Annotated in this window: 58 protein-coding genes and 1 tRNA gene (2 of these 59 only partly in view); 24 read left to right on the top strand and 35 right to left on the bottom strand. The window is 72.3% G+C overall.

From position 1 onward, the window contains the following. The 6 genes from RH864_RS07620 to RH864_RS07595 form a co-directional block, all read right to left on the bottom strand. Positions 1-243 carry the beginning of a DMT family transporter gene (locus RH864_RS07620; RefSeq protein WP_310516932.1) on the bottom strand. Its footprint begins 891 nt before the window's first position, so 243 of the gene's 1,134 nt are visible here — the first part of the coding sequence; its start codon is at positions 241-243; the stop codon falls past the left edge of the window. A gap of 59 nt (positions 244-302) precedes the next feature. After that, positions 303-375, bottom strand: a tRNA-Thr gene (locus RH864_RS07615). Between the two features lie 89 nt (positions 376-464). Further along, complete coding sequence (locus tag RH864_RS07610) at positions 465-1,595, bottom strand: AI-2E family transporter (protein WP_310516931.1); 1,131 nt, start codon at positions 1,593-1,595, stop codon at positions 465-467. A 9-nt stretch (positions 1,596-1,604) separates the two neighbouring features. Then, on the bottom strand, positions 1,605-2,792 hold the full coding sequence (locus RH864_RS07605; protein WP_310516930.1) for a serine/threonine-protein kinase: 1,188 nt from the start codon (positions 2,790-2,792) through the stop codon (positions 1,605-1,607). A gap of 143 nt (positions 2,793-2,935) precedes the next feature. Next, entirely contained in the window at positions 2,936-4,387 is a 1,452-nt protein-coding gene (locus RH864_RS07600; RefSeq protein ID WP_310516929.1) for a lipase maturation factor family protein, read from the bottom strand. A gap of 49 nt (positions 4,388-4,436) precedes the next feature. Beyond that, a complete protein-coding gene (locus RH864_RS07595) occupies positions 4,437-5,222 on the bottom strand; it encodes an NUDIX hydrolase (RefSeq protein WP_310516928.1) in 786 nt (261 codons plus the stop codon). 250 nt (positions 5,223-5,472) lie between these two features. Here RH864_RS07595 and RH864_RS07590 point away from each other — a divergent pair, with 250 nt between their 5' ends. Further along, positions 5,473-6,279, top strand: coding sequence for an MBL fold metallo-hydrolase (locus RH864_RS07590; protein ID WP_310516927.1), 807 nt, complete (start codon positions 5,473-5,475; stop codon positions 6,277-6,279). A gap of 40 nt (positions 6,280-6,319) precedes the next feature. Here the strand turns inward: RH864_RS07590 and RH864_RS07585 are convergent, their stop codons facing one another. Next, on the bottom strand, positions 6,320-6,895 hold the full coding sequence (locus tag RH864_RS07585) for an NADPH-dependent F420 reductase (RefSeq protein WP_310516926.1): 576 nt from the start codon (positions 6,893-6,895) through the stop codon (positions 6,320-6,322). A gap of 124 nt (positions 6,896-7,019) precedes the next feature. Between RH864_RS07585 and RH864_RS07580 the strand changes: the two genes are divergently transcribed. Continuing rightward, on the top strand, positions 7,020-7,574 hold the full coding sequence (locus RH864_RS07580; RefSeq protein WP_310516925.1) for a MarR family winged helix-turn-helix transcriptional regulator: 555 nt from the start codon (positions 7,020-7,022) through the stop codon (positions 7,572-7,574). Positions 7,575-7,685: 111 nt separating this feature from the next. Here the strand turns inward: RH864_RS07580 and RH864_RS07575 are convergent, their stop codons facing one another. Next, on the bottom strand, positions 7,686-7,991 hold the full coding sequence (locus tag RH864_RS07575) for a DUF1540 domain-containing protein (RefSeq protein ID WP_310516924.1): 306 nt from the start codon (positions 7,989-7,991) through the stop codon (positions 7,686-7,688). A 164-nt stretch (positions 7,992-8,155) separates the two neighbouring features. Between RH864_RS07575 and RH864_RS07570 the strand changes: the two genes are divergently transcribed. Beyond that, positions 8,156-9,175: a PHP domain-containing protein gene (locus RH864_RS07570; protein ID WP_310516923.1), complete on the top strand. Its 1,020-nt coding sequence runs from the start codon at positions 8,156-8,158 to the stop codon at positions 9,173-9,175. Between the two features lie 138 nt (positions 9,176-9,313). On the opposite strand, the gene RH864_RS07565 is transcribed toward RH864_RS07570, so the two are convergent. From RH864_RS07565 to RH864_RS07555, 3 genes are all read right to left on the bottom strand, one after another. After that, the gene (locus RH864_RS07565; protein ID WP_310516922.1) at positions 9,314-9,553 is read right to left on the bottom strand and encodes a hypothetical protein; all 240 of its coding nucleotides are present in this window, start codon (positions 9,551-9,553) and stop codon (positions 9,314-9,316) included. 212 nt (positions 9,554-9,765) lie between these two features. Next, complete coding sequence (locus RH864_RS07560; RefSeq protein ID WP_310516921.1) at positions 9,766-10,668, bottom strand: TerC family protein; 903 nt, start codon at positions 10,666-10,668, stop codon at positions 9,766-9,768. A gap of 198 nt (positions 10,669-10,866) precedes the next feature. Then, positions 10,867-11,511: an SDR family oxidoreductase gene (locus tag RH864_RS07555; RefSeq protein ID WP_310516920.1), complete on the bottom strand. Its 645-nt coding sequence runs from the start codon at positions 11,509-11,511 to the stop codon at positions 10,867-10,869. A 216-nt stretch (positions 11,512-11,727) separates the two neighbouring features. Here RH864_RS07555 and RH864_RS07550 point away from each other — a divergent pair, with 216 nt between their 5' ends. Beyond that, positions 11,728-12,237 carry an NUDIX domain-containing protein gene (locus RH864_RS07550; protein WP_310516919.1) on the top strand — a complete coding sequence of 170 codons (510 nt, stop codon included), beginning with the start codon at positions 11,728-11,730 and terminating at the stop codon, positions 12,235-12,237. 200 nt (positions 12,238-12,437) lie between these two features. Here the strand turns inward: RH864_RS07550 and RH864_RS07545 are convergent, their stop codons facing one another. After that, a complete protein-coding gene (locus RH864_RS07545) occupies positions 12,438-13,241 on the bottom strand; it encodes a nitroreductase family protein (RefSeq protein ID WP_310516918.1) in 804 nt (267 codons plus the stop codon). Between the two features lie 4 nt (positions 13,242-13,245). Beyond that, positions 13,246-13,629: a hypothetical protein gene (locus RH864_RS07540; protein ID WP_310516917.1), complete on the bottom strand. Its 384-nt coding sequence runs from the start codon at positions 13,627-13,629 to the stop codon at positions 13,246-13,248. A gap of 394 nt (positions 13,630-14,023) precedes the next feature. Between RH864_RS07540 and RH864_RS07535 the strand changes: the two genes are divergently transcribed. Next, complete coding sequence (locus tag RH864_RS07535) at positions 14,024-15,001, top strand: hypothetical protein (RefSeq protein ID WP_310516916.1); 978 nt, start codon at positions 14,024-14,026, stop codon at positions 14,999-15,001. A 552-nt stretch (positions 15,002-15,553) separates the two neighbouring features. Here RH864_RS07535 and RH864_RS07530 read toward each other — a convergent pair. Both RH864_RS07530 and RH864_RS07525 read right to left on the bottom strand, forming a co-directional pair. Next, positions 15,554-15,754 carry a hypothetical protein gene (locus tag RH864_RS07530; RefSeq protein ID WP_310516915.1) on the bottom strand — a complete coding sequence of 67 codons (201 nt, stop codon included), beginning with the start codon at positions 15,752-15,754 and terminating at the stop codon, positions 15,554-15,556. A 28-nt stretch (positions 15,755-15,782) separates the two neighbouring features. Beyond that, positions 15,783-16,511: an NAD-dependent deacylase gene (locus tag RH864_RS07525; RefSeq protein WP_310516914.1), complete on the bottom strand. Its 729-nt coding sequence runs from the start codon at positions 16,509-16,511 to the stop codon at positions 15,783-15,785. Between the two features lie 128 nt (positions 16,512-16,639). On the opposite strand from RH864_RS07525, the gene RH864_RS07520 reads away from it, so the two are divergent. Beyond that, positions 16,640-17,716: a trans-sulfuration enzyme family protein gene (locus RH864_RS07520; protein WP_310516913.1), complete on the top strand. Its 1,077-nt coding sequence runs from the start codon at positions 16,640-16,642 to the stop codon at positions 17,714-17,716. Between the two features lie 133 nt (positions 17,717-17,849). On the opposite strand, the gene RH864_RS07515 is transcribed toward RH864_RS07520, so the two are convergent. Then, a complete protein-coding gene (locus tag RH864_RS07515; protein ID WP_310516912.1) occupies positions 17,850-18,446 on the bottom strand; it encodes a class I SAM-dependent methyltransferase in 597 nt (198 codons plus the stop codon). A gap of 144 nt (positions 18,447-18,590) precedes the next feature. Between RH864_RS07515 and RH864_RS07510 the strand changes: the two genes are divergently transcribed. After that, positions 18,591-19,349: an EI24 domain-containing protein gene (locus RH864_RS07510; RefSeq protein ID WP_310516911.1), complete on the top strand. Its 759-nt coding sequence runs from the start codon at positions 18,591-18,593 to the stop codon at positions 19,347-19,349. Between the two features lie 108 nt (positions 19,350-19,457). On the opposite strand, the gene RH864_RS07505 is transcribed toward RH864_RS07510, so the two are convergent. Together RH864_RS07505 and RH864_RS07500 are read right to left on the bottom strand one after the other, a co-directional pair. Continuing rightward, complete coding sequence (locus RH864_RS07505) at positions 19,458-20,078, bottom strand: histidine phosphatase family protein (RefSeq protein WP_310516910.1); 621 nt, start codon at positions 20,076-20,078, stop codon at positions 19,458-19,460. Positions 20,079-20,113: 35 nt separating this feature from the next. Next, on the bottom strand, positions 20,114-20,683 hold the full coding sequence (locus RH864_RS07500) for a hypothetical protein (RefSeq protein WP_310516909.1): 570 nt from the start codon (positions 20,681-20,683) through the stop codon (positions 20,114-20,116). 174 nt (positions 20,684-20,857) lie between these two features. Between RH864_RS07500 and RH864_RS07495 the strand changes: the two genes are divergently transcribed. The 5 genes from RH864_RS07495 (at position 20,858) to RH864_RS07475 (ending at position 25,565) form a co-directional block, all read left to right on the top strand. Beyond that, positions 20,858-21,706, top strand: coding sequence for a class I SAM-dependent methyltransferase (locus tag RH864_RS07495; RefSeq protein ID WP_310516908.1), 849 nt, complete (start codon positions 20,858-20,860; stop codon positions 21,704-21,706). A gap of 76 nt (positions 21,707-21,782) precedes the next feature. Further along, positions 21,783-21,989 carry a hypothetical protein gene (locus tag RH864_RS07490; RefSeq protein WP_310516907.1) on the top strand — a complete coding sequence of 69 codons (207 nt, stop codon included), beginning with the start codon at positions 21,783-21,785 and terminating at the stop codon, positions 21,987-21,989. Between the two features lie 62 nt (positions 21,990-22,051). Beyond that, the gene (locus RH864_RS07485; RefSeq protein WP_310516906.1) at positions 22,052-24,352 is read left to right on the top strand and encodes an ATP-binding protein; all 2,301 of its coding nucleotides are present in this window, start codon (positions 22,052-22,054) and stop codon (positions 24,350-24,352) included. A gap of 138 nt (positions 24,353-24,490) precedes the next feature. Continuing rightward, the gene (locus RH864_RS07480; RefSeq protein WP_310516905.1) at positions 24,491-24,946 is read left to right on the top strand and encodes a DUF805 domain-containing protein; all 456 of its coding nucleotides are present in this window, start codon (positions 24,491-24,493) and stop codon (positions 24,944-24,946) included. A 187-nt stretch (positions 24,947-25,133) separates the two neighbouring features. Further along, positions 25,134-25,565, top strand: coding sequence for a DUF805 domain-containing protein (locus tag RH864_RS07475; protein ID WP_310516904.1), 432 nt, complete (start codon positions 25,134-25,136; stop codon positions 25,563-25,565). A gap of 66 nt (positions 25,566-25,631) precedes the next feature. Here RH864_RS07475 and RH864_RS07470 read toward each other — a convergent pair whose 3' ends face one another. Beyond that, positions 25,632-27,155, bottom strand: coding sequence for an ATP-dependent DNA ligase (locus RH864_RS07470; protein ID WP_310516903.1), 1,524 nt, complete (start codon positions 27,153-27,155; stop codon positions 25,632-25,634). A 178-nt stretch (positions 27,156-27,333) separates the two neighbouring features. On the opposite strand from RH864_RS07470, the gene RH864_RS07465 reads away from it, so the two are divergent. Both RH864_RS07465 and RH864_RS07460 read left to right on the top strand, forming a co-directional pair. Further along, the gene (locus tag RH864_RS07465; protein ID WP_310516902.1) at positions 27,334-28,008 is read left to right on the top strand and encodes a GntR family transcriptional regulator; all 675 of its coding nucleotides are present in this window, start codon (positions 27,334-27,336) and stop codon (positions 28,006-28,008) included. A 95-nt stretch (positions 28,009-28,103) separates the two neighbouring features. After that, a complete protein-coding gene (locus tag RH864_RS07460; RefSeq protein ID WP_310516901.1) occupies positions 28,104-29,126 on the top strand; it encodes a 1-aminocyclopropane-1-carboxylate deaminase in 1,023 nt (340 codons plus the stop codon). Here the strand turns inward: RH864_RS07460 and RH864_RS07455 are convergent. From RH864_RS07455 to RH864_RS07445, 3 genes are read right to left on the bottom strand one after another with little or no spacing between them, the layout of a single operon-like run. Beyond that, a complete protein-coding gene (locus RH864_RS07455) occupies positions 29,098-29,262 on the bottom strand; it encodes a hypothetical protein (RefSeq protein WP_310516900.1) in 165 nt (54 codons plus the stop codon). The two genes, RH864_RS07460 and RH864_RS07455, sit on opposite strands and share 29 nt — an antisense overlap. Positions 29,263-29,264: 2 nt before the next feature. Next, positions 29,265-29,579, bottom strand: a complete 315-nt coding sequence (locus RH864_RS07450) for a hypothetical protein (protein ID WP_310516899.1) — start codon at positions 29,577-29,579, stop codon at positions 29,265-29,267. 37 nt (positions 29,580-29,616) lie between these two features. Further along, on the bottom strand, positions 29,617-29,904 hold the full coding sequence (locus RH864_RS07445) for a hypothetical protein (protein ID WP_310516898.1): 288 nt from the start codon (positions 29,902-29,904) through the stop codon (positions 29,617-29,619). A 454-nt stretch (positions 29,905-30,358) separates the two neighbouring features. Between RH864_RS07445 and RH864_RS07440 the strand changes: the two genes are divergently transcribed. Next, positions 30,359-31,450, top strand: coding sequence for an HNH endonuclease signature motif containing protein (locus RH864_RS07440; protein ID WP_310517043.1), 1,092 nt, complete (start codon positions 30,359-30,361; stop codon positions 31,448-31,450). Between the two features lie 145 nt (positions 31,451-31,595). Here RH864_RS07440 and RH864_RS07435 read toward each other — a convergent pair whose 3' ends face one another. Continuing rightward, on the bottom strand, positions 31,596-32,582 hold the full coding sequence (locus RH864_RS07435; protein WP_310516897.1) for an ArsR/SmtB family transcription factor: 987 nt from the start codon (positions 32,580-32,582) through the stop codon (positions 31,596-31,598). A gap of 87 nt (positions 32,583-32,669) precedes the next feature. Here RH864_RS07435 and RH864_RS07430 point away from each other — a divergent pair, with 87 nt between their 5' ends. Then, complete coding sequence (locus RH864_RS07430; RefSeq protein ID WP_310516896.1) at positions 32,670-33,026, top strand: cupin domain-containing protein; 357 nt, start codon at positions 32,670-32,672, stop codon at positions 33,024-33,026. Positions 33,027-33,062: 36 nt separating this feature from the next. Further along, complete coding sequence (locus RH864_RS07425) at positions 33,063-33,353, top strand: DUF4287 domain-containing protein (protein WP_310516895.1); 291 nt, start codon at positions 33,063-33,065, stop codon at positions 33,351-33,353. Between the two features lie 48 nt (positions 33,354-33,401). Here the strand turns inward: RH864_RS07425 and RH864_RS07420 are convergent, their stop codons facing one another. Then, entirely contained in the window at positions 33,402-33,611 is a 210-nt protein-coding gene (locus tag RH864_RS07420) for a hypothetical protein (RefSeq protein WP_310516894.1), read from the bottom strand. Positions 33,612-33,740: 129 nt separating this feature from the next. Here RH864_RS07420 and RH864_RS07415 point away from each other — a divergent pair, with 129 nt between their 5' ends. Further along, positions 33,741-34,160, top strand: coding sequence for a GNAT family N-acetyltransferase (locus RH864_RS07415; protein WP_310516893.1), 420 nt, complete (start codon positions 33,741-33,743; stop codon positions 34,158-34,160). A 44-nt stretch (positions 34,161-34,204) separates the two neighbouring features. Next, a complete protein-coding gene (locus RH864_RS07410) occupies positions 34,205-35,113 on the top strand; it encodes a 3-methyladenine DNA glycosylase (RefSeq protein WP_310516892.1) in 909 nt (302 codons plus the stop codon). Here the strand turns inward: RH864_RS07410 and RH864_RS07405 are convergent. Together RH864_RS07405 and RH864_RS07400 are read right to left on the bottom strand one after the other, a co-directional pair. Next, entirely contained in the window at positions 35,097-35,855 is a 759-nt protein-coding gene (locus RH864_RS07405) for an SDR family oxidoreductase (protein WP_310516891.1), read from the bottom strand. The two genes, RH864_RS07410 and RH864_RS07405, sit on opposite strands and share 17 nt — an antisense overlap. Further along, entirely contained in the window at positions 35,852-36,304 is a 453-nt protein-coding gene (locus RH864_RS07400; RefSeq protein WP_310516890.1) for a hypothetical protein, read from the bottom strand. Before RH864_RS07400 ends, RH864_RS07405 begins: the two co-directional genes overlap by 4 nt. Before the next feature lie 88 nt (positions 36,305-36,392). On the opposite strand from RH864_RS07400, the gene sigJ reads away from it, so the two are divergent. Then, positions 36,393-37,322 carry an RNA polymerase sigma factor SigJ gene (gene sigJ / locus RH864_RS07395; protein ID WP_310516889.1) on the top strand — a complete coding sequence of 310 codons (930 nt, stop codon included), beginning with the start codon at positions 36,393-36,395 and terminating at the stop codon, positions 37,320-37,322. 5 nt (positions 37,323-37,327) lie between these two features. Here sigJ and RH864_RS07390 read toward each other — a convergent pair whose 3' ends face one another. The 3 genes from RH864_RS07390 to RH864_RS07380 all read right to left on the bottom strand — a co-directional run bounded on the left by RH864_RS07390 (position 37,328) and on the right by RH864_RS07380 (position 39,120). Next, a complete protein-coding gene (locus tag RH864_RS07390; protein WP_310516888.1) occupies positions 37,328-37,765 on the bottom strand; it encodes a hypothetical protein in 438 nt (145 codons plus the stop codon). A 44-nt stretch (positions 37,766-37,809) separates the two neighbouring features. Continuing rightward, positions 37,810-38,601, bottom strand: a complete 792-nt coding sequence (locus RH864_RS07385; RefSeq protein WP_310516887.1) for a siderophore-interacting protein — start codon at positions 38,599-38,601, stop codon at positions 37,810-37,812. Positions 38,602-38,676: 75 nt separating this feature from the next. Further along, positions 38,677-39,120: a hypothetical protein gene (locus RH864_RS07380; RefSeq protein WP_310516886.1), complete on the bottom strand. Its 444-nt coding sequence runs from the start codon at positions 39,118-39,120 to the stop codon at positions 38,677-38,679. A gap of 149 nt (positions 39,121-39,269) precedes the next feature. Between RH864_RS07380 and RH864_RS07375 the strand changes: the two genes are divergently transcribed. Both RH864_RS07375 and RH864_RS07370 read left to right on the top strand, forming a co-directional pair. Further along, on the top strand, positions 39,270-42,611 hold the full coding sequence (locus RH864_RS07375) for an MMPL family transporter (protein WP_310516885.1): 3,342 nt from the start codon (positions 39,270-39,272) through the stop codon (positions 42,609-42,611). Further along, complete coding sequence (locus RH864_RS07370; RefSeq protein WP_310516884.1) at positions 42,608-44,689, top strand: hypothetical protein; 2,082 nt, start codon at positions 42,608-42,610, stop codon at positions 44,687-44,689. Before RH864_RS07375 ends, RH864_RS07370 begins: the two co-directional genes overlap by 4 nt. Positions 44,690-44,719: 30 nt before the next feature. Here RH864_RS07370 and RH864_RS07365 read toward each other — a convergent pair whose 3' ends face one another. The 6 genes from RH864_RS07365 to speB all read right to left on the bottom strand — a co-directional run bounded on the left by RH864_RS07365 (position 44,720) and on the right by speB (position 53,500). Continuing rightward, the gene (locus tag RH864_RS07365) at positions 44,720-45,160 is read right to left on the bottom strand and encodes a VOC family protein (RefSeq protein WP_310516883.1); all 441 of its coding nucleotides are present in this window, start codon (positions 45,158-45,160) and stop codon (positions 44,720-44,722) included. A 164-nt stretch (positions 45,161-45,324) separates the two neighbouring features. Beyond that, positions 45,325-49,098 carry a phosphodiester glycosidase family protein gene (locus RH864_RS07360; RefSeq protein WP_310516882.1) on the bottom strand — a complete coding sequence of 1,258 codons (3,774 nt, stop codon included), beginning with the start codon at positions 49,096-49,098 and terminating at the stop codon, positions 45,325-45,327. A gap of 727 nt (positions 49,099-49,825) precedes the next feature. After that, positions 49,826-50,458: a cyclase family protein gene (locus tag RH864_RS07355; protein ID WP_310516881.1), complete on the bottom strand. Its 633-nt coding sequence runs from the start codon at positions 50,456-50,458 to the stop codon at positions 49,826-49,828. A gap of 132 nt (positions 50,459-50,590) precedes the next feature. Then, positions 50,591-51,985 (bottom strand): purine-cytosine permease family protein, encoded by a 1,395-nt coding sequence (locus RH864_RS07350; RefSeq protein ID WP_310516880.1) that lies wholly within the window; start codon positions 51,983-51,985, stop codon positions 50,591-50,593. 36 nt (positions 51,986-52,021) lie between these two features. Further along, positions 52,022-52,489 carry a nuclear transport factor 2 family protein gene (locus tag RH864_RS07345; protein ID WP_310516879.1) on the bottom strand — a complete coding sequence of 156 codons (468 nt, stop codon included), beginning with the start codon at positions 52,487-52,489 and terminating at the stop codon, positions 52,022-52,024. 54 nt (positions 52,490-52,543) lie between these two features. After that, the gene (gene speB / locus RH864_RS07340) at positions 52,544-53,500 is read right to left on the bottom strand and encodes an agmatinase (RefSeq protein WP_310516878.1); all 957 of its coding nucleotides are present in this window, start codon (positions 53,498-53,500) and stop codon (positions 52,544-52,546) included. An 86-nt stretch (positions 53,501-53,586) separates the two neighbouring features. Between speB and RH864_RS07335 the strand changes: the two genes are divergently transcribed. Continuing rightward, the gene (locus RH864_RS07335; protein ID WP_310516877.1) at positions 53,587-54,171 is read left to right on the top strand and encodes a helix-turn-helix domain-containing protein; all 585 of its coding nucleotides are present in this window, start codon (positions 53,587-53,589) and stop codon (positions 54,169-54,171) included. 246 nt (positions 54,172-54,417) lie between these two features. Next, on the top strand, positions 54,418-55,182 hold the 5' portion of the coding sequence (locus tag RH864_RS07330) for a ribokinase (RefSeq protein WP_310516876.1). It continues 168 nt past the right edge of the window; 765 of the gene's 933 nt are visible here — the first part of the coding sequence; its start codon is at positions 54,418-54,420; its stop codon lies beyond the right edge, outside the window.

The raw sequence follows: 55,182 nt of genomic DNA, 5'->3' as shown, positions 1-55,182 counted from the left end.
CGCGACGACCAGGATGACGAGGCCCGACCCGAACGAGATCGCCGCGGCGGTGTACGGGTCGGCGAGCTCGCGCGCGAGCTCGCTGTTGACGCGGGACTGCAGCGCGGTCAGCGCTCCGCACACGATCGCGATGACGACCGCGACCGTGACCGGCAGGTGCAGTCGTTCGGCGTGCCGGTGCTCGTGCACGGCCGGCACCGCGCCGCTCGCCGCATCGTCAGGCCTGCTCGACCCATCGCTCACCGCATAACCCCGCTCGTCTCGACGCCCACACCGTCGCGACCGTGCGAAGGTACTCTCGGAGCCGGCTGCGGGACTCGAACCCGCAACCACCGCTTTACAAGAGCGGTGCGCTACCAATTGCGCCAAGCCGGCGAGGATGTGAACCTCGGCTCCATCCTAGCGCCGGCCGCCGCGCCGCAGCCGATGAGGCCGGGACTGCGCCGCCGAGGCATCCGCTCGCCCTAGATCGAGTCCTGTCTCGGGAACACGACCTTCTCGACGATGGTGATGAGCGAGGCCGCGACCGGGATCGCGACCAGCGCGCCGAGCACCCCGCCGAGCGTGCCGCCCGCGACCGCGGCGATCACGACGAGTGCGCCGGGCACGGCGACGGCGCGGTTCATGATGCGCGGGCTCAGCACGTACGCCTCGATCTGCATGTAGATGAGGTAGTAGATCGCGGCGGCCAGGGCCGTCTGCGGCGACGCCGCGAACGAGACGAGCGTGATGATGATGGCGCCGGTCAGCGTGCCGATGAGCGGCACGAGCGAGCACAGGAAGGCGACGAACGCGAGCAGGATCGGCGCCGGGGCGCCGATGATCGACAGGTAGATGAAGCTCAGCACGCCGTTGATGAGACCGAGCGAGCCCTGGCCGATGACGTAGCGGCCGACGGACCCCGTGATCTCGTCGGAGACCTCGACGAACTTGCGACGCGAGCTCTTCGGCACGAAGCGGGTCGAGTAGCGCTTCATCGAGTGCAGCGACGCGAGGAAGTAGAGCGTGAGGATGAGCACGATCGTCGCGCCCGTGAACCCGCCGGCGATGCCGGCGCCCACGGCGAGGATGCCGCCGGTGAGCGAGCCGAAGTTGTCGGGGTCGCCGAGCCAGTCGCCGATCGCGGTGACACCCTGCGCGATCGCGTCGCCGCCGATGATCCCATTGAGCCACACGACGAAGTCGGAGTGCTCGACGTTGTCGACGATCGTCGGCCAGTCCTCCACGATGATGCGGGTCTGCTCGATCACGATCGGCACGATGGTCGCGATCAGGCCCACGAAGAGCCCCACGACCGCGACGACGACGAGCAGGATCGCGAGCCACCGCGGCATCCGCTTCTGCAGCCAGCTGACCAGCGGGTCGAGGCCGAGCGCGAGGAACAGGGCGAGCGCGACGTAGAGGATGACGGTGCCGAGCTGGCCGACGATGCTGCCGAGCAGCAGCGCGAACAGCACGCCGATCGCGCCCACGAAGCCGATCCGGAACGCGCGGATCTTCACCTCAGGCGCGCGCGCGTCGACGGCTGCGGTCAGTTCGGCGGCGGCTTGTTCCGGCGAGTCGTCGCGGCGTCGCCGCCTGGCACGGGTCCACATGTCTCGAAGCTAGTGCCGTCGTCCGCGCAAGTTCCAGAACGACCCGCCGCGACGACCGGATGTCTCGCCCGCAGCCTTGCGGCGTGCGGCACGGGTTTCGCGCCGGGAGCGCATGGCCCGGCGGTCGGCGATCATGTCCCGGGTGAGGTCGCGCAGCGTCGCCGCGACGTCGTGCGCGGTCGGCCGCACCGCCGGGTCGTCCGAGGTCATCGCCTCGAGCAGGGCACGCCACTCGTCGGAGAGGTCCTCGGGGATCGTCGGCTCGCGGTGCAGCCGCGCGAGCGCGGCCTCGATCGGGGTCCCGGTGTACTCGCGCTCGCCGCGCAGGGCCTCGAGCAGCACGAGCCCGAGCGAGTAGACGTCGCTCGCGGGCTCCGCCTCGGCACCACGCGCCTGCTCGGGCGCGATGTACGCGGCGGTGCCCATGATCGAGCCGTCGCCCGTGAGCCGTGTGCCGTCCATGAACTGTGCGACGCCGAAGTCGGCGAGCTTGACGGTGAGCGAATAGCCGTACACGGGGTCGTCGCTGATCAGGATGTTCTCGGGCTTGATGTCGCGGTGCACGACCTGCCGGCTGTGCACGTACGCGAGCGCGTCGGCGACCTGTGCGCCGATGTCCGCGACCTGCCGCTGCGGCATCGCGCCCGAGGCGAGGCGGTACGACATGGCGCGTCCGCGCACGAGCTCCATGACGATGAAGCGCCGGCTCGCCTGCTCGGGCGGCAGGAACCCGGCGTCGTAGATGCCGACGAGGCCGAGGTGGTTGAGCTCGCCGAGCAGCTGGATCTCGCGCTCGCGGCGGAGCCGGTCGGCGGGCGTGTCCTGCTCGGCGCGGAACACCTTGACCGCGACGTCGCGGCCGAGCTGCGTGTCGGTCGCGAGGTAGACGTCGGCCATGCCGCCCGATCCGATGAGCTCGCGCACGGCGTACCGGCCGGCGAACGAGGGCGTCGTCGACGGCAGTCCGGTGAGGGGCGTCGCGTAGGGCGCGCTGCCGCCACCGGTCGGCATGCCGCTGATCCGGCTCGCGGGAACGGCGCCGGGCGGGAGCCGAAGATCGCCCGAGGCGCGCAGCGGCTCCCCCGCGAGGTGCTGCGGACCCGAATGCCGCGGTCCGGCGCCGAGGTGGTGCGGGCCGGTCCCGGATCGGTAGGGTGGTGGCTCGGGCTGCTGCCCCTCCGTCACGATGTTCGACACGGTGCCTCCAGGATCTCCGGGTGACCCCCGGCCGGTCCGCAGGGGTGGCCCATGCGTGCAGCCAGCCTATTGAAGCTGCCCGCGAGCGGCGCGGGCTTGCGTTCACGGCCCGAAAGCCTCACACTGTCGGGCCGAGAACCGGTTCAGTCCCCCAGCTCCGCCGGCCGCACGACCTCCCCCTCGAGCGTGCGGACCCAGCGGGCGCGCCCCGTCCGGTACTCCGCACGCGTGGCGAACCGGTACCGGTAGGCACGCACCCGTATCCATCGCGGCCGCTCGCCGTCGAACGGGTCGGTTGCGAGCAACCGCAGCGTGGGGGCATCCGCCTCGAGCAGCCGGACCAGCAGGCGCTCGAACCAGGGTTCCCACATGCGTCCCAGCGGCAGGAACCACATGAGCCAGTCGAGCCTCAGGTGATACGGCGCCCACTGGCGCGGAATGCGGCGCACGTCGCCGGGCTTGCCCTTGAACCCGTACTCGCGCCAGGCAGTGTCGTCACCGCCCGGAACCGCGTCGAGCGTGCCCTCGATGACGTACTCGACACGCCGCTTCGTGACCGTGCCGAACGCGCCGTAGGCGTTGACGAGCATGAACCGGTTGAAGCTCGCGTTCATGAGCTGGCGTCGGCTGAAGAGGTTCAGCAGGGGCTGCCGGCTCAGCACGAGCAGCAGCAGCGCGACCGCGAGCACCACGACCGCCCACCAGAGCGGGATCGAGGACGCCCCCGCGCCGAGGTCGGCCGGGATCGCGGGGATGAGCCAGTGCCACGCCGAGTCCGAGATCGCGCCCGCGGCGAGCACGACCGTGATCCAGTTCAGCCACGCGAAGTTGCCGGTGAGGATGAGCCACAGCTGGGTCAGGATGATCACGGCAGCTGCGACCGATCCGACCGGCCCCGGCACGAACAGCAGGAACGGCACACCGAGCTGGGCGACATGGTTGCCGATCACCTCGAGCCGGTGGAACCACGGCGGCAGCAGGTGCGCCTGCCGGCTGAGCGGCCCGGGCATGGGCTGCGTCTCGTGGTGGTACATGAGCGCCGTGAGATCGCGCCACTCGCGCCCGCCGCGGATCTTGATCATGCCCGCCCCGAACTCGAGCCGGAACACGAGCCACCACACCGCGATCAGGATCACGAGCGGCGGCGGCTGGTCCGCAGATCCGAGAAACGCCACGACGAACAGCGCCTCGCAGAGCAGCATCTCCCAGCCGAACCCGTAGAACGTCTGCCCGGCGACGACGATCGACAGGTACAGGATCCACATGGCGAGGAACACGAGCATGGGCACCCAGGGCGGGCCGAGCTGCGGCAGACCCACGACGACGGATGCCCCGAGCACGAGCCCGATCGTCGCGACCGCCACGAGCCGGCGGTCGGTGTAGCCCCACCGGAACACGCTCGGCCCGCGCAGCCGCCGCACCATCCGCATGAGCTCGGGCACGGGCAGGAGGCCGTGCTCGCCGAGCAGCGGCCGGAACTGGTTCAGCGTCGACCAGAACGCGACCACGGCGAGCGCGGCCACGCCGCGCTGCAGGACCTCGCGGGCGATCTCGTAGTCGCGGGCGTCCAGCCACCCCAGCCAGTCGACCTCCACGCGCCCACGGTATCCATCCGCCGCCGGGCGGCAGAAGGGCGTTGCGCGGTCAGAAGTCGCTGAGGTACACCCAGGGCAGCCGCTCCATCACGAGGCGATGCCGCGCGGCGACCGCGGCGCTCGCGCCCGCGGGTGCGGGTGCGGGTGCGGGTGCGGGTGCGGGTGCGGGTGCGGGTGCGGGTGCGTACTCGTCGTCCTCCTGCCAGACCACGGTGCGCCGGTCGTCGGTGAACCGCGAGCGGTAGGGGCGGATGTCACGTGCGCGGAACGCGTCGAGCGCCGCATCGACGGACGGTGCGGCGGTGAGCCCGTGCAGCGTCACCCACGTCGGCGGCCAGAGCGTCATGCTGCCGCTCGCGTGCCGGGCGAGCGCGTCGGCCGGGCGGATCCACGCGAGGTCGACGACCTCGCCGGGCTCGGGCCGGAGCTCGCCGTCGGGCACGCGGACCGCGAAGAACGTGGTCACGAGCACTTTGGGCGAGCCGACGGGCGGCGTCCAGCGCGAGAACGGCACGAGCTCGCCGGGGTCGACGACGAGCCCGACCTCCTCGTCGGTCTCGCGGACTGCGGCCCGGCGTGCCGTGGCCTCGCCGGCGGGGTCGCCATCGAGCACATCGCCCGGCTCGACCAGCCCTCCGGGGAACACCCAGGCGCCGGCGAAGGAACGCGCCTCGTGCGGTCGCTGGGCCAGCAGCACCTCGACGCCGCGCTCACCGTCGCGCAGCAGCACCACGGTTGCGGCGTACCCGTGGACCACCTCGCCGGGCGCGGAAGATGTCGACACCGGTTCAGCGGACGCCGGCTTCGCGGCCGCGACCGCCCCATCACGATCCATCTCCTCACCCTAACGACCACGCCGGTCGCGGGGCGAGCCCGCCCACCCGCTGGTCGAGTGAGCTACGCGCCAGCGAGCGTATCGAGACCCCGCGAGCCGCCCACCCGCTGGTCGAGTAGTGAGCGCCAGCGAGCGTATCGAGACCCCGCGAGCCGATCTCGACACCGGCTCACCGGGGTCTCGATACGCGTGCTCGTCCCTCGCTCGCTCCTCGACCAGCGGTCGGCGCGAGAAAGATAGGCTGCCGAGCATGGGAGCCAACGCCGACGATCCGCGCCCGATCACGCCCGTCTCGGAGCTCGCGAGCCTCGTGCTCGCACCGAACCCGGGCCCGATGACGCTCGACGGGACGAACTCGTACGTCCTGCGCGCACCGGGTGCCGCGGGCGCCGTGGTCGTCGACCCGGGGCCGGCGATCGACGGCCATCTGCGGCTCCTGGCCGAGGCCGGACCGGTCGAGCTGATCCTGCTCACGCACCACCACCTCGACCACACCGCGGGCGCGGCCGAGTTCGCGTCGATGACGGATGCCCCGGTTCGAGCGATCGACCCCGAGCTCTGCCTCGGCGGCGGGGCGCCGCTCGCCGATGGCGAGCGCATCGAGGCGGCGGGCCTCGAGCTCGAGGTGATCGCAACGCCCGGCCACACGGCGGACTCCATGTGCGTGCTGCTGCCCGGCGACGGCGTGCACGGCGCGGTCCTGACCGGGGACACGGTGCTCGGCCGCGGGTCGACGATCATCGTCGACCCAGACGGCTCGCTCGGGCCGTATCTCGACTCGCTCGAACGGCTTCGCACGCTGGCTTCACCCGGCCCCGTGACGGTGCTGCCCGGCCACGGGCCGGTGCTGCCCGACCTCGCCGCGATCTGCGGCGCGTATCTCGCGCATCGCGCGGAGCGGCTCGATCAGGTGCGGGCCGCGCTCGCGGAGCTCGGCGCCGAGGCCTCGGCCGAGGAGGTCACCTCGCTCGTGTATCACGACGTCGATCCGGCGCTGCGGCGTGCCGCTGAGGCATCCGTTCGCGCCCAGCTGACCTACCTGCGCGACCGCGCGTAGCCAGCTGGGCGGGCCGCCCGGGTGCGCCGCACCGGCGGCGTCAGGCCGCGAGCAGCGCGAAGCCCGCGCCCCAGCCGACCTTCTCCTGCACGGCGAGCCCGAGCTGCAGGAAGCCGAGCGCCTCGAGCTCATGCGCCCGCGCGAGGGATCCCGCGTCGACGGCCTCGACGCCGCCCGCGCGCACGACCTCGGCGAGCGCCTGCTTGGCCGCGTCGTCGTCGCCCGCGATGAGCACGGTGGTCGGCACGCCGCCGACCTGCTTCGAGGCGAGCGTTCCGGCGAAGTTCGTGTTGAACGCCTTGAGCACCGTGGACTCGGGGAGCTGGTCGGCCAGCTGGGCGGCGAACGATGAGCCGGCGGGGACGACGAGCGAGTCGAACGTGCTGAAGTCGACGGGGTTGGTGATGTCGACGACGATTCGCCCGGCGAGCTCGGCGCCTCGGGTCGCGACGATGTCGGCGACCGACGGGTGCGGGACCGCGAGCACGACGAGGTCGCCGGTGATCGGGGTCGAGGTGTCGCGCCCGATGAACTCGACGTCGGTGCCGCCCGCGCTCGCGAGCGCGCCGATCGCGCTGCCCATGTTGCCGTGGCCGATGATGCTGAGCTTGGTCATTGCCGGTCCTCTCCTGCGCCGTCCGGCGCGTGTGCCGCCTCGCTCGAGGCGCTTAGTTGTTGGAACAACTAAGACCATACGCGCAATCAGTTGTCGCGTCAACTATTGCGCTACGATAGTCACTATGAGCGACCCGACGCCCTGGCTGACCGACGAGGAGTCGGCGGCATGGGTGCGCCTCGTGGCGGTCACCGAACTCCTGCCGACGGCGCTCGACGCGCAGCTCGGCGCCGACGCCGGGCTCACCCACTTCGAGTACCTCGCGCTCATGGCACTCGGCGACGCCCCCGCGCGCACCATGCGCATGACCGCGCTCGCGGCGCTCACCAACGCCACGCTCCCCCGGCTCTCGCACGTCATGCGTCGCCTCGAGGACCGCGGGCTCGTGCGGCGGTTCCCCTGCCCGGAAGACCGGCGCGCGACGAACGCGACCCTCACCGAGGCGGGCGTCGACCTCATCGAACGCGCCGCGCCGGGTCACGTCGAGACCGTGCGACGCAACGTGCTCGACGTGCTCACGCCCGAGCAGCAGCGGCAGCTCTACGACATCGCCGGCGCCGTGCTCGGCCGGCTCGACCCCGACGCGCGCCTCGATGCGACCAGCTGCCGGTTCAGCCAGGGGCCGGCCCGCCCCGCGGCCGCGGAATCCGCCGCGCCAGACCTGTCGTCGGTCGAGTAGCGAGCGAGGAACGAGCACGCGTATCGAGACCCGGTGCGGTCTCGATACCGCGCCGGCGCGCCTACTCGACCAGTGACGTGCGGGCTCCGCCCGACGGGACGATCGCCGGGCTCACGCCCGCTGCTCGTAGGTGAGGCAGTCGGCCTCTTCGGCCCCCGGGCCGATGCGCACGGCGGGCGCGGTGCACTCGAGGCTCGCATTGTGCACGCACTCGGAACGCTGACAGGCACCGACGTGCGAGACGACCTTGTCGAGGCCGCCCTTGGCCCCGAGCGGGATGAACGTCGCGCACTCGGCGTCGCCGGGCGCACCGGCGATCGTCACCGCGGCGGCGTGGCAGTGCGAGTGGTCGTTGTAGGAACAGCCGCTCACCGAGCACTCGGCAACGGCGGGCAGTTCGTCGAGCGTCAGGCTCATGATTGGACTCCGTCTCGTGGTGGCGACCCTCGTGCGTTGGCGTCGATGCTACGCGCGCCGACGCCGCAACGAAACCTCGACACGCAGGATTTTGCCTGGTCAGACGGTATTTTTAGGTTAGGCAACCCTCACCTCGTGTCGGCGGCGCGTGCGAGGATGGGGCCATGGATGCCGCCGAAGCGCTCGACGAGATCGCCAGCCTCCTCGAGCGCGAGCTCGCGTCGTCGTACAAGTCGAAGGCGTACCGGCGCGCCGCGAACCTGGTGCGCGACCTGTCGCCCGACGAGCTCGCGGCCCGCATCGCCGACGGCCGGCTGCGCCGCACAGCGGGCATCGGCGACTCGACCTATCGGGTCATCGTCGACGCCGCGGCCGGGCGCGTGCCCGACAAGCTCGCGACGCTCCGTGCAGAGACCGGGGCCGCAGGCGCACACCGCACGGGCCTCGCGGCCGAGCTCAAAGGCGACCTGCACTCGCACTCGGAGTGGTCCGACGGGACCACGAGCATCCAGGCGATGGCGCGCGGCGCAGCCGCGGTCGGCCTCGAGTGGATGGTGCTCTCCGACCACTCCCCGAGCCTCCGCGTCGCGAACGGGCTCTCGGCCGAGCGCCTCACGGAACAGCTCGAGATCGTCGAGGCCCTGAACACCGACGGCGGCCTGGGCGTCCGGATCCTGCCGGGCATCGAGGTCGACATCCTCGAGGACGGCTCCCTCGACCAGTCCCCCGAGATGCTCGAACGCCTCGACGTGGTCGTCGCGAGCGTGCACTCCAAGCTGCGCGCGCCCGAGCGCGACATGACCAGGCGGATGCTCCGGGCCATCGCCGACCCGCACACGAACGTGCTCGGGCACTGCACGGGCCGGCTCGTGAAAGGCTCGCGCGGCACGAGGCCGCAGTCGACGTTCGACGCGGCCGCGGTGTTCGCGGCGTGCGCCGAGCACGACGTCGCCGTCGAGATCAACTCACGCCCCGAGCGTGAGGATCCCCCGGACGAGCTCATCGCGCAGGCCCGCGACGCCGGATGCCTGTTCAGCATCGACTCCGACGCGCACGCGCCGGGCCACTTCGCGTTCCTCGAGCTCGGCGCGGCACGCGCGGAGCGCGCGGGCATCCCCGCCGACCGCATCGTGACGACCTGGGACGTCGATCGTCTGCGGGAGTGGAGCCGCCGCACGCGCTGACGCGCCCGGCTCCCGCGCCCGTTGCTCCCGCGCCCGTGCGCGTCACCTCGAACGGTCGCCTATGGCGGGTGCGCGCGCGAAACACCCACCATCCGCGACCGTTCGAAGCCCACGCGGCGGGGCGTCGGCGGCGGTGATCTAGGCGGGCGGGTTCTCCGGGTCCAAGGTCTCGATCGTGTCAGCCTCGACCGCGTTGTCGGCCTCGAGGTCGTTCGCGTCGTCGCCGTCGACCGCGCCCTGCTCGGCCGCGGCGCTGCGGAGCTCTGAGGCGGGGTTCTCGTCGTCCGGATCACGCGCGTCGCCTTCGGGCATCGGCGACAGGTCGCCGGTCGGCGCGAGCCGGTCCTTCTCCTCCCACGGGTTGAGCGGGTCGCTCATGGGGTCCTCCAGTCTTCGGATGCCTCAAGCCTCCCGCGTTCGACCCGCTTCGCGCACCGCCTTGACGAGCAGCGCCCGCCCGTGGCATCCGCCCGCCCCGAAGCATCCGCCCGGCAGCCCTGCCCGCCGAGCGCGAGCCGATTCGACGACCGCGCCCGGTCGCGGCCGTGCGCTCGTCGTACTCACTCGCGCTCATCCGCGGGCTCGGCGCCTCAGCCCAGGCCGCGCGGCTCCTGATGGCCGTCGCCGTCGCGGGTCGCGCCCGCGACGGGCTTGCGCGACAGCCCGACGGCGCCCGACTGCGGGTCGCTCGACGTCGCGGCATGCACCGCCTCGGTCTCGGCGTCGACCGGGTACGCGGTGTGCAAGCGCACGGGCTCGCGGTCCTGCTGCAGCCGCTTGGCCTTGCGCTTCGCCGCGATCAGGTTCAACGCCTCGACGAAGATCGCGAACGCCATCGGCCCGTAGATGAGCGCCTTGTCGATCTTCACCCCGAACCCGTCGGCGATGAGGAACACGCCGATCAACAGCAGGAACGCGAGCGCGAGCATCTTCACCGTCGGGTGCGCGTTCACGAACGCGAAGATGAACCGCGCCGCGAAAAGCATGATGCCGAACGACAGCACCACGACCGTGATGATCACGACCAGGTTCTCGGTCATGCCGACCGCGGTGATGACCGAGTCGAGCGAGAACACGAGGTCGAGCACGAGGATCTGCGCGATGACCGATCCGAACGTCGCGACCGCGGCCTTGCCGGTGCCGTGCTCCTCGACGCCCTCGAGCTTCTGATGGATCTCGTGCACAGCCTTGTACACGAGGAACAACCCGCCCGCGATGAGGATCAGGTCGCGCCCCGAGAACCCGAGCCCGAAGATCTCGAACAGGTCGGTCTTCAACGTGATGATCCAGCCCGCGAAGATCACGAGCACGACCCGCATGAGCATCGCGAGCGTGAGGCCGAGGTTGCGTGCCTTCGCCTGCTGCTCGACGGGGAGTTTCGCCGCGAGGATCGAGATGAAGATGACGTTGTCGACCCCGAGCACGACCTCCAGCACGAACAGCGTGAGGAACACCGCGATCAGGTCGGGCGTGAATTCCAAGGAGAAGTCCATGGAACGGTTCTAGCGGATCGCGGTGAACCGGAGTACGGGTTGCGCGACCCGTGTCGCGCCCGGCTGGAACTCGAGGCCGGCACTCGCGGCTGCGCCATGTCTGACCAACTGCGCCGCCGCCGACCTCCTGCGCCGCCTACGACGGTCGCAGACGGCGCAGTCGGTCACACGTGGCGCAGTGGGCCGGCCCGCACGGGCTCAGCCGGCCGCGACGGCTTCCGCGATCGGCGTTCCGCCGCTCGTGAACCGGATGGTCCGGCGGATGCTCCGGTCGTCGGCGAGCGCGGCGGCGGCCACCGCCGCGACGTCCTGGCGGGAGACCGGGCCGCTCTCGTCGGCCGCGACGTCGATCGCGCCGCTGCCGGGTTCGTCGGTGAGCTGCCCCGGGCCGAGGATCGTCCAGTCGAGGCCGGTCGTCGCGAGGTGCTCGTCCGCGTCGGCCTTGGCCTCGGCGTAGGTGTGGAACGCGTTGTCCTCGGGCACCGAGCGGTCGGGCGAACCGAAGTACGAGACCATCACGTACCGGCGCACGCCCGCGCGCTCGGCCGCCGCCATCGACCGGATCGCCGCGTCGCGGTCGACGGCGACGGTGCGTGCGGGGTTGCCGCCGCCGGCGCCTGCCGACCACACGACCGCGTCGTGCCCGGAGAGGAGCTCGGCGAGCCCGTCGACATCGAGCAGTTCGATGTCGGCCACGACCGGCTTCGCGCCGGCCGCCTCGACGTCGGAGGCGTGCTCGGGATTGCGGATGACGGCGTCGACCCGATCACCCCGCTCCGCGAGCAGTCGTTCGAGCCGGAGCGCGACCTTGCCGTGGCCGCCGATGATCAGGATGTCTGCCATGCGTCAACGCTAGCCCGGGCGTGCGACGGTGCGGCCGCGGTTTCGAGAAGCCCGCCGACCGGGCAGAATGGGAAGCTGGGACTCGCTCGGGAGGAGCTTCATGTCGATCGAACTGGTGCTGTGGGGCGCTCTCGGACTGATCGCCGTCGTCGGCGGACTCACGGGCATCGCCGCCGTGTGGTCGCTCGTCAAGGCGCCCAAGGAGTAGGCCCGGCCATGCCGGTCGTGAGCGCCGGCCTGCTGCTGGTGCGACGCACCGCGGCGACGGATGCCTCGGGCGCCGCGTCGGGCGCCGCAGGCGCCGCTCGGCTCGAGGTGTTCATCGCGCACATGGGCGGCCCGTTCTGGGCGCGCAAGCGCGAGGGCGCGTGGTCGATCCCGAAGGGCGAGTTCGACCCCTCGAGCGAGGATGCGCTGGCCGCCGCCCGCCGCGAGTTCGCCGAGGAGCTCGGCGTGCCGGCGCCCGAGGGTGAGCCGGTCGATCTCGGCGAGATCCGGTACGGCTCGGGCAAACGCATCCGGGTGTTCGCGCTCGAGGCGCCGGCGTTCGAGCTCGCCGAGGTCGCGAGCAACACGTTCGAGCTGGAGTGGCCGCCGCGTTCGGGCCGGCGGCAGTCCTTCCCCGAGATCGACGAGGCCCGCTGGACCGACGTGGACACCGCGCGCCCGCTGCTCGTGGCCGGGCAGCGCCCCGTGCTCGATGCGGCGCTCCGCGCCTTCCCCTGAGCCCGCGCCTTCCCCTGAGCCTGCGGCGCTCCGCGCCTCCATCCCTCCGCGCCTTCCATCAACCGCGCCATGTGCACCCGAGCGCGCCACCTACGACCGCCGTATCGGGCGCAACCCGTCGTACAGGGCGCGGAAGCCGAAGAGGGCGCGGAAGGGAGACGAAGAGGGCGCGCACGGAGGGCGCAGGCGGCGCCACACGATCACTGCTCGGGCGGAGCATCCCAACGCGTCTCGGGCGTCGCGCACGTCTCGCGGAAGACGACCTGCGACGGGAGCTTGCGCTGGTGACTCGTCCAGTCGATCGCGGGCCGCCGCTGATCGTGCGGCAGGTAGCCGAGCCGGTACACGGCCATGAGCTCGAGCTCGTCGGGCACCGCGAGCAGCCGCACGATCTCGTCCCAGCGACCGGGCACCTCCATCGGGAACGAGATGAACTGGATGCCCATGCCGAGCTCGACCGTCGTGAGCCAGATGTTCTCCATCGCGGCGCCCATGCTGAACACCGAGTAGAACGAGCTCAGCTGCCCGGGCCGGTACTCGGACCGGTCGAGCATGACGCCGAGCAGCAGCGGCGACCCCGCGACGAGCTTGCGGTTCTCCTCACCCAGCGTCTTGGGCACACCGAACGTGTTCATGAGCTTCTGTCCGCGCGGCGTGAACACCTGGCTCGTGAACGGCCGCAGCGCGGCCGGCAGCTTGTCGAAGAGCATGCCGGAGCGCTTCTCCTCCATCTCGGCCTGACTGAACCGGAAGTACGGCTTGTACCGCTCGAAGAAGGTCCCGTTGCCCATGGCCTCGGTCATGCTCTCGCCGCTGATCTTCGCGATCTGCTCGATCGTGTCGCGCGACTCGATGACGACGAACCGCCACGGCTGACTGTTCAGCTGGCTGGGCGCTCGCCCCGCGGCCTCGATCAGGAGGCGCTGGTGTTCCTCGGAGACCGGGTCGGGCAGGAACGGCCCGTTGGTGGTCTTCCGGCGGCGAATGGCGTCGAGCAGTTCCACGCGATCAGCTCCTGTTCTTCCTCGTGGGGTGCGTCGTCGGGGCGCCGTCGGCCGCTCTCGAGGCGAGGATCCCCGCGACGAAGAACGGCGCCGCGGTGAGCGCGACGACCGGATGCCGCCGGGTATGCGTGCCCGCGTACGGGATCGCCGCGAGCGGCACCGCCGCCGGCAGGAGTGCGGCGGCCCCACGGCGGCTCGCCCGCCGCGGCCGCCCCCACAGCGCGGAGGTCACCGCGAGCGCGGTGAGCGACGCGGTCGCGACGTACATCGCGTGATGCACCCAGCGGACGTCCCGCGTGTCGACGATCCGAAGGGCGACGGATGCTCCGAGCGCACAGTTGGCGGCATACGCGGCCGCCGCGGCGGCGAAGAGGGGCGTCGTTCGCACCGGCTCAGCATCCCGCCGCCGGGCGTACGGCACAAGACCCGGCGCTCGTTGCGTGCCGACGCGCCTCACGCCGGTATGATCGCGCCCCGCCGAGCCCCGCCGTGCCCCGCCGAGCCCCGCCGTGCCCCGCCGTGCCCCGCCGTGCCCCGCCGTGCCCCGCCCTCGTCGAACGGTCGCCGATGGCGGGTCCATACCGACCACACCCACCACGAGCGACCGCTCGACGCACCAGAACCCCGCCCCCGAACCCACCCCACACCCTCGACCGCCACCCCCGTCGAGAAGTCGCGGATGGCGGGTCCCACCCGACCACACCCACCACGAGCGACCGCTCGACGCATGCGGGAGGGGTTGGCCGCATCGTGCCGCAGCCGCATCGGGCAGGATGGCTGGCATGGTCGATGACGCGCTCGCCGAGGTCGCCGACGAGCTGTACGGGTTGCCGCCCGACGAGTTCACGGCGGCCCGCAACGCGCGCGCGAGGCGCCTCAAGATCGACGACCGTGTGCTCGCGAAGACCGTCTCCGAGCTGCGTCGCCCCTCGCCCGCGGCCTGGCTCGTGAATCAGCTCGTGCGCCACCGGGCCGATCAGCTCGACGAGCTGCTGCAGCTCGGCGCGCAGCTGCAGGCCGCCCAGGCCGACCTCGACGCCGCCTCGCTGACCGCGCTCGCGCGTGAGCGCCGGAAGGTCGTCAGCGCGCTCGCGCGCGATGCGGGCCGCCTCGCCGACGAGCTCGGCAACCCGGTGCGCGGCGCGGTGCTCGACGAGGTCGCCGAGACGCTCCAGGCGGGCATGACGGATGCCTCGGCCGCGGACGCCGTCCGCAGCGGGTGCCTCGTTCGCGGCCTCGAGGCGATCGGCACCGAGGTCGACCTCGAGGGGGCCGTCGCGGGCGGCATCGAGGCGCGCGCAGGGGCCGGCCGGTCGACGTCGCGGCGCGCGGCTCCCGCCCCGGACGAGGTGGGCGCGCGCCGCGCCCGCAAACGCCAGGAGGAGCACGAGTCCGAGCGGGAGCGCGAGGCGCGAGAACGCGCCGAACGCGAAGAGGCCGAGCGCGAACGGGCGGAACGGGCACGCGCCGAGCGTCGCGCCGCCGAGGCGGAAGAGCGTGCGGTCACCGCCGAGCGGGCCGCCGCCGAGGCATCCGACCGGCTCGACGAGGCGCACGAAGGCGCCGACCGCGCCGCCGCGGCACGCGACGACCTGGAGACGCAGCTGCGCGACCTCGAGTCGAGGCTGGCCGCCGCGGAACGCCGCCTCGCGGACGCCGAACGCGCGGTCCGCCCGCTCGAGCGCGAGCACGACCGTGCCGCGCGCGCCGCGGAGGAGGCCCGCTCCGCGGCCGACGAGCTCCGCGCCGAGCTCGACTGACCGCGCGCCCGCCCCCGATCGCACGCCCGCGTCCGCACCCACGCGCCCGCCCCCGGATCCCACGTCCGCGTCCGATCCCGCGCCCGCTCCGCGCGCCCGCGTCCGATCCCACGCCCCCTCCACACGCCCGCGCCCGCTCCCGATCCCACGCCCGCCCCGACCCCACGCCCCCTCCACACGCCCGCGCTCACCCACGCCCGCACCCCGATCCCACGCCCGCGTCCACGCCCACACGCCCGCGCTCACCCACGCCCGCACCCCGATCCCACGCCCGCGCCCGCGCCCACGCGCCCGCGCTCACCCACGCCCGCGCCCCGATCCCACGCCCGCGCCCGCGCCCGCGCGCCCGCGCTCACCCACGCCCACGCGCCCGCGCGCTAGGCCCCCACCTGTATGGGCCCCTCGCTGAGTGTGCGATCTTGATCGCCATCCCGCCCGGGGCCCAGTCGACATCGCACTCTCGCGGCAGGCGCAGCGCGGCAGGCGCACCGCGCCGGAGGGGGCGCGGCGGGTGGGGTGAGCGCTCTGCGCGACACCCGACCCGAGCGGCGGCTATCGGTCCAACTCGGTCCCGCGCGAGCGGCGCGAGCTGCCGAAGACGCCGCGCAGCACGAAGAACACGATGACGGCGACCACGGCCACGATCGCGAGCTTGCCGATGAACCAGAGCAGGCTGAACAGCACGTCGACCAGGATCCACGCGATGACGACGGCGGCGATCACGCCGAGGACGGTCCAGACGGTGCGGCTCATACCTCGAGCCTACGCGGGCCCCCGCGGCTCAGGGATCCACCCCACGGGTGCCCGATCTGCGCCGCTCCGAGAGCACCTCGTCCACCCATGCAGGCACGAGGACGCTCGCGAGCCCCGTGCGCACCTCGACGAACATCGACGACACCTCGCTGACCGCGAGGTTCAGCTCGAGTGTTGCGGCCCCGAACTCGGTCGCGGTGCGCACGAATCCCGCGGCCGGATACACGGCGCCCGACGTGCCGATCGCGACGAACAGGTCGCACACGGCGAGCGCGAGGTCGATGCGGTCGAGCTCGTACGGCAGCTCACCGAACCAGACGATGTCGGGCCGGAGCGCCCGTCGCCCGCACACCGGGCACTCGGGGCCGCCGGCGAGCTCGGCGTCGGGCGCCAGGGGCAGGCGGGCCCCGCACACGTCGCAGAGCGCCGAGGCGAGTCGGCCGTGCATGTGCACGACGTGCGACGAGCCCGCGCGTTCGTGCAGGTCGTCGACGTTCTGCGTGACGATGACGAGGTCGTCGCCGAGCGCGTCCTCGAGTCGCGCGAGGGCGAGATGTGCGGCGTTGGGTTCGGCGCGCGCGGCGGCGCGGCGGCGCGCGTCGTAGAACCGTTGCACCGTGAGCGGGTCGCGTGCGAACGCCTCGGGGGTCGCCACGTCTTCGACGCGGTGCCCTTCCCAGAGCCCTCCGGCGTCGCGGAAGGTCGGCACGCCGCTCTCCGCGGAGATGCCGGCACCCGTGAGCACCACGATCCGCACCCACCCATTGTGCGCCTCGTGTGCCGGTGCGTGCCTGGTCGGCCGGTGTGCGCCCCGCATCGCGCCTTCCGTGTCGCGCCGAGACATCGCGGACGAGACCGGCGCCGAGCACGAGTTACGCTGACGGGATGCCTCAGCTCCAGCCCGGCCGCCTCCACCCCGAGACCCTCGTCGTCACCTCCGGTCGTCCCGCGCACGACCCGGACCAGCCCCTGAACGTCCCGGTGCATCTCGCGTCGACGTACGTCGCGGGCGGCGACCTCGAGTACGGCCGCTACGGCAACCCGTCGTGGACGGCGTTCGAGGAGACCCTCGGGGCGCTCGAGGGCGGCCGCTGCGTGTCGTTCGCGTCGGGCATCGCCGCCATCGCCGCGGTGCTCGATCTGCTCGAGCACGGCGCCGTCGTGGTCGCGCCGCGCCATTCGTACACCGGCACCGTCGGCCAGCTCGCCGACCGCGAGGCATCCGGACGCATCGCCGTGCGCTGGGTCGACATCACCGACACCGACGCGGTCGTCGCGGCCTGCGAGGGCGCCGCCCTGCTCTGGTTCGAGTCGCCGACGAACCCCGCGCTCGAGCTGGCCGACATCCCCGCACTGACGGCCGGTGCGCACGCGCACGGCGCGCTCGTCGCGGTCGACAACACGTTCGCGACGCCGCTCAGGCAGCGTCCGATCGAGGACGGCGTCGACCTCGTCGTGCACTCGGCCACGAAGGGCATCTCCGGACACAGCGACGTCATCATGGGCGCGGTCATCACAGCGGATGCCTCGCACGCCGACGCGCTCGTCGCTCGGCGTTCGCTCGGCGGCGCGATCCCGTCCGCGTTCGAGGCGTTCCTCGCGCTGCGGGGCATCCGGACGCTGCCGGTGCGGCTCGATCGCGCCGAGGCCACCGCGCGCGGGCTCGTCGAACGCCTGTCGGGCCATCCGACCCTGAGCGAGGTGCGTTACCCGGGGTACGGCACGATCATCTCGATCGTGCTCGCCGGCGGCGCCGAGCCCGCCGATGCGCTCGTGGGCCGCACGCGGCTCTGGATCCACGCGACCAGCCTGGGCGGCGTCGAGTCGACGTTCGAACGCCGTCGCCGGTGGCCCGCCGAGGCCGAGACCATCCCCGACGGCCTCGTCCGGCTCTCGGTCGGCCTCGAGCACGCCGACGACCTCGCGGACGACCTCGTGCAGGCCCTGGACTCGGCCGCGTAGCGAACGCTGGTCGAGTAGCGAGCGAGGGACGAGCACGCGTATCGAGACCCGGCGACCCGATCTCGAAAGCTGCTCACCGGGTCTCGATACGCGTCGCCACTTCGTGTCGGCGCTACTCGACCAGCGAGGAGGCCTACGGACCCGCGTGCCCGTCGAACAGCAGCATGGGCACGGGGCCGAACGGTGCGGACCGCACGCGCAGCCGCCGCGCCTCGTCGGCGACGAAGCCCGCTTCGGCGAGCGCGGACTCCGGGTCGCGGTCCCAGTGGCATCCGTGGCACACGCGTTTCGAGATGGGCGTCGCGATGCGCTGCACCGCGCGTTTGAGCGTCCCGCGCGGGGCGATCACGTGGTCGACGAACACGACTCGCCCACCGGGCACGAGCACGCGCCGGACCTCGGCGAGCGCCGTCGCGAGATCGGTCACCGAGCAGAGCACGTAGGTGCCGACGACGGCGTCGACCGAGGCGTCCGGCAGCGGGATCGCCTCGGCGACCGCGTCGAGCGGGGCGCCGTCGTGCCGCCATTCGCGGGCGCGCGTCGCGAGTTCGGCGCGGCGGGTCGCGTCGGGTTCGAGGCCGGTCCACGAGACATCCGGATGCCACGCGCCGAAGTTCTCGCCCTCGCCCGCACCGATCTCGAGGACACGGCCTCGGACGCGGCCGAGCAGCTCGCGTTCGAGGTCGTCGAGCGCGTCGTCGTCGATGAGCGGAGTGGCGGGGGCGGCCATCTGCCCATTCAAGCCCCTGCGGCCGTTCTGGTCGAGGCCGGGTCTCGATACGCGTGCTCGTCCCTCGCTCGCTCCTCGGCCGGCCGGGCCGCTGGTCGAGTAGCGAAGCGTATCGAGACCCTCCGCACCGCCTATCCTGTTCGGATGCTCAGGGAGTTCGCCGCGGGGTTCGGGATGCTCGGCCGCGGATTCGGGTTCTGGCGACGCCGGCCGCGGCTGATGCTGCTCGGGCTCGTGCCCGCGGCGATCGCGTTCGTGCTGCTCGCGGCAGCGCTCATCACGCTCGGGGTGCAGCTGCCCGCGCTCGTGGACTGGGCGACGCCGTTCGCCGACTCCTGGGACGGCTTCTGGCAGGGGGTGCTGCGGTTCACGATCGCCCTGATCGTGTTCGCGGGTGCCGCGGTGCTCGCGGTGGTCACGTTCACCGCGCTCACGCTCGTGATCGGCGACCCGTTCTACGAACGCATCTGGCGCGCAGTGGAGCAGGACCTCGGCGGGCCGGTCCCCGACGAGGGCGGCGGATTCTGGCGGTCGGTCGTCGACGCGCTGCAGCTCGTGGGCCTCGGGCTCGTCGTCGCCGTCGTGGCGGGCCTCGCGGGGCTGATCCCGGTCGTCGGCACGGTGCTGGGCGCGGTGCTCGGCGTGGTGCTGACCGGCCGATTGCTCGTGCGCGAGCTCACGGGTCGCGCATTCGAGGCGCGCGGGCTCAGCCTCGAGCACCGGCGCGCGCTGCGCCGCGCGAACCGCTGGCGGACGCTCGGCTTCGGCGTCGCGACGCAGCTGTGCTTCCTCGTGCCGCTCGGCGCCGTCGCGACGATGCCCGCCGCGGTCGCGGGGGCGACGATGCTCGCACGTCAACTGCTCGACCGGGATTCCCACCGGGCTCCGCCCCAGCCTTCATGAGCGGGGACGCGAATGGTCGCTTCTCACGGCTCCGAACGACCATTCGCGACCCCGCTCCGAAGTGACGGAGGGGTGACGAGGGGGCGAGGCGGGCGAGCGCGCGGGGGGTTAGCGCGCGAGGTCGGCGGCGAGCTGCGCGGCGCGCGCGTCGAGGTCGATGCGGACCTCGTCGAACGGTGCGCCGCCGACGGTGAGCACCGCCCAGGTGCCGCCGTCGAGGTGTACGTGCGACGTCGCGAGGTTGTCGAGTCGCGGGTAGTCGTGCGCATCGTGACCCGAGATGACGGCGAGGGTCCGGCGGATGAGCGTGCCGTGCGCCACGGCCAGCACATTGCGATCGGGGTGGTCGGCGGCGAGCTGCGCGAGCGCGGCGAGGCCGCGCTCGCCGACGGCGTCATCGGCTTCGGCACCCGGGATGTCCCGGTCGGGCCACCGCTCGTGCACCTCGGCGACACGCACACCCTCGGCATCGCCGAAGTCCTGCTCGGTGAGCCCCTCCACCGTCGGCCCGAGCACGAGACCGAGGCCCTCGGCGATGATCGAGGCCGTCTCACGGGCGCGCCCGAGCGGTGAGCTCACGATCATGTCCCAGTCCGACGCGGCGAGCTCCTCGACGACGGCGCGCGCCTGCGCGCGACCGGTGTCGTTCAGCGGGATGTCGGTGCGCCCCTGCATGAGCGCGGCCTGGTTCCAGTCGGTCTGACCGTGACGGATGAGCGCGATGACCATCCGGCCAGGGTACCTGGTGGATCTGACCCGTCCGGTCAGCTCGCGCGGTCGACGCGTCCGTCGAGGCCCACCCGGTCGGGCACCTGCCTGACCACGTTCGGCAGCCAGGTCTCGACCTCGGGCCAGGCGCGGCCGGTGGGGAGCTTCCGCAGCAGCCGCGCGAACGAGTCGTCGTCGGACCGGTCGGGTGCCGGCCACGGGATCACCCGGGTCGGCGACGCGGCCGCGATCACCCCGAGCCACCAATGGCGCCACGTCGTCGGCAGCGTCTCAGGGTGGATGACCACGTAGTAGTCGGGCACCGCGATCAGGTGACGTCCGGCGGCCTCGATCGCCCGGTCGATCTCGAGCTCGAGCACACCGAGTGTGACCTGCTCTTCGAAGAACTCGACCCACGCGCTCGCGACGTGCCCGAGCGGGTCGAGGTCGTGCACGACGTAGGGCTCGGTCGAGTGCGCCGACCAGCGGGCGACGTCCGAGTCCGAGGCATCCGGCACGTCGTGGAAGGAGGCCGCGCGCACGTTCGCGAACCGCGTGAGCGACCGGATCGCGGCCGGCGCCTCGTCGCCGACGACGACGAGTGTGGTGCTCGTCGAGCCCTCCATTTTCGAAGTGTACGCCCGGCCTAGGAGCATTCATGCGCATCGACGCGCGACCGAGACCATCGATCTCCGTGCGGATACTGAGGAAATCTCCGTGTGGTGCACGGATGACGCGTACGGCGGCCCGGCGCACGATGGCCGCATCCCGTTTCCCCGTGAGCCTGAAGGAGCCGCCCGATGTCCGAGACCACGACCCCCACCACCGCTTCCGGCGCCGATGACATCGCGCTCAAAGCCAAGCACCGCACCATGTGGGCGTCGGGCGACTACCCGAAGCTCGCCTCCGACCTGATCTGGGAGCTCGGCTCGCGCGTCGTCGACGCGGTCGACGTCCGCCCGGGAGACCGGGTGCTCGACATCGCGGCGGGATCCGGCAACGTCGCGATCCGGGCGGCGTTGCGCGGCGCGACGGTCGTCGCCACCGACCTCGCACCCGAGCTGTTCGACGAGGGCCGTCGCCTCGCGACCGAGGCCGGCGCCGAGCTGGAGTGGCGCGAGGCCGACGCCGAAGCGCTCCCGTTCGCCGACGGCGAGTTCGACGTCGCCGTGTCGAGTGTCGGCATCATGTTCGCGCCGCATCACGAGGACGCGGCCGCCGAGCTGCTGCGCGTGGTCCGCCCCGGCGGCCGTATCGGCCTCCTGAGCTGGACGCCCGAGGGATTCATCGGCCGCATGTTCGGGGTCATGAAGCCGTATGCGGCGCCGCTCCCGCCCGGTGCGACGCCGGCCCCGCGATGGGGCGACGAGGCGCACGTGCGCGAGCTGCTCGGCGACGCCGTCGATGACGTGGTCGTCGGCCGCGAGACCGTCGAGGTCGACCGGTTCACCCAGCCGGAGGAATTCCGGGAGTACTTCAAGACCAACTACGGGCCGACGATCGCCGTCTTCGCGCGCATCGCCGACGACCCGGCTCAGGTCGAGGCACTCGACCAGGCCCTCGCCGAACACGCCCGTGCCGCGGGCGTCGACGGCCAGGGCGGAACCATGCGGTGGGAGTACCTGCTCGTCACCGCGCGCCGCCGATGAACCCCCACCCACACCTGACCCGACACCACACCACACCACACCACACCACACCACACCAGACAAGGAACCATGCACCATGTACGTCTCCGAATCCCACTTCCCGTGGCTGCAACGTGAGCACGAGGCGCGCATCACGCGCGAGCTCGAACAGCGCCGGGTGATCGCCGAACGGCTCGCCGAAGAGCGCGATGCCGCATCGGGCTGGACGGAGACGGCCGGCCGGCGAGGCATCCGCCAGCTGTTGCCGGCCCGCCTCCTGCACCGAGCCCGTCCCGCGATGTGACCGGCCTGCCTTCCACCAGCCGAACCGTGACGCCCCGGCCCGTCCGTCCTACAATGGGCGGCGTGCCGGGGCAGACGCTGACCCCGCGTGAACGGGCCGTGCTCGCCGCCGTCGGGCGGCGCCTGAACAACTCCGAGATCGCCGCGGAGCTGTTCATCTCGGTGCGCACGGTCGAAAGCCACATCGCGGCGCTGCGCCGGAAGCTCGGCGCCGACACGCGCGCCGACCTGGTCGCCGCCGCGGGCGCACGCCGCGGCTCGCCCGTCCGGGTCCCGGCCACCGCGTTCCTCGGCCGCGACGCCGAGCTCGCCGATCTGCACGGCCGGCTGGCGCGGCACCGCTGGGCGACGGTCGCCGGCCCCGGTGGGGTCGGCAAGACCCGGCTCGCGCTCGAATACGCGCGCGCACATGAGGGCGAGCTCGTGCCGCTCGTGGTCGAGCTCGAGCACGCCGGGCCCGACGACGTCGTCGCTCGGATCGCGCGCGCGGTCGAGCTCGAGTCGGCGCGCAACACCGACCTGCTCGCGGCCGTCGGCCTCGCGCTCGCGGCGCACCCCTACGTCGTCGTGCTCGACAACGTCGACCGCGTGGGCGACCAGGTGCACCACGTGGTCGACGCCCTCATGGCGAGCGCGCCGGAGCTGCGCGTCATCACGACGTCGCGCACCCCGCTCGGCGCCGAGTCGGTGCTGCACATCGACCCGCTCGCCACCGACGGGCCGGCCACGCCTGCCGTGCGGATGTTCCTCGACCGGCTCGACCGCTCGGGCCGGCCACCGTCGCCGGGCGACCGCGAACTCGCCGAGGAGGTCTGCCGCAGGGTCGACGGCCTCCCCCTCGCGATCGAGCTGGCCGCGGGCGTCGCCAGGCACCTCTCCCTCGCCGAGCTCGCCGCCCGGCTCGACCGGGACTTCGCGACGCTCGATCGTGCGGCGCCAGCGGGCCGTCATCGCACGCTCGAGACCGCATTCGAGTGGACGTGGGATCTCCTGACGGACGAGGAGCGCGACGTGCTGTGCCGCCTCGCGGCGCTGCCCCGCACGTTCGACGTCGACCTCGCGACCGCGGTGACGCATCCCGGCGCCGAGGGCGTCGTGCTGCGGCTGCTCGACCACTCGATGCTGGCCCCCGCGACCGGTTCCCGGTTCCGGGTGCTGGCCGTGATGCGCGAGTTCGTGCAGGCGCGCACCCACCCCGCGGTCATCCGCGACGTGCTCGAGCGTCATGCGGAGTTCTACGCCGAGATCGCGCGGCACTTCGTGCGCCTCGCGCGCGTCGACGACAGCCCGGCTGCGATGGGGCGTTCGGCGCTGCTCTGCCCCGAGGTGAACGCGGCGCTGCGATGGGCGCTCGCGGCGGAGCATCCGACCGCGCTCTCGCTCGCCGCGTCGCTCTCGGTGGGCATCGAGCAGTACGGATCCGACGCCGACAGCGTCCACTCGATCGCGATCGCCGCGCGCGACGCGCGCGTGCGGCGCGAGGCCACGACCGAGGACCTGCTCGCGTTCGGCATCGGGCTCTGCTACCTCGATCTGCCGCTCGTCGACGAGCTCGCCGGGCTGGCGCTCGACGCCGCGGCCGGCGGCGACGCCGACGAGCGATCGCGGCTCGCCGCGCACCATCTCGCGGGCATGTCGGACGCCTACCGTGACCGTGGCGCCGCGGCCATCGCCCATCTCGACGAGGCCGAGGGCCTCGCGATCGCGCTCGACGACGAGTGGGAGCTCGCGGCGGTGCGGCAGATGCGCGGCATCGCATTGCGCGACGGATCGATCGGCGAACCGGCCGCGGCGATCGCGGAGTTCGCCTCGGCGATGCACGGCTATGCGCTCGCGGGCGACGCCATGCACGTGAACAATGCGCGCTACATGATGGCGATCACGGCCGCGGAGCACGGCCTGCACGCGGGCGAGGCGGCCGGCTGGGCCGCGGAGTGCGTCGATTACGCGAGCCGGGTGGGCAACACGCACGAGCTCGCGCACGCGACGCTGGTGCAGCAGATGCTGCAGGTTCCGGATGCCGCGGCGGAGCTCGGCGAGCTGACGGAGACGTTCCGGCGATTGGGGGACGCGCGCTGCCTCACCCGGTGTCTGTTCATCGCCGCGGACCGCGCGGCGCCGGCGGATGCGCTTCCGCGTTTGGAAGAGGCCCTGCACCTGGCCGACATGGCGGGCGACGAGCACCACCAGATCGCCGCGCTCGAGCGACTCGTCGGGGCGTACTGGGCCGCGGGCGACCGGATGCGGGTGCGCACGGCTCTCGGACGGCTCGAGCTGCTCGCCGGGCCGGAGACGGCATCGACGGCGGCAACGGCGGTGGGTGCGCCCGTCGAACTCGCAACGCCGGAGTCGACCCCTCGGTGACGTCATCGAGTGGTTTCCGTCACACAGGATGAAAGCGGACACCAGTGACCGCTACGCTGTGCAGCGCCCTGCACCGCGCAGTGCAGCGGAGGGTCGGGGGACCCCGCCCGAGCAGCTCATCCCACTGAAGGAGTCCACATGACCGCGCCGAACGCCTACGCCCAGACCGACGACCTGTCGCAGCCGCTCTACGGCGCGTCGTTCGGGCAGGCCATCGCCCGATTCTTCAAGAAGTACGCGACCTTCTCGGGCCGCGCGAGCCGGAGCGAGTTCTGGTGGTGGTTCCTGATGAACGTGATCGTGAGCGTCGCGATCTCGATCGTCTCGGCGTTCGGCGGTGGCGCCGTGTCCATCAACCCGGCGACCGGCAGCTTCGCGTTCAATTCGGACAACTGGATCAGCACCAGCCTGAGCGGTCTGTGGTTCCTCGCGACGGTCGTGCCGTGGCTCGCGCTCGCGTGGCGCCGACTGCACGACTCCAACAAGCCCGGGCCGTTCTGGTTCCTCGGGCTCATCCCGATCGCCGGCCCGATCATCCTGCTCGTGCTCTTCCTGCTCCCCTCCGACCCCGCGGGCGCGCGTTTCGACCGCTGACTCAGGTCGGTGACGCACGTCGACCCGACACGCCGAGCAGCCTGAAACTCAAAGCGGATACTCGGACACGGATACGCTGTGCATCGCTGGTCGACGTCCGGGGGGACGTACCGGGCGAGACCTCTGGCGCCGTGCGCTCCCCCTCATGCCCGCCTGGCTCGTCCCACGACCCTACGAAGGAGCCCACATGACCGACACCTACACCCAGTCAGCCCCGCTGTCGCAGCCGCTCTACGGCGCGAGCTTCGGCCAGGCGATCTCGCGGTTCTTCAAGAAGTACGCCACCTTCACCGGCCGCGCGAGCCGCAGCGAGTTCTGGTGGGCCGCGCTCGTCGTGTTCCTCGTGAACGCGGTGATCTCGGGCATCATGTCGACCGGCATCATCCCCGACGAGAACGGCGTCTACGGGCCGACCTACGCGATCGGCCTCGTGCTCAGCATCGTGTGGTTCCTCGCGACGATCGTGCCGTGGCTCGCGATCGTGTGGCGCCGCTTCCACGACACGAACAAGGGTGGCCCGTTCTATTTCCTGGTGTTCATCCCGCTCGTCGGCGGCATCATCGTGCTCATCATGCTCGCGCTGCCGTCGGACCCCGCCGGCGCGCGTTTCGACCGCTGACGCGGTCAGCGACCGACTCGGATGGGGCCGGCTCTTCGGAGCCGGCCCCATCTTTCGCGCGTGACGTCAGCCGCGCAGCAGTTCGCGCAGCGACTGGATGGTGTCGGCCTCGGCCGGCTGCTTGTCGTCGCGGTACCGCTTGACGCGAGCGAAGCGCAGGGCGATGCCGCCCGGGTATCGGCTGGAACGCTGCACGCCGTCGATCGCGATCTCGACGACCGTGACCGGTGCGACCTGCACGGCGGCGGCCGTACGGCCCGTCTCGATCTCCTGGAAGTACCCGGTCTGCCAGGTGAGCAGCGCGTCGGTGAGCCCTTTGAACGTCTTGCCGACCATGACGAACCCACCCGGTTCGCCGAACTCGCCGACGGGGTCGTAGGCGCCGAGGTGCAGGTTGGAGAGCCACCCGGTGCGCCGCCCGTACCCCCACTCGGCGGCGAGCACGACGAGGTCGTAGGTGTGCACGGGCTTCACCTTGACCCAGCTCGACCCCCGACGCCCCGCGGCGTAGGTCGAGTCGACCGCCTTCACGACCACGCCCTCGTGACCGGCCTCGAGCGCCTCGCGCGAGACGCGCTCGGCCTCACCGGGGTCGGCGGTGATGACGCCCGGGATGCGGTGCTCGGGCGCGATGGTCTCGAGGATGTCGCGCCGGACCGCGAGCGGCTCGTCGATGAGGTCGCGGCCGTCGGCGTGCAGCACGTCGAAGAACCACGGATGCAGCACCGCTTCGCGGGCGGCGTCGGCCCCGAACCGCGACATCGTGTCCTGGAACGGCCGCGGCGTGTCGTTCTCGTCGAGCGCGAGCGTCTCGCCGTCGAGGATCAGATCGTTCGCGGGCATCGCACGGACCACGTCGACCACCTCGGGCAGGCGGTGCGTGATGTCGGCGAGGTTGCGCGTGAAGACCCGGATGTCGTCGCCGGCACGGTGCACCTGGATGCGCGCGCCATCGAGCTTGTATTCGACGGATGCCTCGCCGGTGGTCGCGACCGCCTCGGCCGCCGTGGCTGCCGAGGCGGCGAGCATCGGCAGCACCGGGCGGCCCACCACGAGGCCGACGGCCTCGAGCTCGCCCGGCTCGCCCGCCAGCGCGACGCGCGCGGTCTCGCCGAGGTCGCCGGAGAGCATCGCCGCGCGCCGGACGGTGGCACCCGGACGGTCGGCGGCTCGCGCGATCGCGTCGATCAGGACGCCCTCGAGCGCGCCGGTGCGCATCTCGCCGAGCAGCATGCGGCCGAGGAAGTCGTGCTCGCGCGGCGTGGCCCGCGCGGTGAGGTCGCGCATGGCGATGGTGCGCAGCGCGGCCGAACCCGAGCCGGACAGCGTCGTCAGCCGGTCGAGGAAGTCGTCGACGTCGGCGATCGTCAGACTCGGCACCTCGGCCGGCTCGGCCGACGCGTTCGACCACCCGCGCCAGCCGACGCCCACCCGGCCCTGGCGAGGCTTGCCGAGGAGGAATCCGATCGCGGGGGCGAGCTCGTCGGGTGCGAGCGCCCGGAGCAGCCCGGCGAGCGCGTCGACCTTCGCGAGACGCGATCTCGTCGACGCGACGGCCTCTGCGACCCCCACGAGCTCATCGAGCAGCACCCGGCCAGTCTGGCAGCGGCCACCGACATGCGAGAGGGCTTGCGCGAGCGCCCCGACCAGGCGATCGATCTCGGGCGCTCCGACCGGACGCGCTGACAGGTCGGCGCGCGAATGCCTTGACATTTCGGCGGCAGTAACGTGCAATATTTTGCATGTCGCTGAACTCGACGAGGCACCCATGCCGTTGACCACCCCGCGGCCCGGGCGCCCGAGCTCGCTGCGCGACTACGCCTACACCGAGCTCCGCGATGCCATCGTGAGCGGTGAGCTCGCCCCCGGCGAGCGGCTGCGCGACCCCGAGCTCGAATCGTGGCTCGGCGTGAGCCGGACCCCGATCCGAGAGGCGATCGCCCGCCTCGAGCTCGCGGGACTCGTCCGCACGCAGCGCGCGAAGCAGACCGTGGTCGCGCCGCTCGACACGCGCGCGGCGCTCGCGGCGCAGCGCATCGCCGCCTCGCTGCACGAGCTCGCCGTGCGCGAGGCCGTGCCGCAGCTCACGGAGGCGGACCTGGACGCCATGCGCGCGGCCAACGACGCGTTCTCGGCGGCGCTCCGAGCCGGTGACGTCGACGCGGCCATCGCCGCAGACGACGACTTCCACGGGGTGGCCGTCCGCGCGAGCGCGAACCCGCTGCTGCCCGGCCTGCTCGAACAGGTGACCCCGCAACTCCGCCGGCTCGAGCGCGCCCGATTCGGTTCGCTCGCGGGACGCGGCTCGGTCGCCGACCACGACCGCATCATCGCGCGATGCGCGGCCGGCCAGGTCGAGGAGGCCGCACTCGCGGCACGCGAGAACTGGTCCACGCTCGGCCGCCTGCTCGATCTCGACGACGCCCCGGCGGGGACGGGATAGCGCGCCCGAGACCTCCGCCCGAGACATCCGCACCCGGGCACCCGCCCGAGACATCCGCCCCACCAGACACGGACCGACCAGAAGGAGCCACGCTCATGCCCATCGCCGACTTCCCGCGCCATCAGCTCACGTTCGGGCCGAGCCCGATCCACCCGGTCGACCGGCTCAGCGCCCACCTCGGCGGCGCGCGCGTGTGGATGAAACGCGAAGACGTCTCGAGCGGGCTCGCCTACGGCGGCAACAAGATCCGCAAGCTCGAGTACCTGGTGCCCGAGGCGCTCGCCCAGGGTGCCGACACGCTCGTCTCGATCGGGGGCGTGCAGTCCAATCACACGCGGCAGGTCGCCGCGGTCGCGGCGCACCTCGGCATGAAGGCCGTCCTCGTGCAGGAGCACTGGGTGAACTGGCCCGACGCCGTGAACGACCGGGTCGGAAACATCCTGCTCTCACGGCTCATGGGGGCCGATGTGCGCCTTTCGCCTGCGGGGTTCGGCATCGGGTTCAAGGAGTCGTGGCGGCAGGCGATCGCCGACGTCGAGGCGGCCGGCGGCACGCCGTACGCGATCCCCGCCGGCGCCTCGGATCACCGGCTCGGCGGACTCGGCTTCGCGAACTGGGCGCACGAGGTCGCCGCGCAGGAGCGCGAGCTCGGCGTGTTCTTCGACACGATCGTCGTGTGCGCCGTGACCGGGTCGACGCACGGTGGAATGATCGCGGGCTTCGCCGACCTCGAGGCGAACTTCGGCGGGCGGCCGCGCCGCGTGATCGGCATCGACGCGTCGGCGAAGATCGATGAGACCCGCGAGCAGGTCGGGCGCATCGCGCGCAACACCGCCGAGCTGATCGGCGTGGGCCGTCCGCTCCGCGACGACGAGGTGAACGTGCTCGAAGGCTGGGCCGGTGACGAGTACGGCATCCCCGTCGAGTCGACCGATGAGGCGATGCGGCTCACCGGGCGCCTCGAGGGCGTCATCCTCGATCCGGTCTACGAGGGGAAGTCCATGGCCGGGCTGATCGACCTCGTGTCGAGCGGCGAGATCTCGAAGGACTCGAATGTGCTCTACGCGCACCTCGGCGGGCAGCCCGCGATCAACGCGTACAGTGGGCGGTACCACTGACCCCGGGGACACGCTCGGCCGCGCTGCGATCAGCGATCGTGATGAAGGCCGCCGGGATCAGGCCGTAGGCGAGACCGACGGCGTAGAGCACGACCCAGCCGTCGAGGTCGGCTTCGGCCGGCGACCCGGCCGCCACGGTCAGACCCGCCGATACGGCCCACGCAGCCGCGCCGAGGCCCGCGAGGCTCCGGCCACGAGGAGATACGCTCGTCGGTCCTTCGCTTCGAGCCGCGGCACCAGCAGCGAGACGAGACCGGCCGCGAGGCCCGCGCACGCGCCTCCGAGCGCCAGTCCGAGCAGCGCGTCGGCTGGAATCGTCCCGTCGACGCGACCCCGGAAATCCCAGTGGAATGCGAGCTCGTCGGGCATCGCCATCGACCAGCGCAGGAAGCTGAGCACGATGAACACGGCGGGTGCCGTCAGGCTCGCGGCCGCGAGCGCTCGGCCGAGCACGCGCCGTCTGGCTGCGAATTCCGGCCGACGCGCCAACTCAGCGGGATCGGAGCGCATGCCGGGCGAGGAACGCGGCCGCCTTGAGCGTGAGCCGCGGCTCGGCCTGTCTCAAGCGCCGGATCGCCCGCATCTCGTCACCGACATCGACGCCGTCACCGCGCCCGACACCGACACTTCCGGCGTCTCCGATCAGCCGCTCGGCCCACGCCAGCGCAGGCACTGGCGGCTGCCCGCCGACCGGCACCTCGCCGCCGAAGATCGCAGCGAGGCGACGGCGCGGATCCTCCCGGTCACCGAGGATCGCTGCGGACCACCTGCTCTGCATGTCACACCTCTCCGGTACGGTCACGTTCGCTGTCTTCTTCACGGTACGAGCCAGGCGGTGGACTCGCCTCCGTCGCCCGACGGAGATCGGGGTACCGGCGCGATGCTGGCGATTCGAGTTCTCCACAGATGTCGGATGGATCGAAGCTGTATTCGAAAATATTGCTATCTTGGAAGTATGTCTTCTTCCGATCTCCCGGCAGCGCGACCTCCGGGCGCTGAGTGCACGAGCGGCGAGGCGCGGTCGGCTCAGCGAGGCGGCCTCGCCGAACTCGTCGACAGCGCGGTGGCACACCAGCGCGCAGTCGGTCGGCACGACGCCGCGCGACTCGAGCACGTGTTCCGAGTGCTGGAGTTCGCCGCATCGAACGCCCACGATCTCGTTGCCGCCCGATTCAGCGGCGCACCCGCCGCTCGCCGACTAGCCCGACGCGGTCGCCGCCCTCGACGACCGGCTGGCCGAGCTCGCCCGCACTGACAACCCGGCCCGACTCCGACGCGCAGCGCGCAGGCTCGTGGAGAGCGTCCAGGCCGACACGATCGCCGCGCGGCATCAGAAAGCGCGTGCCGAACGCCGAGTCGAGCTGCAGCCCGCTCACGACGGCATGGCCTGGTTGCACCTGCTGCTGCCGGCGGCCGATGCCCTGCTGATCAAGAACCGACTCTGCCAGGCTGCTGACCGCGCTCGTCGCGCGGAGCCGAGCGCCCCGAGCACCGGCGCCGGTGTGATCGGCCAGACGACCCGCGAACCGCTCGCTCGGCACGACGAGGTGCGACGCGAGCTCGCCGCCGAACGGCATCTCGATCAGCTCCGGGCCGACCTCGCCCGCGATCTCCTGCTGCATGCGATACCTCCCGGACCGCCACGCGACGCACCTGAGCGCCGCCGGCGGGAGCGAGACGAGACGCGGCATCACAGCTCGGCGCACCACTCGGCCGCTGAAGAGAGTGCCGAACACCACGTTTCCGAGACGGTCAGCGCCGAACAGACCGTCGCCTCCCTGACCGGCATCCGCCCGACCGTGCATGTGACCGTGCCGGTGATGACGCTGCTCGGCCGAACCGACGAGCCTGGCCTCCTCGACGGGTACGGCCCGATCGACGCCGACACGGCTCGAGCTCTGGCCGGCGAGGCAGCCTCGTTCACCCGATTGCTGACCCATCCGGTCACGTCCGCCGTGCTCGATGTCGATCGTACGAGCTATCGAGTGCCCGCAGATCTCCGCCGGTGGCTACAGGTTCGTGACGGGACCTGCCGGTTTCCGGGGTGCAGCCGTGCAGCGATCCGATGTGATCTCGATCACTCCGAAGGCTGGGCCGGCGAGGGCGGCGCCACCTCGCACGACAACCTTGCCCACCTGTGTGCCGCCCATCACCATCTGAAACATGACACGGGCTGGTCACTCCGGCACCTGCACGAGGGCGTGCTCGAGTGGACCTCGCTGACCGGGGCCCGCTACCGCACCGCTCCAGAGAGCGGACTCACGATGGTCTCACCACCTCGCGCTCCAGATTCAGCGGCTCCGACGGGACGACCTCCGTTCTGACCCGCACCGTTCTGACCCGCACCGTTCTGACCCGCACCGTTCTGATCCGCACCGTCCTGCGCTCAGCGACACCGGTCTGCTCTGCGCCGGCACCGCCCTGCGCTCACCGGCGCCGCCGGACGCTCCGCGCCGTTCGCGGGCACCTTCAGATAGCGCCGCCGACGATCGCCTCGCCGAGCGGGGTGCGGCTGTGCAGCACACGGGCGCCGTCGCGTGTGCTCTGCATGAGCCCGGCGTTCCGGAGAACGCTGAGGTGGTGCGATGCCGTCGACGCGGCGAGACCGCCGTCGGCGGCGACCTGCGAGGTCGTCCTGGTCTCATGCCCGGCGAGCAGGATCGCCGCGCGTGCGGGACCCACGAGTGCCGCGAGAGCGTCTGCAGACTCCGCGGAGTCACGCGCCCACGTCTCCGTCACGCCCTGGGCGGGGTAGAACAGCGTCGGCTGCGCGGGCGGCTCGGTCAGCACCGCGCATCGGGCCGCCATGACCGAGGGCACGAGCACGAGTCCGCTGCCCCGGCAGTCGAGCACCTCGCGGTGCGTTCGCATCGCGACCCGCACGGTGTCGCCGTGCCATTCGACGGACGTGTTCAGCGCACCCAGCATCTGCGCGACGCCCTCCGTGGCGATCCGGCGAGCGCGCACCGCGATGTCGGCGCGCAGCACCCGCTCCAGCTGCCCCCACACCGGCGCGAGCAGCGCCGACCAGACCTCGAGCCAGGCATCGGCGATGAGCTCGCGGGCGCGTTCGGGCTGCGCACGCATCCGCACGATCGCCGCCCGGCGCTCACCCGTCGACCGGACGATCATCTTGCCGAGATCGACCCGCATGAGCTCGGCGGGCACCTGCCTGAGCCGCTCAGCCTCGTCTTCGGGGGTCACGTCCCAGCTCGGCGTCGTCGTGAAGAAATCCGGGAAGTACCCGTCAGCGCCGATCAGCAGCGCGAGCAGATCGAACGACGCGCCCGGCACCCGGTCGCGCACGCTTCGCAGCCACCCCCATTGCAACGGATGCTCCGGCGGCCGCAGCACCACGCGCACCGCGTGGCACAGCTCATGTCCCGGCGAGACGCCGAACCGGATCGCTGAGATATCGTCGGGCGCGAGCCGGAAATCGACGTAGTTTCGATCCACATCGAAAGGGTATCGAGCGGATGCTCCATCGCCGAGGCTGTTCGCAGACGAGGCATCCGCCCCGCTCACGAGGAAAGGACCAGGCTCATGCCGTCCGCCGCCAACCCCATCGTGGCCCCCGAATCGATCCGCCTCGGCTCAGGCCGGAGCCGGCGCTTCCAGGGCCGCGACCACGGTGCCGACATCTCGTACTTCTACGTCGATGCGGCGCCCGGTGAAGGGCCAGCCCTGCACCGTCACCCCTACTCCGAGACCTGGGTCGTGCTCGAGGGCGAGGCGACGTTCACGATCGGCGAAGCGGAGGTGATCGGGTCCGCGGGTGACACCGCGACTGTCGGCACCGGCGTCTGGCACGCGTTCAAGGCCACCGGCGCGGAGCGTCTGCGCATCCTCTGCATCCACGCATCCGACATGATCATTCAAGAGTTCGCCGACGAGCTCTGAGCTGCACCCGCACACCGGACAGGAGCACCCCCAGCCATGTCATTCCAGGCCTACCTCGACAACATCGAGACCAAGACCGGCCTCACGCCGCGCCAGTTCATCGAGCTCGCCCGCGAGCGCGGATTCGACGCGACCACGAAGGCCACGCCGATCGTGGCGTGGCTCAAGGAGGACTACGGCCTCGGTCAGGGGCACGCGATGGCCCTCGTCCACGTCATCACCAAGGGCGATCAGATCTCGGCCAAACACGTGGGCACGGGCGGCACCCACAGCGACGCCTCCGACCGGCTCTGGCTCGACGGGCAGGCGACCAAGCCGAGCGCGTAGCGACCCCTCAGGTCCGAGGCTCATCCGCCGTCGGCCGATGGGGCGGCGTCATTCGCGCGCCTCGCCGTCACCGCCATCGCGACCGGCGTCGCCGCGCCGTTTGCGCTTCGCGTCTTCGGCGAACGCCGCCGCGAATGCGATACCCAGGCCGGCGCCGAGCGCCAGCCCGACCCCGAGGTTGTCCAGGGCGAGCCCGAGCGCCAGCCCCAACGCGACGCCGATCGCGATCCCGGCGCCCCACGCGGTGTTCTGGTCCATGCCTCGACCCTCAGCCATGTCCGCCACGCTAGGCGGCCCGGCCCCGCTTCCGCGTCCACCGCACGACGGAGATCCCGGATATCGCGGCACCCGCGGCTCGACGACGAGCGCCCTTGGCAAGATGGTCGCATGCCCCGCACGTACCGGTACTCCTCCGACTCCGCCGAGCTCGACCGCGAGCTGGTCCACCGGTGGCTGAGCACCGACGCGTACTGGGCGATCGGCCGTGCCCGAGAGATCCAGGACGCCGCGATCGACGGGTCGCGCAACTTCGGCGGCTACGACGAGGCATCCGGCGACCAGGTCGCCTACGCGCGCGTCGTGACCGACGGCGTGACGTTCGCCTGGCTGTGCGACGTGTACGTCGACCCGGCCGTGCGCGGCGAAGGCGTCGGCGTCGCGCTCGTCGAGCAGGTGGTGACCGAGATCCGGGCGCTCGGCGTGCGCCGCATCGTGCTGGTCACGGGCGACGCGCACGGGCTGTACGAGCGGTTCGGCTTCACGGCCATCGACACGCCTGAGCGGTGGATGGTGCTCGGCGCCTCCTGAGCGAGCAGGACGCCGCGCCGTCAGCGTCGCTTACGATCGACGGCGTGACCATCCTCGCCGCGGCCGACTGGCGCGAACGCGAAGGCGCGCATACCGCGCGCGCCGACGCGCTCACCGCCGGGCATCGCGCGCGCACCGCGCGCCGCGAGACGCATCCGATCGAGGACTTCCTGTTCACCTACTACGCGTACTCGCCGAGCCTGCTGCGGCGCTGGCATCCGGGCGCGGGCGTCGAGCTGGCGGATGCCTCCGGCGAGACTCGCAGCTCATGGCGCTGGTACACCCCCGGCGCGACACCCGGGTCGCTCATCGTCGACGCCGCCGCGATGCGGCGCGAGAAGGCGCCGCTGCTGACGGCGGTCGAGCGCATCCTGCGGTCCACGGTCTCCCGGCCGGGGGCGTTCGGATGCTTCGGGCTGCACGAGTGGGCGATGGTGTACCGCCAGCGCGAGCACCGCCACCCCGTGCCGCTGCGCCTCGGCCAGGGTGCCACCGACGAGGTCGTCGACGCGCACGAGCTGCGCTGCACGCACATCGACGCGTACCGGTTCTTCACGCCCGATGCGACACCCCGCAACCGGTTCGCGCCCACGCGCGAGACGCAGCCCGACCTCGAGCAGCCCGGCTGCCTGCACGCCAATATGGACGTCTACAAATGGGCCGTGAAACTCGGCCCGCTCGTGCCCGGCGAGCTGCTGCTCGACGCGTTCGAGCTCGCGCGCGACATCCGGTACCTCGACATGCAGGCCTCGCCGTACGACATGGCGCCCTGGGGCGGCGAGCCCGTGCGCATCGAGACGGCCGAGGGCAAGGCGCAATACGTCAGACGGCAGCGCGGGTTCGCCGAGCGGGCGAACGAACTGCGGCGAAAGGTGCTCGCGGCGGCGTTCGGCACCGGCGCCCGCACCGGCGCCGGCGCCGGCGCCGCCCCGCACGCTACGCCCGCGGCCTGACCTCCTCAGCGAGCCATTCGTCGAACGTCTGCGTGCCGAGGTCGGCCGCGCCCGGCGCCGGCAGCAGGGTGCCGTTCCGCAGCGCGCGGCCGAACACGCCAGGCAACGGGAACTCGAGCACGCGCGTGCGCTTCCCCGAGGCCGCGAGCAGCCGGCGCGCGAGGTCGGCCATGCGCTCCTCACGAGGGCCCGCGAGGTCGCGCGCGCGACCGGCCGGGGCATCCGTCGCCAGGTCCACGAGCCGTACCGCGACCTCACGCGCCGCGATCGGCTGGGACCGCGTCTTGGGCACGAGCGCGATCGGGCCGAACGTCGTCTGGCTGAGGATCTGCGCGGGGAAATCGAAGAACTGCGTCGCCCGCAGGATCGTCCACGGCACGGCGCCCTGCTCGACGAGCTGCTCCTGCAGCTGCTTGCCCGCGTAGTACCCCTCGGGCGCAAGGTCAGTGCCCACGATCGACAGCGCGACGTGGTGGCGCACGCCCGCCGCTGCCTCCGCAGCCAGCAGGTTCCGGGTCACGGCGCCGAAGAACTCGCGCGACTTCGCGGCCGACTGCGTCTGCACCGAGGCGACGTCGATGACCGCATCGACCCCGTCGAGCGCGCCCGCGAGACCGGTTCCTGTGACCAGGTCGACCCCGGCCGAGCGGGTCAGCACGACGGCTTCGTGACCGAGCTCGCGCACCCGCTCGACGACGTGGCGCCCGACGGCGCCGGTTCCTCCTGCGACGGCGATCTTCATCGTGCGGGTTCCTCTCGTTGCACAGTGACCGGGTTCGCGGCCTCACGCCGCGTCGGGATGCACAGCGGGATCGCGAGCACGAGCGACACCGCGAGCGAGATCGGCTGGCCGATCGCGTCGATCGGGGCCAGATGGTCGAGATGCCCCAGATGGTAGACCAGGTGCGGCACGGAGAACACCAGCCAGGCGACGCCGACCGCGATCGAGGCATCCGCCCGGCGCATGAGCGCCGCGACCACGCTCGCGGCCGCGAGCGCGAGATAGAGCGACCCGACGTCGCGGACCAGGTGCTCGTTGAACGGGCCGTCGCCCGAGACCCACGACCCGAAGATCGGCGGGAACGGGAACGATTCGTAGAACGCGTGGGGCGCGAACAGCGCCCAGCCGCCCACGAACACGCCCAACGCGGCCAGCAGCCACAGGAACAGTCGTCTCCACAGTGTGTTCACATCAGGTAGGACCGGGCAGCCGACCGAAGTGTGAGGCGCCGGTCGGAATCGGCGACGACGCAGGGTCCGGCGATGCGAGGATGAGTGCGTGCCGACCGACCCCGAGCTCTCCGAACTGCTCGGCGAGCGACGGCGCCTCATGAACCTCGCGTTCCGCATGCTCGGCTCGTGGAACGACGCGGAAGACGTCGTGCAGCAGACGTTCGTACGCTGGTACCAGCTCGACCCGGACGCGCGCGCCGCGATCGAGCGGCCCGCGGCGTGGCTGACGACGACCGCGTCGCGTCTCTGCCTGAACGTGCTCGACTCGGCGCGGGTCCGCACAGAGCGCTACGTCGGCCCGTGGCTGCCCGAGCCGGTGCCGACCGATGTGGCGCCCGGCGCCGCGATCGCGGTCGACCCGCTCGACCGGATCGCCCTCGACGACTCGGTGAGCATGGCGCTGCTCGTCGTGCTCGAGGCACTCACGCCCGCGGAGCGGGTCGTGTTCGTGCTGCACGAGGTGTTCGCGCTGCCGTTTCCCGAGATCGCCGAGATCGTCGAGCGTTCGCCCGCCGCGACCCGCCAGCTCGCCACGTCGGCGAGGCGGCACCTGCGCGCCGCGCGCACCCGGCCGGCCTCGGCCGCCGACCACGACCGTCTCGTCACGGCCTTCCGGGCCGCGTGCGAGGCCGGCGACCTCGAGGCGCTCATCGCGGTGCTCGACCCCGGGGTCGTCTCGACGAGCGACGGCGGCGGCAAGGTCAACGCCGCGCGGCGCCCGATCGACGGGGCCGACAACGTGGCGCGGTTCCTGCTCGGCATCCTCGCCAAGCGACCGGATGTCTCGATCGAGGAGCGTGCGGTGAACGGGCGAACGGGGTTCGTGGTGGTGAACCCCGACGGCGGCGTCGAAGGGGTGTTGCAGCTCGGGACGAGCTCAGCCGATGGCCGCCCCGGCCACGCGCGCATCGATCGCATCTGGATCGTGCTGAATCCCGACAAACTGCGAGCGTGGCGGGCGCCGGAACCGGGCTGACGAGCTCAGCCGGCCCAGGCGTACGCGGGATCGTTGGTGCACACCATGGTGATGCTGACGAATCGGGTGTAGAACGGGTCGAGGTTGGTGGCATCGCCTCCTGAACCCGCGACGTATCCACCGGCGAACAGGCGTTTCAGGGGATGCTCCAGCACGACGACCGGTACCGCCGCCTGCATCTGGACGATGAACCCCTTCCCGACCGAGAGGCCGGGCGACCCTTCTCGGCTGTCGAGCCAATAGCCACGCTTGCACATGCCCGACCACTGCTCGCCGTCCACCCGGCCGATGAAGCTCCGGAAGATCTCCTCCGAGTACGTGTCGTAGGCGTCTGCCGTCGCCGGGATGGGGTCGTCAGGCGCGGCGGCCGCGCTGGTCGTTGCGGTCGCCGCGGCGGCGGCGAGGCCGAAGGTGAGCCCGATCTTGAGGACACTCGTGCGCATAGCGTGAGCATATCAGTATTTCACAATCCGGGCCACATCGCCCCTCAGCGGGCGCGCCAATAGCCGCAGAAGGTGACGCTCGCCTTCGGCACGCCGCGCTCGTTGACGAGGTGACGGCGGGCGCCGGTCGCGAGCTTCGACTCGCCCGCGGCGAACGCCGAGACGGTGCCGTCCAGGGGCGGCAGGTCGATCAGGTGCTGCAACGCGGCCTCGCCGATGCGGCGGCCCGGCTCGCGCACGACCCAGTGCACCTCGACACCGTCGGGGCCGTCGACCTCTTGCCGATCGTCGAGGTCCGCGATCTCGACGATCGCATGGCCCCGCGCATCGCGCGGCAGGTCGCGCAGGATGCCGACGACCGCGGGCAGCGCGCTCTCGTCGCCGACGAGGAGGGTGTGGTCGGCCTCGGCGTGCGCGTAGCCGCAGCCCTGGTCGATGAGCCCGACGGATGCCCCGACCGGGAGCCCGCCCGCCCACGGCCCCGCGACGCCCTCGTCGCCGTGCACCACGAAGTCGATGTCGAGCTCGCGCAGCTCGGCGCGGAACGCCCGGACCGTGTAGTTGCGGATCACCGGCCGCGTCGCGCGCGGCAGCGTGAGATACCTCAGATAGCCGGCGGTGTCGAACGTGTCGGCGAGGTTGTCGAACCTCGTCGCCTCGGAGGTCGGCACCGCGAGCCGGAACCACTGGTCGAACCCGAGGTCGCGCCAGTTCGCGAGCTCGGGGCCTGCGACCGTGAGCCGGACGAAGTGCGGCGAGATCCGCTGCGCGTCGACGACCTCGGCGGTGACCACGCCGGTCTCGGCATGCGTGACGGTGATGTTGCTCGAGGCCACGGCAGGCTCCTCGCGTTCAGCTCGGGTTAGGTGAGCCTTACCTTAGACCGCGCCGCGCCGTGGCCGCAAGCGCGATCAGTCGACCCAGGCGAACGCGGGATCGTTCGTGCAGGTCATCTTGATGTCGATCCACTCACCCAGCACCGGGACGATATTGACCGCGTCCCCACCCGAGCCCTGGACGTACGGGCCGTCTTTCACTCGCCGCCAGGGGTACTCGAGGACGGAGACCAGGGAGTGGGGAGCATCGCTGCTGACCTCGAAACCGTGCCCGACGCCCCGGCCGTCGGTTCCCACCCGCCGGTCGAGCCAGTAGCCGTCTCTGCATTTCCCCGACCACGCAAAAGGGGTCCATTCGACGAGCTCGCGGAAGACCTTCTCGGTATACGAGTCGTACGAATCGGTCGAAGCCGCCGGAGCTTCAAACGTCGGCGCTTCAGGCGCCGCGGTCGCGGCAGTCGGCACGGCCATGGCGAGCAGGCCGAAGGTCAGGCACGTTCCCATCATGATCTTTCGCATGCCGGGAGAGTATCAGTATTCCACCCCTTCGTGAAGGATCCATGAATCTGAGGATTACTTGCGAACGGTCGCAGCGCGGTCCTAGCCTGAGGGACAGTCCTGCGCCGGAGACGACGTGGTGAGCGGCGGCTGCCCGAAGGGGGTCGAGCATGTCCTCGGTGCTCTACTCGCTGGGCCGATGGGCGTTCCAGGCTCGCTGGCTGGTGCTCGGGCTCTGGGTCGCCGTGCTCGCGATGCTCGTCGCGGGCGCCGCCGCGATCGGCACGGGCACCGACAACACGTACCGCATCCCCGGCACGGAGTCGCAGGACGCGCTCGACGCGCTCGCGCGCACGTTCCCGCAGCTGAGCGGAGCATCCGCCCAGCTCATCGCCGTCGCACCCGACGACACCGGCGCAACCGAGGGCACCGGCGCGACCGACCCGGCCTTCGAGGCCGCGGTCGAGCAGACGATCACCGAGCTGGCCGCGATCCCCCAGGTCGCGCAGGTCTCCTCGCCGTACGCCGAGCCGGGCAGCGCGAACCTCAGCCCCGACGGCCGGGCCGCGCTCGTGCCGATCCAGCTCACGGTCGGCACCTCGTCGGTGACGGACGACACCTCCGCGGCGCTGCAGCAGGCCGGAGCGGAACTCGAGGCCGCGCTGCCCGCCGGTTCCGAGGTCTCGGTCGGCGGGCAGCTCTTCTCGCAGACCGCGACGGGCATCAGCATCACCGAGCTCATCGGCATCGCGGTCGCGTTGCTCGTGCTCGTGCTGACGTTCCGCTCCCTGGTGGCCGCCGGCATGCCGCTCGTCACCGCGCTGCTCGGCGTCGGCGTCTCGCTCGCGGTCGTGCTCGCCGCGACCCGGTTCGTGACCGTGACGTCCACGACGCCGCTGCTCGCGCTCATGCTCGGGCTCGCGGTCGGCATCGACTACGCGCTGTTCATCATCTCGAGGCATCAAGACCAGGTGAAGGCCGGTGTGCCGCCCGAGGAATCCGCCGCGCGCGCCGTCGCGACGTCGGGGTCGGCGGTGGTGTTCGCCGCGACGACCGTGATCATCGCGCTCGTGGGGCTGACCGTCGCGGGCATCCCGTTCCTCACGACCATGGGCGTCGCGGCCGCGTTCGCGGTCGCGGTCGCGGTCGCGGTGTCGGTCACGCTCACTCCGGCGCTGCTGGGGTTCGCGAGATGGCGGGTCGTGCCGCGAAGGTTCCGGCCCGCTGCCGTGGCGAATCGGGCGGGCCGGCCGGATGCCTCGGGCGAGACGGATGCGTCGGGTGGAACCGACACGGCGCCGGTACCGTCGCCGCCGCCCTCGCGGTTCTTCACCGGCTGGGTGCGCGGCGTGACGCGCTGGCCGATCGTCACCATGATCGGCATCGTCGGGCTGCTCGTGCTCGCGGCCGTGCCCGCCGCGGGACTGCGGCTCGCGCTCCCCGACGCCGGGTCGCTCGACGAGGCCGCCCCCGGCCGCGTGACGTACGACCTCGTCTCCGAGCACTTCGGCCCGGGGTTCAACGGGCCCCTGCTCGTCACCGGGCAGATCATCCAGAGCACGGACCCCGTCGGGCTCATGGACGACCTCGCCACGGAGCTCGCGGCGGTGCCCGGCGTGGCATCCGTGCCCCTCGCGACGCCCAACGAGACCGGCGACACCGGCGTCGTCCAGGTGATCCCCGACGGCGGGCCCGACTCGGAGGCGACCAAGGAGCTCGTCGGCGAGATCCGGTCGATGCACGACACGCTCGAGGCCGAGTACGGCGTCGACCTCTCGGTCACGGGCTACACCGCGGCGGGCATCGACATCTCGGACCGGCTCGCGGGCGCGCTGCTGCCGTTCGGCGTGCTCGTGGTTGGGCTGTCGCTCGTGCTGCTCGCGATGGTGTTCCGCTCGATCGTCGTGCCCGTGACCGCCGCGCTCGGGTACGCGCTCTCGATCGGGGCCGCGTTCGGGCTCACGAGTCTCGTGTTCGTCGACGGGGTGTTCGCCGACGCGCTGAACGTCGCGGACGTCGGCACCGTGATCAGCTTCATGCCGATCATCCTGATGGGCGTGCTGTTCGGGCTCGCGATGGACTACGAGGTGTTCCTCGTGACGCGGATGCGCGAGGAGTTCGTGCACCACGGGGGCGAGGTGGGCGCCGCAGGCGCCGTGCGGAACGGCTTCGTCGCCTCCGCGCGTGTGGTCACCGCGGCCGCGATCATCATGTTCGCGGTGTTCGTCGCGTTCGTGCCCGAGGGCGATGCGTCGATCCAGCCGATCGCGTTCGGGCTCGCGGTCGGCGTCGCGATCGACGCGTTCCTGGTGCGGATGTCGCTCATCCCCGCGGTGCTCGTGCTGTTCGGCACGCACGCGTGGTGGATGCCACGCGCGCTCGACCGGGTGCTGCCGAGGTTCGACGTCGAGGGCGAGGGGCTTGCGGCGGAGCTCGCGCTCGCGGAGTGGCCGGCCGGGGACGGCGGGGAGCTCGCCGCGGGCGCGGGTGCGGGTGCACGCGTGGGTGTCCGCGCAGCGGCGAGCGCGGGTGTGAATGGCGATGCAGACCTCGGGGTCGGCACGGGAACGGGCGCGGCTGCGTCGGTGTTCGCGATCGCCGCCGAACGTGCCCGGGTCGGTGCGGCGCCCGAGGTCGCAGTCTTCGACGCGATGGTGCCGGCCGGCGAGGTGCTCGTGGTCTCGGGCGGGTCCGCGGTCGAGCGCACGGCGGTGCTGCTCGCGCTCGGCGGACGCGTGCCCGTCACCGCAGGCCGGGTGAAGCTCGCGGGACTCGCGGTGCCGCCGCGCGGCGCGACCGTGCGCCGCCGGTCGGCGTACGTCGACCTCGCACCCGATGCCGATGGCGACCCCCGCGCGAGGCTGCACACCGCGCTCCACTCGCGACCCGAGATCGTCATGCTCGACGGCGTCGACCTGCTCGGCGATGAAGCGTCGCTTGACGAGGTGCGGACGGCGCTGTCGGATGCTTCGCGCCGCAGCCGTCACGACGGGCATCCGCCGCTGACGCTCGTCGTGTCGAGCGCGGCCGCGGACGTGGCCGCGGCGTTGATTCCCGCGGGCATGAGGGTGCATCGGGTGGAACTCGAGCCCGAGCATCTCGAGTCCGAGCCGCACGCGTTCGGCACAGCGCCACGGGATCTCGCTGCGGAGGCCGAGCCGCTCCCGGACGTCGAACTCGAACGCGACCCCGACCTGCGGGCCGAGCCCGAACCCGAACCGGGACGGGACCACGATTCGGCGCCCGATGTGCCGCCGGCGGGTGATCACGCGGCTGCGCTGGGCGAAGCGCCCGAACCAGGCGACGCCCCGACGCCAGGCGGAACCCCGAAGCCAGTCGACACGCCCGTGCGTACCGCGACGCCGGAGCTGGACGGCGAGGGTGCGCTCGACGAGCCCGTCGGTCCCGACGGCACGCCGACGCCCGAGGCGGAGCGCGCTGCTCGTCGCGCGGGCCGCCACTCGGAGGCCGGGCAGGGGCCGACCATCACGCCGACGGGGCCAAGCGCATGACCCGGTCGGGCGGGTTCTCGGCGGGTGCCGGCGCGGAGCGGCTCGGGCCGGCGTCGATCGTCGGGCTCGTCGCGCTGCCGCTGCTCGTCGGCGGTCTGCTGATCGCGTCGCTCGGTGCGCCGACGCAGCAGCTCGACCGGGTGACCGCGGCGATCGTGAACGAGGACGAGCCGGTGACGGTGGGCGATCAGACGATTCCGCTGGGCCGGCAGTTCGCGGCCGGGCTGATCGCGGGGCCGAGCGGCGAGACCGCGACGAATGCGGCGTCGGCCGCATCGGCCTCACCTGACCCCGACACCGACACCGACACCGACACCGACACCGACACCGACACTGACGGCGCGGGTGACGGAGCCGGCTCGGCGGCGAGCTCGGGTGCGACTGGTGATGACACGGCAGCCGCCGAGGGTGCGCCGGCGACCGATACCTCCGCGCCGTCAGCGTCACCGTCGCCCGCGCCCGCGCCCGACCCCGACGGCGACACCGACAACTTCACCTGGACCCTGACGAACGCCGACGAGGCCGAGACCGGCCTCGCCTCTGGCCGGTACGCCGCGGTGGTGACGATCCCGGCGTCGTTCTCGGCGGCCGCGACCTCGATCGGCGGGCCGCCCGCCGACGCTCGACCCGCGACGATCGAGGTGGCCACGACGCCGTCGTCGGCGTTCCTCGACCCCGCGCTCACGCAGGCCGTCACGACGGCTGCGACGTCCGCGCTGAATCGGCAGCTCATCGCGCAGTACCTCGTGCAGGTGTACGAGGGGTTCACGACGATCAACGAGCAGATCGGGCAGGCGAGCGCCGGGGCATCCTCGCTCGCGTCGGGGGCCGACCAGCTCTCGACGGGCGCCGCCCAGCTCGTCGGCGGCGCCGACCAGCTCAGCGCGGGGCTCGCGTCGCTCGACGCGGGCGCAGCCGAGCTCGCGTCGGGCCTCGCGCAGCTCGACGCCGCCGTACAGCCGCTGCCCGGCGAGACGGCGGCGCTCGCGCAGGGCGCGACGGGCGTGGCATCCGCCCTCTCGGCCGGATCGACCGCGCTCACCGGGGCGACCGCCCAGTTCGCCGCGGTCGTCGCGCGCATCTGCGCGCTGCCCGGGCCGGGCACCGTATGCGGCGACGCGACCGCGGCGCTCGGCCGCCTGCAGAGCGCGGACGCGGGTGTCGCGGCACTCGCGGGCGGCGCCGGGCAGGTCGCGTCGGGCGCCGACGCGCTCGCGCAGGCGATGCCCGCGCTGGTCGGCGGCGTCGACGGGTCCGCGAGCGGCGCGACCGCGATCGCGAGCGGGGCGGATGCCTCGGCGAGCGGCGCGGCCTCGCTCGATGCCGGCGCGCAGAGCCTCGCGGCCGGTGCGGCGCAGCTCGACACGGGCGCCGCGCAGCTGGCTGCGGGGCTCGCGACCGCGGTCCAACAGATCCCGGTCTACACGGACGCCGACGTCGCGACCCTCTCGAACGTGGTCGCCGACCCCGTGCGCGCCGACCAGACGGTGATCGCGCCCGGGCTGTCCTCGGTGCCGCTGTTCGCGGTGCTCGCGCTGTGGATCGGCGGGCTCGCGGCCGCGCTCGCGCGGCGTGCGGTGCCGCGGCGGGAGCTCATGACCTCGGCGTCGTCGCTCGCGATCGCGGGGCGGGCGCTGTGGCCGATGGCCGCGGTCGGCGCGGCGCAGGGCGCGGTCGTGTCGATCGCGGTGCTCGTCGCGCTCACGGCGACCCCGGCACAGGGCATCGCGACGGTGGCCGTGTGCGTGCTCATCGGCGCGGTGTTCGCGGTCGTGAATGAGGGGCTCGCGGCCGCGTTCGGCGGCGTCGGTCGGCTCGTCGCGGTGCTCGCGGGCGTCGTGGCGCTGGCTGCCGGGCTGTCCTCGACCGTGCCCGCCGCCGTCGCCGGGCTCGCGGGTGCGCTGCCGACCGCCGCCGCCCGCGACCTGCTGCTCGGCGCGGTGTCCGGGCTCGGCCAGAGCCCTGCCGTGGCCCTGCTCGGGCTCGTGCTGGCCGCCGTCGCGGGCGCGCTGCTCGTGTTCGCCGGGGTCGCCGCACGGCGGCGCGTCTCGCCGCGCGCGCTCCGCGCGCGGAGCTGACACGCTCGTCCGCCGGTCGTGATCAGGTGCTCACAGCGCGGCACGCTCCTGCTCGCCCTGGTCACGATCTGCCAGGAAGTCCTCGGTGACCGTGGTGGTGCCCCAGACGCCGAGCTCATTGCCGCTCGGGTCGTGGAAGTGGAACCGGCGCCCGCCCGGGAACTCATACGGACCCTTGACGACCGTGCCGCCTGCAGCCGTCACGGCCTCAAGGGTCGCATGGAGGTCGTCGCTGAAGAGCAGCACGAGCGGCCCGCCCGGCGTTACGCGGTCGGTGAGCAGGAGACCGCCGGCCTCGTCGGCCTCGCTCGCCGCCTCGGCCGCGGTGCGGATTCCCGAGTACCCGGGGCCGTAGTCCGTGAACGTCCAACCGAACGCGGCCGCGTAGAAGTCGCGCGCCGCGGCCAGGTCCGTGACCGAGATCTCGACATAGTCGATCGTGAGCGGGATAGCGTGCGTGTGCTGAGCCATGCGTGCAGCCTGCCGCACCCCACCCACACCGACCACGCGTCTGCAAGAGCCGCTCATGTTCCCGCACGTTCCGCGAACGGGCGCGGATGGTGGGTCCGATCGATTCGCACCCGCCATCCGCGCCCGTTCGGGAAACTGCGCTACTGCGCTATTGCGCTACTGCGCTACGGCGCCTCGGGTCCCGTGCCCGCCCGGTCCTGCCTGCGGCGGCGGATCAGGACGATCGTGGCGACCACGCCGCCCGCGACGACGAGGCCCACGGCGACCCACACGAGCCATCCGTTGTCGAAGCCCGTGTCCGCGAGGTCGCCGGAGACGTCCGCGTCGCCGGCACCCACGGGATCGCTGCCCGTGCCGGTGCCAGGCTGCATGCCCGGGTCGGTCGGACCGCCGGTGCCCGGATCGGTGGGGCCGCCGGTGCCGGGGTCCGTCGGGTCCGTCGGGTCCGTGGGATCCGTCGGTTCCGTCGGGTCCGTGGGATCCGTCGGATCCGTCGGTTCCGTCGGGTCCGTCGGGTCCGTCGGGTCGACCGGCGCCGCGGCGACGGTCACCTCGACGGTCTCGGTCACACCGTTCACGGTCACCGCGAGGGATGCCTCGCCCGCGGCCACGGCCGTGACCTCACCGGTCTCGGGGTTGAGGCGGAGCACGTCGGTCTTGGCGGCGGCCCGCTCGAGGCGCGCCCGCGCGCCGTCGTCGACCGTCACGCCATCGCCGCCCCAGCTCGCGCTCATGGGCCATGCGACGGGCACCTCGCGGCCGCCGTCCTGCGTGATCGTCGCCGACACCGGGACCGTCTCGCCGACCTCGAGGATCGTCGGCGCGTCGAGCGCCAGGCCGTCGACACGGGCGCGCACCTCGGCCTGCATCCAGCGGGTGCGGTCGAGCACGGTGACCGGGTCGGTGCCGACCACCCCGGTACCGGGGTTCACGCCGAGCATGGTCCAGCCCGTGAAGCCGCCCGTCGCGGGCGTGCCCGACGGGCTCTTGCCCGAGTTGCCGTTGATGAGCTGCGAGACGCCGTCGAACGAGCTCGCGTGGAACACACCCACGTGCGCGTTCACGAGCGCGACCGACTTGCCCGTGTCAGCACGGAACTCGGCGAGCGCGTCGCCGAAGGCGGCGGCCTCCGTGCGATCCGAGAGCTGGCTCGCCTTGGCGGGCTGCGGGTCGTCGATCGGGTGGTGCGCGAACACCAGCACCCCGGTGACCGACGAGTCGCCGGCGGCATCCGCCAGCTCGTCCTCGAGGAACGCGACCTGCGAAGCATCCGACCCGCGGAGCGACCCGGCCGCCGTGTTCAGCGTGACCAGCTTCGTGCGGCCGAGTGTCGACGCCGTCGTGGTGTCACCGAACGCGTCCTCGAAGTTCGCGATCGGGCCGCCCATGATCTCGTGGTTGCCCGGCACGTACACGTACGGCAGGTCGTCGCCGATCTCCTCGTCGAGGATGCGCTGCGCGAGCTCGTAATCGGCGGGCGTCGCCTCGTCGACGAAGTCGCCGTTGATGACGAGCAGCTCGGGCTCGGCCGCGAGGATCTCGCGCAGCGTCTGCCGCGCGCCCTGCACCGCGTCGCTCTCGGGGCTCCGCGCGACGAACTGCGAGTCGCTCATCACGGCGATGCGCTGCGCGCGGGCGTCGACCGTGCCGTTCGTCACGATCACCGGGTCGTGCACGACCGGCGCGACCGGCTGGTCGACGTCGGGCGCCACGATCGACTCGAGGCCCGCGATCTCGACGTGGCCCTGGTAGCTCACGGCCGAACGCGTCTCGAGCATGCGGACGCGCTGCAGGTGCAGCGGGTACGGGGTTCCGGCCGGCACCGTGAACCGCGCCTGCTGCCACCCCGTCCAGGTCACGTTCGGGCCGTCGAGGTTGATCGTCGTGCCCGCCCCGTTCTTCATCTGGATGCGCGGCCACACGCCGCTGGCGTCGCCGTTGATCCACAGCGTGAGCGCCTGCGGCTGCCCCTCGAGCTCGCGGCCGAGGCTGCCCGCGGTCGCCATCTCGGGCGCGACGGCGTAGTAGCCGCGCGTGCCCGTGCTCGACGCGAAGTCGTACGCCAGGCTGAGCGCCGGCTCGCCGTTCGGGCCCGTCGCGAGGGTCGTCGTTCCGGTCGCACGATCGGCGGCCGTACCCCACGAGGCGCCGTCGGCGAAGTCGGCGACGGACAGGCTGCGGTAGCCGATCGTCACGGCCACGTCGACGCTGCGGCCGTCGGCCGTGAAGGTGACCGTGGCCGAGCCGCTCTCGGTGTTCGGCGTGATCAGGAACGCGTCGCGGCCGTCGGCCGCGACCGTCACGTCGGCACCGCTCGTGAACTGCACGTCCTGCGTCTCGAGAGGTGCGTCGAAGCCGTCGGCGTCGAGACCCGCGAGCGACACCCGCGCGGTCTGCCCCGGCTCGGGCAGCGCGACGACCGTGCGGCTCGGGCGGATCCGCTCGAGGTCGCCGAGCACGCGCAGCTCGGTCGTCGCGGACTTGCCGTCGGCGGTGAACGTCACGCCGCCGCGACCGGATGCCACGCCCACTGCGCGTACGGTGGCCCCGTCGACCGGTTCGAGGGCGAGCGTCGCGTCGGCGGTGAACTCGCCGTCGACGGCGACGCCGGTCAGGTTCGCGTCGAGGCCCGTGCCCGCGATCGTGCGGCCGAGGCGGGGGAAGACCCGGTCGGCGTGCGCAGCGTCCGAGGCGGGTGCGACCGAGACATCCGTCACCGTGGCCGCCGGTGCACTCGAGAAGAAGGCGAGGCTGTTCGCGACCACGCGCTCGGAGCCGTCCGACGGACGGTTCGCGATCTGCGCCTCCGTCGTGCCCGCGCGACGCGCGGCCAGCATGGTCGAGCCGCCGCCGTCGAGGTTCACGGCGTTGTGCACGCCGAGGTCGAGCATGAGGTCGCCGAGCTCCTGGATGGTCATGCCGCGGCTGTCGGTCGCGCGGCCGTCGATCGAGACGACCGTGATCTCGGTGCCGTCGCGGTTGACGCCGATCGCGGTGCGCGCGGCCTCGACCTGGTCCTCGTCGGTCTGCACGCCGTCGATGATCATGCGCTGCGAGCCGCTGACCGCGAGGTCGACGTCGGCGTTCGTGCCGACGACCACGTCCACGGCGGCGCCCGGGGTCAGCGCCGCGAGCGTCGCGGCGCCCGCTTCGCGGCCGATGAGCACGCCCGTGCCGTCGGCGATCGCGGCGTCGGCGGAGATCGCCGCGGGGTCGTTCGTGACCGACACCACGACGCCGTCCTGCACGACCGCCATCGCGACCTGGCTCGCGAGGGCGCCCGGCCCGCCGAGCGGGCGGCTGAGCGGGTGCGTGCCCCACGCCGGCGTGTACCAGCCAATCGCGTTCGCCGAGAGGCCCGGCGTGTTCACGCCGCCCAGCGGGGTCGGCGCGCCGGCGATCGTGACGGTGCCCTGCACGAGCAGCTGCTGCACCGCGGCCACGCCGTCGGTGATGGTGAACGCCTGGCGCGGCCCGCCGCTCGCCGTGCGCAGCCCCTCCGTCGGCGACACGTTCGTGCCGACGGGCGCCACCGAGGCGTTCATGTCGAAGTAGTCGCCGTTGACCGCGGCGACCGCGCCCGTGCCCGCGATCTGGTCGGTCAGCGTCGCGCCGCCCGTGACGGCGCCGCCGTCGAGCACATCGAGCGAGAGCGTCGGCGTCGACAGGTCGGCCCGCATGACGTGGCCGGTGACCCAGCCCGCGGGCTGCAGGCGGCGGAAGTCGGTGAGCTCGAGGCCCGGCGCGAGCGTCTCGGTGTCGGCGGTGAGCAGGCTCGAGTCGCCGCCCGTGAGGTCGAGGCCGCGGGTATCGGGCGCGGCGAGGGCCGGGGCGACGGGGGCTGTGGCGAGACCGCCGGTCGCGATCGCGGCGGCGACGGCGAGCGCGGCGACGCGCGTGAGGCGGCCCCGTTCGCGAGTGGATTCGGGCAGGCGCATGCGTGGAGAACCTTCGTGCGTGATCGGTCGGGGGCGTCAGCACGCTAGGCGGGCCGCGAGACCCGGAGACGACCCGCACCTGACCCGCGCGTGTCCCGAAGGTGAACGACACGCCAAAACCACGAGGATGCCTCGCGCCCACCGCGATCTGCTGCACCACCGCCGAGCGGGCGCAGATGGCGGGTATCCCCGCGAATCACTCACCACGAGCGACCGCTCGACAGACGCGTGCAGGCAGATCCACCACGAGTGCAACCGAGCGGGCGCAGATGGCCGGGTATCCCCGCGAATCACTCACCACGAGCGACCGCTCGACAGACGCGTGCAGGCAGATCCACCACGAGTGCAACCGAGCGGGCGCAGATGGCCGGGTATCCCCGCGAATCACTCGCCACGAACGACCGCTCGACAGACGCGTGCAGGCAGATCCACCACGAGTGCAACCGAGCGGGCGCAGATGGCCGGGTATCCCCGCGAATCACTCGCCACGAACGACCGCTCGACAGACGCGTGCAGGCAGATCCACCACGAGTGCAACCGAGCGGGCGCAGATGGCGGGTATCACCGAAAATCACTCGCCACGAGCGACCGTTCGACAGACGCGTGCAGGCAGATCCACCACGGGTGCAACCGAGCGGGCGCAGATGGCGGGTATCCCCGCGAATCACTCACCACGAGCGACCGTTCGCGACGGCAGAGGGCGCGGGGTGCGGGGGCGTAGGGGCCGTCAGATGAACGCGACCGCGCGCACGGGGGCGCCGTCGGCGTCGATCGGGAGCGGGAAGAACCCGATGCGCACGCGTTCGGGCAGGCCCTCGAGGCCGCAGAGGTTCTCGACGATGAGCCGGTCGACACCGAGCACGGCCTCGTGCACGGGGAATCCGTCGCCGCCCGTGGGGTCGGGGCTCAGCGTGTCGACCGCGAGCACGCGCAGGCCGCGGCGCACCAGCTCGGTCGCCGCGGCGGCATCGAGCGACGGATGCTCCGTCGCGGCATCCGTCCCGAATCGCGACGCCCAGCCGGTGTCGACGACGACGATCGGCGGCAGCTGCTCCGGCAGCCCGCCGGCCAACGCCGCGTCGAGGTCGGCGAGGGCGACGACCTGGCGCGGCGCGAGCGCCGCGAGATGCACGACGAGCGCCTCGCCGACGAGCTCGTCGAGTGCGATCCGCCCCGTCGTACGCCCGCCGGCCACGGTGTGCGACGGCGCATCCACGTGCGTGCCGGTGTGCGAGCCGAGGTGCAGCAGCGCGACATCGACGCCGTCGCGCGCGAGCTCGAGCGCCGGCTCGAGGCGAACCTCGGGATCCCCGGGGTACACCTGCATCCCCGACTCGATCCGATGGCTCAACTCACGCATCACATCCCCACCTCTCCCTCACGCGCCCTGAGCGGGGTCGCGAATCGTCGCTCGTCGGCTCGCCGAGCGGCATGCACGCGACCCCGCGCGGCATGCACGAGGGCGCGCGGCGCGTGCGCGGGCCGATGGGGCTCACGCGACCTCGGCCCGCGCGGCCTCGGCGTCACCGGCGCGCAGGTGCACGCTCGGCACCTTCGGGTGCCTTGCCCGGTCGGGCAGCATCGCCACGAGATACAGCACGAACGTGAGCACGAACGCCGGGATCGTCGCGCCGACCGGCGAGGGCCAGACGAACGTCCAGATGTACGACGCGAGCGCGCCGATCACCCACGCGGCGACCGCGATCCAGTTCACGCCGCCGACGTACCAGTAGCGGCCGCCCTTCGGGGTCAGGATGTCCGCGGTGTACGCGCGTCGCTTCACGAGGTAGTAGTCGACGATCATGATCGCGAACACCGGCACGAAGAACGCCCCGATCAGCACCAGGAAGTTCGTGAACTGGTCGAGCAGCCCGAGCCACGTGGCGCCGACGATCGAGATCGCGCCGAGCACGAGCGCCGTGGGCAGGAACTTCAGGCGGCTGCCGACGCGCGCGTTCACGACCGAGGTCACCATGCCGTAGACGACCATCGTGTTCGTCGCCATGACCGACAGGAAGATCACGATCGCGAGCGGCGCCCCGAACTCGGCCACGATGGTCGCCGGGTCGAACGCGACCGCGTCGCCGCCGGCGAGGATCACGTAGCCGAACGCCGTGAGACCGAGCGTCATCGAGATCACGGTCGAGAGGGTGTAGCCGATGCCGGAGCCGAGGATGCCCGCCTTGCTCGACTTCGCGAGCCGGTTGAAGTCGGCCGAGAGCACCGTCCACGAGATCGCGGTCGCGATCACGATGTCCAGCACGATCACGGGCGAGTACCCGATCGACTCGTCGACGGGGATCTGCTGGAACTCGGCCGGGCTGAACGTCGTGAACGCGACCACGAAGATCCAGCCGATGATGACGAGCATGGCGACGGCGAGCCACGGCTCGACTCTCGCGATGCCCTCGTGCCCGAAGATCGCGAGGATCACGACGAGCAGCTGGGCGAGCACCGAGAACAGGATCGGGCTCGAGAACCCCGTGAGGCTCCACACGAGGTAGTCGACCGTGACGCCCGCGAGCATGGCCTGCACCCAGCTCCAGCCCATCAGGATGATGACGTTCGCGACGACCGGCAGCAGGCTGCCGCGCGTGCCGAACGCGCCGCGCGTGAGCGCCATCGTCGGCAGCCCGGTGCGCGTGCCGATGTTGCCGATGGTCGTGAGCACGACCGCTCCGGCGAGCGTGCCGATCACGATCATGGTGAGCGCGGTGCCGTAGTCGACGCCCGGGATGAACAGGGTGCCGGTGAGCAGCGTCGTCACGACGAGGTTCGCGGCGAGCCAGATCATGCCGATGCGTGGCGTCGACAGGGTGCCGCGCACGGGGCCGGCGTTGTCGGCCTGAGCCTCGAGCCGGCGGTCGAGTCGGGTGTAGAGCGACATTGCTTCTCCTGGGGTCGGGTGGGTCGGACGGGTCGGTCAGGCGTCGGGGGCGGCGGATGCCTCGGCCGGAGCCGGGGACAGGTGCTCGTGGATCGCGATGAGGCCGTCGCCGTCGGCGCGGAACACGATGGTCTCGCGCTCCCGATCGCGGTCCTCGCCGTCGCCCGTGTCCACCGCGGTCGCGACGTCGTGGCTGAACACGGCCCCGCCCGGGAACGTCTGCACGAGCCGGTTCGTCGACTCGCAGCTCAGCACGCGCCATCCGCCCTCGACCCAGCCGGCCCACAGGCGTTCGTACGCCGCGCGATCGTCGAGCCGTGCCGGCTCGGCGTGGAAGACGAAGGTCGCGTCGGGCGCGAAGCCGGCGAAGTAGCGGTCGCCGTCGGTCGCGGCGAACGCCGCGACGACCTCGGCCGCGGCCGCGAGCACCTCGTCGCGGGTGGGCTCCCGGCCCGGCAGCGGGTCGACGTGCAGGCCGGGGCGGGAGGTCTGCGGATCACTCATGAGCGTGCTCCTTCGGTCGCTGGGTGGTGTCCTGGTCGGTGGGGCCGGCGGATGCTACGGGCGCGGCGACATGGCGCTGATCAGCTCGTACGCGACGTGGGATGCCGCGACGGCGGTCAGCTGGGCGTGGTCGTAGGCGGGCGCGACCTCGACGACGTCGGCGCCGACGATGCGGCGGTCGGCGAGGGAGCGGATGATGCGCAACAGTTCCCGGCTCGTGAGCCCGCCCGCCTCGGGCGTGCCGGTGCCCGGCGCGTGGGCCGGGTCGAGCACGTCGATGTCGATCGAGATGTACAGCGGGGCGTCGCCGATCCGGGTGCGGATGCGTTCGATCGCGGCGGCGACGCCGTGCTCCTCGAGGTCCTCGCTCGTCACGATCGCGAAGCCGAGCCGGGCGTCGTCGCTGAGGTCTTCCGCGCCGTAGAGCGGGCCGCGCGTGCCGACGTGCATGCTCGCGGTGAGGTCGATGAGCCCTTCCTCCGACGCCCGCCGGAACGGGGTGCCGTGCGTGATCGGCGCGCCGAAGTAGGTGTCCCACGTGTCGAGGTGCGCGTCGAAGTGCAGCACCGCGACCGGGCCGTGCTTCGCGGCGACCGCACGGAGCAGCGGCAGCGCGATCGTGTGGTCGCCGCCGATCGTGACGAGTCGGTCGGCGCGGTCGGCGAGCGCGCGGGCGCCGGCCTCGATCTGCGCGACGGCCTCGTCGATGTGGAACGGGTTCACCGCGAGGTCGCCCGCGTCGGCGACCTGCTGGGTCGCGAACGGCGAGACGTCTTGCGCCGGGTTGTACGGGCGGAGCAGACGGGATGCCTCGCGCACATGCGCCGGGCCGAAGCGCGCGCCCGGCCGGTAGCTCACGCCGCTGTCGAACGGCACGCCGACGACCGCGATGTCGGCGCGGTCGACGTCCTCGAGGCGCGGAAGGCGCGCAAAAGTGGCGATGCCCGCGAAGCGGGGGACGACGCTCGCGTCGACCGGGCCGATCGGAGCGGAGTCAGGACTGGGTTGCATATTTGTAAACTCTCGGTATTCTTGGGTAAACCGTGTGGTCACTGTACGACCGCGCGCTCGCTCGTGTCAACGAAGGAGGGCCAGTCATGCGCCCGGTCCACCCCGACCCGAGCGAGTCGCGCGTCGCGATCGGCGCCCGATTGCGCAACGCACGCACCGCCCAGGGTCTCTCGCTCGCCCAGGTCGCGACGACCGCGGGGCTCACGAAGGGCTTCCTCAGCCGACTCGAACGCGACGAGACCTCGCCGAGCGTGGCGACCCTCGTCCAGCTGTGCCAGGTGCTGTCGGTGCCGGTCGGCGCACTGTTCGCCGAACCCGAGATCCAGAAGGTCGCGCTCGACGACGCGCCGCTCATCAACCTCGGCGGCACGCTCGTGACCGAGCGTCTCGTGTCGCCGCGCAGCGAGTCGCGTGTGCAGATCATCCGCTCGTCCATGCAGCCCGGTGCGACCGGCGGCCACGAGCTCTACACGATCTCCAGCGAGGTCGAGGTGCTGCACGTGCTCACCGGCGGGCTCACCGCACACTTCGTCGACCGCTCGGTGCCGCTCGCCGCGGGCGACTCGCTCACCTTCCCCGGGCGCGAGCCGCACAACTGGTCGGCCGACGCCGACACCGGCGCCGAGGTCATGTGGGTCATCGTGCCGGCGTCGTGGAGCGGCACGGCCTGACCCCGGGGCATCCGCACTCGCCCGCCCTGTCCCACCGCGCCGTATCCGCGACGAAAAGCGCTCGAGCGGTCGCGGATGGCGGGTGCGCCGCGTACACACTCGCCATCTGCGACCGCTCGACCTGGAGCGAGCGGGAGGGCGGCGCGATTTGACACCTTCGTCGCGCGTGTTCATACTCGCTTGTACATAGTTGTCCACATACAAAGTGAGCCAACAGTCCACGTACGAAGAAGTAATGGTGAATCGATGAAGATCGCGGTGGTCGGTAGCTACGGCGTCGGGTTGACGATGCGCGTCCCGCACTCCCCCGAACCGGGAGAGACCGTCTCGAACGGGCAGTTCAGCGAGGGCCCCGGCGGCAAGGGGTCCAACCAGGCGATCGGAGCCGCACGACTCGGCGCCGACGTCAGCTTCCTCACCGCGGTGGGCGACGACGACTACGGCCGCGCTGCGGCACGCCTCTGGCACGACGAGGGCGTCGACGCCTCGAAGACGCTCGTGACCGGCGACGCCGCGACCATGGTCGGCTTCATCCTCGTCGAGCCCTCCGGCGAGAACCGCATCGCGATCGCGCCCGGCGCGCTCGACCTGCTCGACACCCGTGCCGTCGAGGCGTTCCGCGCCGAGATCGCCGCGGCCGACCTGCTCGTCGTCTCGATGGAGATCCCGCTCGAGGCCGTCGTCGCCGCGCTCCGCGTCGCCCGTGAGAGCGGCACCCGCACGCTCCTCAACCCGGCACCCGCGCAGGCGCTCCCCGACGAGGCGTGGCCGCTCATCGACGTGCTCACGCCGAACCAGACCGAGGCCCCCATCCTCCTCGGACTCGACACCGGCCACGGTCTCGACGACGCCGCGCTCATCGCGAGGCTCAAGGCCCGCACCGAGGCGAGCATCGTCCTCACGCGCGGCAGCGCTGGCGCACTCATCGCGGACGACGCCGGACTCACCGAGGTCGCCCCCGTCGTCGTGCCGAACGTGGTCGACACCACGGGAGCCGGCGACTCCTTCACC

Source organism: Agromyces aerolatus, from assembly GCF_031432255.1.
Classification (GTDB): Bacteria; Actinomycetota; Actinomycetes; order Actinomycetales; family Microbacteriaceae; genus Agromyces.
Note: the sequence above shows the minus strand (reverse complement) of the source record. Positions and strands in the feature narration are given on the sequence as shown.

What these genes read in the sequence shown, in the direction of transcription:
- RH864_RS07335 (WP_310516877.1), top strand. Translation starts at nt 53,587, where the DNA reads ATGCGCCCGGTCCACCCCGACCCGAGCGAGTCGCGCGTCGCGATCGGC.
- RH864_RS07370 (WP_310516884.1), top strand. Translation starts at nt 42,608, where the DNA reads ATGACCCGGTCGGGCGGGTTCTCGGCGGGTGCCGGCGCGGAGCGGCTC.
- RH864_RS07420 (WP_310516894.1), bottom strand. Translation starts at nt 33,611, where the DNA reads ATGGACCAGAACACCGCGTGGGGCGCCGGGATCGCGATCGGCGTCGCG.
- RH864_RS07580 (WP_310516925.1), top strand. Translation starts at nt 7,020, where the DNA reads ATGAGCGACCCGACGCCCTGGCTGACCGACGAGGAGTCGGCGGCATGG.
- RH864_RS07560 (WP_310516921.1), bottom strand. Translation starts at nt 10,668, where the DNA reads ATGGACTTCTCCTTGGAATTCACGCCCGACCTGATCGCGGTGTTCCTC.
- RH864_RS07415 (WP_310516893.1), top strand. Translation starts at nt 33,741, where the DNA reads ATGCCCCGCACGTACCGGTACTCCTCCGACTCCGCCGAGCTCGACCGC.
- RH864_RS07495 (WP_310516908.1), top strand. Translation starts at nt 20,858, where the DNA reads ATGTCCGAGACCACGACCCCCACCACCGCTTCCGGCGCCGATGACATC.
- RH864_RS07500 (WP_310516909.1), bottom strand. Translation starts at nt 20,683, where the DNA reads ATGGAGGGCTCGACGAGCACCACACTCGTCGTCGTCGGCGACGAGGCG.
- RH864_RS07590 (WP_310516927.1), top strand. Translation starts at nt 5,473, where the DNA reads ATGGGAGCCAACGCCGACGATCCGCGCCCGATCACGCCCGTCTCGGAG.
- RH864_RS07570 (WP_310516923.1), top strand. Translation starts at nt 8,156, where the DNA reads ATGGATGCCGCCGAAGCGCTCGACGAGATCGCCAGCCTCCTCGAGCGC.
- RH864_RS07510 (WP_310516911.1), top strand. Translation starts at nt 18,591, where the DNA reads ATGCTCAGGGAGTTCGCCGCGGGGTTCGGGATGCTCGGCCGCGGATTC.
- RH864_RS07360 (WP_310516882.1), bottom strand. Translation starts at nt 49,098, where the DNA reads ATGCGCCTGCCCGAATCCACTCGCGAACGGGGCCGCCTCACGCGCGTC.
- RH864_RS07425 (WP_310516895.1), top strand. Translation starts at nt 33,063, where the DNA reads ATGTCATTCCAGGCCTACCTCGACAACATCGAGACCAAGACCGGCCTC.
- RH864_RS07345 (WP_310516879.1), bottom strand. Translation starts at nt 52,489, where the DNA reads ATGAGTGATCCGCAGACCTCCCGCCCCGGCCTGCACGTCGACCCGCTG.
- RH864_RS07555 (WP_310516920.1), bottom strand. Translation starts at nt 11,511, where the DNA reads ATGGCAGACATCCTGATCATCGGCGGCCACGGCAAGGTCGCGCTCCGG.
- RH864_RS07515 (WP_310516912.1), bottom strand. Translation starts at nt 18,446, where the DNA reads ATGGCCGCCCCCGCCACTCCGCTCATCGACGACGACGCGCTCGACGAC.
- RH864_RS07520 (WP_310516913.1), top strand. Translation starts at nt 16,640, where the DNA reads ATGCCTCAGCTCCAGCCCGGCCGCCTCCACCCCGAGACCCTCGTCGTC.
- RH864_RS07445 (WP_310516898.1), bottom strand. Translation starts at nt 29,904, where the DNA reads ATGCAGAGCAGGTGGTCCGCAGCGATCCTCGGTGACCGGGAGGATCCG.
- speB (WP_310516878.1), bottom strand. Translation starts at nt 53,500, where the DNA reads ATGCAACCCAGTCCTGACTCCGCTCCGATCGGCCCGGTCGACGCGAGC.
- RH864_RS07365 (WP_310516883.1), bottom strand. Translation starts at nt 45,160, where the DNA reads ATGGCTCAGCACACGCACGCTATCCCGCTCACGATCGACTATGTCGAG.
- RH864_RS07480 (WP_310516905.1), top strand. Translation starts at nt 24,491, where the DNA reads ATGACCGCGCCGAACGCCTACGCCCAGACCGACGACCTGTCGCAGCCG.
- RH864_RS07405 (WP_310516891.1), bottom strand. Translation starts at nt 35,855, where the DNA reads ATGAAGATCGCCGTCGCAGGAGGAACCGGCGCCGTCGGGCGCCACGTC.
- RH864_RS07595 (WP_310516928.1), bottom strand. Translation starts at nt 5,222, where the DNA reads ATGGATCGTGATGGGGCGGTCGCGGCCGCGAAGCCGGCGTCCGCTGAA.
- RH864_RS07610 (WP_310516931.1), bottom strand. Translation starts at nt 1,595, where the DNA reads ATGTGGACCCGTGCCAGGCGGCGACGCCGCGACGACTCGCCGGAACAA.
- RH864_RS07530 (WP_310516915.1), bottom strand. Translation starts at nt 15,754, where the DNA reads ATGAGCCGCACCGTCTGGACCGTCCTCGGCGTGATCGCCGCCGTCGTC.
- RH864_RS07535 (WP_310516916.1), top strand. Translation starts at nt 14,024, where the DNA reads ATGGTCGATGACGCGCTCGCCGAGGTCGCCGACGAGCTGTACGGGTTG.
- RH864_RS07575 (WP_310516924.1), bottom strand. Translation starts at nt 7,991, where the DNA reads ATGAGCCTGACGCTCGACGAACTGCCCGCCGTTGCCGAGTGCTCGGTG.
- RH864_RS07565 (WP_310516922.1), bottom strand. Translation starts at nt 9,553, where the DNA reads ATGAGCGACCCGCTCAACCCGTGGGAGGAGAAGGACCGGCTCGCGCCG.
- RH864_RS07550 (WP_310516919.1), top strand. Translation starts at nt 11,728, where the DNA reads ATGCCGGTCGTGAGCGCCGGCCTGCTGCTGGTGCGACGCACCGCGGCG.
- RH864_RS07350 (WP_310516880.1), bottom strand. Translation starts at nt 51,985, where the DNA reads ATGTCGCTCTACACCCGACTCGACCGCCGGCTCGAGGCTCAGGCCGAC.
- RH864_RS07380 (WP_310516886.1), bottom strand. Translation starts at nt 39,120, where the DNA reads ATGCGAAAGATCATGATGGGAACGTGCCTGACCTTCGGCCTGCTCGCC.
- RH864_RS07585 (WP_310516926.1), bottom strand. Translation starts at nt 6,895, where the DNA reads ATGACCAAGCTCAGCATCATCGGCCACGGCAACATGGGCAGCGCGATC.
- RH864_RS07355 (WP_310516881.1), bottom strand. Translation starts at nt 50,458, where the DNA reads ATGCGTGAGTTGAGCCATCGGATCGAGTCGGGGATGCAGGTGTACCCC.
- RH864_RS07490 (WP_310516907.1), top strand. Translation starts at nt 21,783, where the DNA reads ATGTACGTCTCCGAATCCCACTTCCCGTGGCTGCAACGTGAGCACGAG.
- RH864_RS07390 (WP_310516888.1), bottom strand. Translation starts at nt 37,765, where the DNA reads ATGCGCACGAGTGTCCTCAAGATCGGGCTCACCTTCGGCCTCGCCGCC.
- RH864_RS07430 (WP_310516896.1), top strand. Translation starts at nt 32,670, where the DNA reads ATGCCGTCCGCCGCCAACCCCATCGTGGCCCCCGAATCGATCCGCCTC.
- RH864_RS07460 (WP_310516901.1), top strand. Translation starts at nt 28,104, where the DNA reads ATGCCCATCGCCGACTTCCCGCGCCATCAGCTCACGTTCGGGCCGAGC.
- RH864_RS07475 (WP_310516904.1), top strand. Translation starts at nt 25,134, where the DNA reads ATGACCGACACCTACACCCAGTCAGCCCCGCTGTCGCAGCCGCTCTAC.
- RH864_RS07375 (WP_310516885.1), top strand. Translation starts at nt 39,270, where the DNA reads ATGTCCTCGGTGCTCTACTCGCTGGGCCGATGGGCGTTCCAGGCTCGC.
- RH864_RS07465 (WP_310516902.1), top strand. Translation starts at nt 27,334, where the DNA reads ATGCCGTTGACCACCCCGCGGCCCGGGCGCCCGAGCTCGCTGCGCGAC.
- RH864_RS07505 (WP_310516910.1), bottom strand. Translation starts at nt 20,078, where the DNA reads ATGGTCATCGCGCTCATCCGTCACGGTCAGACCGACTGGAACCAGGCC.